The following is a 51,541-nucleotide window of genomic DNA, read 5'->3' on the forward strand; positions in this document are numbered from 1 at the left end:
AGGTTGGACCAGTCGATGGAGTAGGCCTCGTTCCACTCGCCGGTCTGGCCGAACTCCTGGCCCATGAACAGCAGGTTCTTGCCCGGGTGGGAGAACATGTAGCCGTAGAGCGCGCGCAGACCCGCAGCCTTGTTCCAGTCATCGCCCGGCATACGGCCCCACAGGGAACCCTTGCCGTGGACGACCTCGTCGTGGGAGAAGGGCAGGACGTACTTCTCGGAGTAGGCGTAGATCATCGAGAACGTGATGTCGTTGTGGTGGTACTTACGGTGGATCGGGTCGAGCTTGAAGTATTCGAGGGTGTCGTTCATCCAGCCCATGTTCCACTTCAGGGAGAAGCCCAGGCCGCCGTGCTCGGTGGGGGCGGTAACCCCCGGCCAGGAGGTGGACTCCTCGGCGATGGTGAGCACCCCCGGGTGCGCACGGTGGACGGTGGCGTTCATCTCCTGGAGGAACTGCACCGCCTCGAGGTTCTCGCGGCCGCCGTACTGGTTGGGCTCCCACTCGCCGTGTTCGCGGGAGTAGTCGAGATAGAGCATGGAGGCCACGGCGTCGACGCGCAGGCCGTCGATGTGGAACTCCTCGATCCAGTACAGGGCGTTGGCGACGAGGAAGTTGCGCACCTCGCGGCGACCGAAGTCGAAGACATAGGTGCCCCAATCCTTCTGCTCGCCGCGGCGCCAATCCGGGTGCTCGTAGAGGGCGGGGCCGTCGAAACGGGCCAGGGCCCAGTCATCCTTGGGGAAGTGCGCCGGCACCCAGTCGACGAGGACGCCGATGCCCCGGTTGTGGAAAGCCTCGATGAGAGCACGCAGCTCATCCGGGTCACCCCAGCGGGCGGTCGGGGAGTAGTAGCCGGAGACCTGGTAGCCCCAGGAACCACCGAAGGGGTGCTCGGCGACGGGCATGAGCTCGACGTGGGTGAAGCCCTGCTCGGCGACGTAGTCGACCAGTTCGGTGGTCAGTTCCTTGTAGCCCTTGCCGATCTTCCAGGAGCCCAGGTGCACCTCGTAGATGGACATCGGCTCATTGATGATGTCCTTCTCCGAGCGCTGGCGGATCCAGTCCCCGTCGGACCAGTCGTAGCGGGAGTCGACGATGACAGAGGTGGTCTCCGGCGGGGCCAAAGTGCCCTTGGCCAGCGGGTCGGCCTTGTCGCGGCGGTGGCCTTCCTTGGTCTGGATGGCGAACTTGTAGGTGTCGCCGGCGCCCAGCTCGGGAATGAAGATCTCCCACACGCCGGAGGAGCCGAGGGAGCGCATCGGGTACTGGTTGTTGTTCCAGGCGCAGAAGTCACCGACCACGGCGACACCTTCCGCGTTGGGGGCCCACACGGCAAAGGAGGTGCCCTTGACGGTGCCCAGCGCGGTCTCGTAGGAACGCACGTTGGCGCCGAGGACATCCCACAGGCGCTCGTGGCGGCCCTCGGAGATCAGGTGCAGATCCAGGTTGCCCAGGGTCGGCAGGAAGGCATAGGGATCGGCCATGACGACCGGCTCGGCATCCGGCCAGGTGATGCGCAGGCGGTAGTCCGGGGTGTAGATATCGGGCAGGCCCAGCACCCAGATGTCATCGCCGATGGGCGTGGCCTCACGGGCCTCATTGTGGATGAGCACATCCACGCGCACGGCCCCGAGTTGGCGGGTACGAATGACCGACCCTCCCTCCACGGCGTGCCATCCGTAGAAGTCGTGGGGCGCGTGGTGGCTGCAGTTACGCAGGCGCTCCAGATCCGCATCGGGGATGAGCAGTTTCTGGTCGAGCCCATAGGCGTCGTTCATGGAGGTACCTCACAGGTGGGATGTTGAATTTGTCAAAGGCGGTGGTGTTGCGTGGCACCACCTGTCACACTCCTGACGCTACAGGAGTGCAGGGGGTGCTAGGCGCGGTAATCGCTGACGTTGCGCCAGGCGAGGGCCTCTCGGGCGTCGGCCGGGACGGTCGGCAGGACGAGGATGTGCGCCACGTCGAACTCGGGGGTGAGCTGGACGTAGTTGTGCTCGCCCCAGGTCCAGGTGGCGCCGGTGACGGCGTCGTGCACCGGGAAGGTGGCACCCGGGTGCTGGCCGATGGCCTCCAGGTCGAGGTGCACGGTGCCGGCCTGGGTGTGGTAAGTGTCCAGATTGACCACGACGAGCACGACATTGCCGGTGGCGGGGTCGACCTTGGAGTAGGCCAGGATCTGCTCATTATCGACGTCGTGGAAGTGCAGGTTGCGCAGCTGCTGCAACGCCGGGTTCTCGCGGCGGATGTGGTTGAGCAGGGTCAGGTACGGCTCGAGCGAGTCGCCGGAGGCCAGCGCACCCTCAAAGTCGCGGGGACGCAGCTCGTACTTCTCGGAGTCGAGGTACTCCTCGGATCCCTGGGCGACCGGCTCGTACTCGTAGAGCTCGTAGCCGGAGTACACGCCCCACAGCGGGGAGAGGGTCGCGGCGAGGGTGGCGCGGGCGGCGAACATGGCGCGGCCGCCGACCTGCAGGGACTCGTGGAGGATGTCCGGGGTGTTGACGAACAGGTTCGGGCGGGAGTAGTCGGCGGCGTCCCGGATCTCGGAGGCGAACTGGGTGAGCTCCTCCTTGGAGGTCTTCCACGTGAAGTAGGTGTAGGACTGGGAGAAGCCGAGCTTGGCCAGGCCGTAGAGGCGCGGGGCGCGGGTGAAGGCCTCGGCGAGGAAGATGACATCCGGGTCGGTCTTGTGGATCTCGCGGATCAGCCACTCCCAAAAGTTGGCCGGCTTGGTGTGCGGGTTATCCACGCGGAAGGTGCGCACGCCCAGGTCCACCCAGTGCTTGACCACCCGGTAGACCTCCTCGTACACGGCCTTGGGGTTGTTGTCGAAGTTGATGGGGTAGATGTCCTGGTACTTCTTCGGCGGGTTCTCGGCGTAGGCGATGGTGTCATCGGCGAGCACGGTGAAGAAGTCACGGTGGTCGGTGGCCCAGGGGTGATCCGGGGCGGCCTGCAGGGCCAGGTCGAGGGCGATCTCCAGGCCGAGCTCCTCCGCGCGCTTAAGCAGTGCGACGAAGTCCTCCTCGGTGCCCAGCTCCGGGTGGACGGCGTCGTGGCCGCCTTCCTTGGCGCCGATGGCCCAGGGGGAGCCGACGTCGTGCGGCTCGGGGGTCAGGGTGTTGTTGCGGCCCTTGCGGTTGATCTCACCGATGGGGTGGATCGGGGGGAAGTAGACGGTGTCAAACCCCATGGCGGCGACGCGCTCGAGGGCGTCGGCGGTGGTGGCGAAGGTGCCGTGGACCGGGTTGCCTTCCTCGTCCCAGCCGCCGGTGGAGCGGGGGAACAGCTCGTACCAGGAGTTGACCAGCGCGTCGCGGCGCTCGACGAGCAGCTCGCAGACCGGGCCCTTGGTCAGCAGCTCGCGCAGGGGGTGGCGGTGCAGGACGGCGGTGACGACCTCGGACAGGCCGGTCTCGACGCGCTTGTCCAGGGAAAGCTCCTCGTCGCGCAGGGCGGTGGCGGCATCCTTGAGCACCCCTGACACGGTCGACGGGGCATTGGCAGCGGCGCGGTCGAAGAGGTCCGCGCCGTGGGCGAGGTCATTGGCCAGCTCAGCGGCGGACTGGCCGGCGTCCATCTTCTTGGTGACGGCGTTGCGCCAGGTGGCGAAGACATCCGACCAGGCGTCGATGCGGAAGGTCCACAGGCCGGGGGCGTCGGGCACGAAGACGCCGTGGACGCGGTCCTGGTTGTGCGGATCGGTCGTCATGGCGATGGCGACGGTCTCCCCCTCGGGCGGGGTGATGTTCAGCGTCGCGGCGATGGCGTCATGGCCCTCGCGCCAGGCCAAGGCGGTGACGGGGACGACCTCACCGACGACGGCCTTGGCGGGGTACTGCCGCCCGGTGATCTGGGGGCGGACGTCATCGATTCCGAGTCGACCGGTCATGTGCTGCACCTTCCACAGTGAGGGGTTCGAATTACCCCAACGAGCCTAGTCCAGCTGTGTCAGTTCCACAGGGGAGCAACAAAATCGGCCACAATGGGGGATGTGACTGACTACAACGAGACCAACGAGGATCTGCTGGTCGATTTCCGCGACGTGACCTTCAAGCGTGGGGGACGCAACCTCGTCGGCCCCGTGACGTGGCAGGTGGAGCTGGACGAGCGCTGGGTGATCATCGGCCCCAACGGCGCCGGTAAGACCACGCTTATCCGCATGGCCGCCGCCGAGGAGTTCCCCAGCTCGGGCCGTGCTTTTGTCATGGGCGAGCAGTTGGGCCGCACCGACATGCGGGATCTGCGGGCCTCGATCGGCGTGTCGTCCTCGGCGCTGGGTAACCGCATCCCGGACAATGAGAAGGTCGGCGACCTGGTGGTTTCCGCGGGTTATGCCGTGTTGGGCCGCTGGCGGGAGGAGTACGAGGAGATCGACTTCGAGCAGGCCCATGAGATCCTCGACCAGGTCGGTGCCTACCATCTGCAGGACCGCACGTGGGGCACCCTGTCGGAGGGTGAGCGCAAGCGCGTGCTCGTCGCCCGGGCACTGATGACCAACCCCGAGCTGCTCATCCTCGACGAGCCGGGCGCGGGCATGGATCTCGGCGGCCGCGAGGACCTCGTTGGCTACCTCGGGGATCTGGCGATGGATCCGGATGCCCCGGCGATCGTCATGATCACCCACCACGTGGAAGAGATCCCCTTCGGGTTCACCCACGCCATGCTTCTCGACGAAGGCGCCGTCGTCGCCCAGGGCCTCATCAATAATGTGCTGACCAGTGAGAACCTCTCGAAGGCCTTCCATCAGCCCATCGAGGTTTCCCGCATCGGGGAGCGCTACTTCGCCCGCCGCACCCGCCGTCGTCCGGCGCACCGGGCGTGACAGCCACCTAGACTGATCTGAGACCGCAAGTACTGCTGCATTCCCAGGGAGGTGAAGGCATGCCCCAGCGCAAGGCGCCCACTGGTTACGACCAGGCACGGCTGTCCACCACCATCATCCTGGTCCGCGATTCCGCGGATGGCCTGCAGGTGTGGGCGCAGGAGCGGGTGTCCACGATGCGTAACTATCCGGGCATGACCGTGTTCCCGGGCGGGGGAGTGGACAGCCGTGATTTTCCCTCCGGCACGTGGGACACTTCGGATCTGTGGACCGGCCAGCCCGTCGAGCAGCTGGCGGAGCGCCTGGGGTTGAGCCCGGAGCAGACCCACGCCGTCGTCTTCGCCGGGGTGCGCGAGCTTTTCGAGGAGACCGGGACGCTCCTGGCCGTCCACGGCAACGGGGAACCCATCACGGATGTCACCCCCTATCACCAGGACCGGGTGGACCTGATTTCCCACCGGATCTCGCTGACGGACATGCTCACCCGCCGCGACCTGCGCGTGTGCTCCGATCTGGCGCGCCCCTGGGCCCGCTGGGTCGGGGGCTGGCGCGAGATGCACTGGTTCGACACCGTGTCTTTCGTCGCCGTCGCCCCGCCGGGCCAGTCCCCGGACGGTGAGACCTCCGAAGCCGATGACGCCGGCTGGTTCTCACCGCAATTGCTTCTCGACGGCTGGCGCCACGGCCTCGTCCGCCTCGCCATCCCGACCTGGGCGCAGCTGAGCTTCCTCGCCCAGTTCCCCACGGCGGCCGCAGCCCTGGCCGGAGCCAATGCCGCCGACCTCACCCCGGTTATCGGCGATCCCGTCGATGACCCCCGCTACGCCGAGTACTTCACCACCGCGTGGGTGGACCGGATCCGCCCCGAACGCTGATGGCCTACACACTCGCAGAGGTCGCCTTCCTGGCGGCCCACTCGGACGACATTGTGGACGCCACCGCCGGGCTTTCATTCACCCGCACTTCTGTGCTTGACGACGCCGCCGCCCTCCGCGCCCGTTTCGGCGAACATGGTCGGGCCGTCGCCGAGCTGGCCCAAGCCCGCCGCGCCGCGGCGGCCGGAGGCAAGTTCCCCGCCCACTGGCTCACCGACCTCGACGCCGCCCAGCAAGCGACGCCGCAGGCGGTGGCGGCGCAACGCGCCGCCCGCCTGCGGCGCATCCTGGGCGAGGACGCACTCATCCATGATGTGACGTGCTCGGTGGGGACGGAGGGGGCGTCGATAAGCGGGCCGTACCTGGGCAGCGACCTGGACCCGGTCCGACTGGCGATGGCACGGCACAACCTGGGTGCCAATGCCTGGCTCATCCGGGCGGATGCGACGGTGCCGGCCAGCCGTGGCGCCGATGTGATCGTGGCGGATCCTGCCCGGCGGGCAGGGGGAAGGCGCATCACCCGCCCTGATCAGCTGCTCCCGCCGCTGCCGGCTCTGCTGCACGCCTGGCCCGGCCAGGAGATGGCCGTGAAATGCGCGCCTGGCCTGGACTTCTCCGGGTGGGAGGGGCTGGTGAGCCTCGTCTCCCTCGACGGCGGGGTTAAAGAAGCCTGTCTGTATACCCCAGGATTAAGTGAGGGTGCCCGGCGTGAGGCAATAGTCATCAGCGGCGAGCATGTCGATCAGCTCACAGACTCCCAGCCGGATGATGTCGGCGCGGCAGAACCGGGACGGTATCTCATCGACCCGGACGGGGCAGTCGTGCGCGCCGGGCTCGTGCGCCACTACGCGGCCCGGGAGGGATTGTGGATGCTCGATGAACGCATCGCCTACCTCACTGGCGACCGCATTCCCGCTGGACGCAGCGGTTTTCCCATCCAGGAGATCGTGCCGCTGAAAAAGCTCAAGGCGGCGCTGGGCCCGGATATCGGCTCGCTGGAGATCCTCGTGCGCGGTGTGGACGTCGATCCGGACGTACTGCGGAAGAAGCTCAAGCTGAAGGGCACGCGCGCGGCGGCGGTGGTGTGCACACGGATCGGCACCCAAGGGGTGGCCATCGTGTGTGGGCCGCGCGAACACCGAAACTAAGGGTTGCCTTGGTTGTACCGGCGGAGCCTAGCGTAGACTCTCTGCAGACTTCCCCTAACCCCTAGAAAGGTGACTGCCGATGCCCGCGATCGTGGTACTCGTCAAGCATGTTCCGGACACCTGGTCCCGGAAGACACTCGAGGCCGATCACACTCTGGACCGTGACAACGTTGATTCCGTCATCGACGAGATCAACGAGTTCGCCATGGAGCAGGCCCTGCAACTGCGCGACGACAACCCCGACGCTGGTTACCGCGTCATCGCCGTGACCATGGGGCCCGCCGGGGCCGATGAGACCCTGCGCAAGGCCCTGGCCATGGGCGCCGACGATGCAGTTCACCTCCGCGACGATGCGCTGGCCGGCTCCGACCTGCTGGGCACCACCTGGGCGCTGACCAACGCCATCAACACCATCGAGGACGTGGCACTGATTGTCGCCGGTAACGCCTCCTCCGACGGGGCCATGGGCGCATTGCCCGGCATCCTCGCCGAATACCGCCAGTTCCCGGCGCTGACCGGTGTGCGCTCCGTGGCGCTCAAGGACGGGGCTGTCACCGGTGTCCGCGAAACCGCCGAGGGCCGCTATGAGCTCTCCGCCCAGCTGCCCGCGATCATCTCCGTGACGGATAAGGCCCCGAAGCCGCGTTTCCCCAACTTCAAGGGACTCATGGCCGCGAAGAAGTTCGAGATCACCGTGCTTGACCTGGCCTCGATCGGCGTTGACCCCGGGCAGGTCGGACTGGGGCACGCTGCCACCGCCGTCACCGGCGCCACGCAGCGTCCCGCGCGCACTGCAGGTGACGTCATCGGCGGCACCGATTCCGGCGTCGCCGCCGGCAAGATCGCCGACTTCCTGTCCGAAGAGAAGTTCCTCTAGCCCTCGACCTCACAAAGGAGCATGCACATGTCCACTGTTTACGTCCTGGTCGAGCACGATGGTTCCCAGGTAGCCCCCGTCACCGCTGAGCTCATCACCGCTGCCCGCCCATTGGGCGCGGTCACCGCAGTCGTCGTCGGCATCCCCGGTGTCACCGAGACCCTCCAGCGTGCCCTGGCCGAGGCCGGGGCCGAGGTCATTGTCGCCGCCGAATCCGCCGATACCCACCGCCGTTACCTGCTGCCGCAGGTCGACGCCCTGCACGCGCTGGCCGCCCACAACCCCGGGCCCATCGTCGTGGCCGCCGGGGCCGCGGGCAATGAGATCGCCGGCCGGCTGGCCGCCCGCCTGGCGTCCGGAGTGCTGTGCGATGTGGTGGGCATCAACGCCGACCGCACCGCCTCCCAGTCCGTGTTCGGTGACCAGGTGCAGGTGTCCGCTGCTGTCGGCGGCGCGTGCCCCATCTACACCCTGCGCCCGGGTGCGGTGGAGGCCGCCCCCGTGGCCGGCGCCGGTGCGGTGACCGCTCTGGAGCTGCCCGGTGCAACCGCCAAGGATGTCACTGTCACCGGGTTCTCCCTGGCCCGTCGTGGCAAGCGTCCGGACCTGAGCACCGCGAAGGTGGTCATTGCCGCCGGTCGCGGCATCGGCTCGAAGGAGGGCATGGCCCTGGCGGAAGAGCTGGCGGATGCGCTCGGTGGTGCCGTCGGCGTCACCCGCGACATCGTCGACCTCGACTACTATGACGGCGCGTATCAGATCGGCCAGACCGGAGTCACCGTGGCACCGGACCTCTACATCGGTCTGGGTGTCTCCGGCGCGATCCAGCACACTTCAGGTATGCAGACCGCGAAGAAGATCGTGGTGATCAACAACGACGAGGACGCCCCGATCTTCCAGATCGCCGACCTCGGTGTCGTCGGTGACCTCCACGAGGTCGTGCCCGCCCTCATCGCGGAAATCCGGGGGCGACGGTAGATGCGTCACTTCCTCGACCACGCGGCGACCTCGCCCATGCGGCAGGTGGCCGTTGATGCATGGGTGGAGCACGCCGGGATGCTCAACCCCGGAGGTCAGTACGCCGCCGGGCGCGCCGCCCGCCGGGTGCTCGATGATGCCCGCGACCTCATCGCCGAGCTTCTCGACGCCGACCCGGTCGAGGTCATCTTCACCGGTTCCGGCACGGAGGCCGACAACCTGGCCGTGACCGGCCTGTTCCGGGCCTCCGACCTGACACGCGTGGTCACCTCGCCTCTGGAGCACTCGGCGGTGTATGAGACGGTGCAGGCCCTCGGTGCGGACGTGGTGTGGCTGCCCGTCGCCGACGGCCGGGTCAGTGATCTGGCGGCGCTCGATGAACCGGCTGCCCTGGCGGCGTGCATGTGGGCGAACAATGAGACCGGCGCGGTGCAGCCGGTCGCGGAGATCGTCGCCCGGGCCTCGGCGGCGGGCACCCCCGTTCACGTGGACGCTGTGCAAGTTCTCGGCCGTCTGCCCGTCTCATTCCGGGAGCTGGGGGCGACCACCCTGGCGGCCAGCGCCCATAAATTCGGCGGCCCCCGCAGCGCAGGACTGCTGCTGGCCCGCCGCAGCCCCGCGCCCGCGCCCGTGCTGCACGGTGGCGGTCAGGAGCGGGGGATCCGCCCGGGCACCCTGGACGTGGCCTCCGCCGCTGCCATGGCCGCGGCACTGCAGGAGGCGGTAACCGACATGGCCGCGGAAAAAACGCGCCTGTCCGCGCTGCGCGATCGTCTGCGCGAGGGCATCCTGGCCCGGGTGGATGATGTGGTGGTGCACACCTCGGAGCCCGCGCTGCCCGGACACCTCCATCTGTCGTTCCCGGGCGCGGAGGGGGACAGCCTCATCATGCTTCTCGATGCCCTCGGCATCGCCGCCTCCACCGGTTCCGCGTGCGCCAGCGGTGTCAACCGGGCCAGCCGAATCCTCCTGTCGATGGGGGTCAATGAACGAGCCGCCCGAGGGGCGGTGCGTTTCACCCTGGGGCGTACCTCCACGGACGCGGATGTCGACGCGGTGCTCGCCGTGATCGAGGATGTGGTGGCCCGGGCGCGGTCGGCGGGGATGGCCGGCTGATCAGTCCCAGGAGCGGCGTCGGAAAGCAATTACCCGCCGCAGGTCCCGCGCGCGGTGCGGATCGAAACGGGCGGCGTCCAGGATGTGCTCGGCGGCATCCTCCGTCAAGCGCACCGCCCCCTCGGCGACAGTGCCCGCGACGGAGCGGGGCAGACCGAGGTCATCAGTAAACATCAGGAAACGGCGGCGGGTGAGCCCGGTGGTCGAACCACGGGTCACCTCACATCTTTAAGGCGGCACGATCGTGCCGTTTTCCTGCTCTAGGTGCTGTTTGATTCGCTTGTCGACGGCACATCGGTACGATCGTGCCGCTCGTCCAGGGTGCGGGGGAGGGTGCCGTCGAAAAGCGCGCGCGTCCAGCGCTCATCCTTGTAGTGGGCGGGAACGGCCCCGCCCAGCAGCACCCGGGCCAACTGCGCAGCCGCGATCGAGCCCTCGGCGGGCAGCTCGTGGTCGGAGCCGATGAGGATCATGTTCCCGTAGCGGCGCCCCTTGAGCATCGGCGGATCCGCGATGACCGCGACGTGCTCGAATACCTCCGCCATGCCCGCCAGCTCTGTTTTCGTGCCGATGAGGCTGGAGTAATCACCGCAATTGGAGATGTACAACCCGCCGGGCGTGAGCGCGGCGTGGACCGCGCGGAAAAACTCGGGCGTCGTCAGATCCAGCGGGGTGCGGTTACCGGCAAAGACATCGCGGATGATGATCTCCCGACTGCCGGGATAGAAACCGCGGGTGACCTCCCCGGCCTCCCCGACGCGGATCTTCACCGTCGGGGCGCGGGGAATGTCGAACCATTCGCGGACATAATCAGCCAGCTTCGCATCGAGTTCGACGACGGTGTGGCGGGAGGAGGGCCACAGGTGCGCGAAGTAGCGTGCCAGCGAACAGGCGGCACCGCCCAGATGCGTGACGCGGAGGGAGGCGGGATCGAAGCGGGAGTCGACCTGCTGCTCAATGATCGCCGCGATCCACCGCATGTACTCGAACTCGAGGACGTCCGGGCGCCCGATCTGCACATGTGAGCTGGGCACCCCGTTGATCATGAGGGTCCAGGCGTCCGGGTGGAAGGTGTCCGGGACGAGCTCCGCGGTGCCGGTGGAGATCTCGTAGGTGCCCTCCGCCGCCCCGGTCGACGGTGAGTCGGCGTGGTTCTTGCGGTTTCTCCGGGAGCGGGCCATGAATGATCATGGTAGCCGGTGTGATCAGGGGCGGAGCGAGGGGTTGGACAGCAAGTGATCCGCGGCGAAGGGGAGGGCGAACTGGAGGAAGCCGTAGGACGGAACTATGACCAGTGAACGTTCGAGAAGAGCCTTGCGTGCCATCGACAAGGCATTGGCCGGCACCCCCAAGTGTTCGGCAATGGCGCCTGTGCGCACGGGCTCACCCGCGGGGGACAGCTCCGCCAGAGCGTAGAGCAGGCCCAACTGTTGATCGGGGACATCGCGGAAGGAGGGCCCGTGGATTTGAATTCCGATCCTCTCCACCGCACTGTCCCTGATTGATCCAATGTGGTGGGATGTGATCTGGTTCGACTTCTCCTGATTGGCGCGTGCCCAGGACAAGGATCCGACGACCTGCATGAGGTAGGGATATCCCGCGCTGAGGGATACGGCAGCGTCGACGGCGTCGGCGGTCATTGCTCTGCCTCCCGATTGTGCGGTATCGACGAAGAGGATCCGTGCTTCGTCTTCGCTCACTACGGTCAGATCCACGCGGTGGGCACGCCGCAGGAACGTCGTTCCTTCCTGTTGTAGAAGCTTATCGACGCCCGCCGGCAGGCCAGCTGCCGCAAAGGCGATGTCGTAGTTGTCCCTCATCAGATCCTGGACCGCCGTGGCCAGGACGTGTTGGTCCTGGGGGTCGGCGCTCTGCAGTTCGTCGAGGGTGATGAGGATGCCGGAGCCGCGGTCGCGGAGGAGTCCGGCGACGTGCCGGAGGCGGGTGATCAAGGTGGGGGTTGGTGCGCTGTGTGATGGATCAGCGACCGAGGTGATGCTCCCCATCCCCGCCAGGGACATACCGGTGAGCATCCTTTTGCCGGATGGTCCCTCCAGCTCTTCTGCTATGTGGGGCAGGGTGGTGTCGGTAAGCGTGTCCACCATGCCTATTCCCGGGTAAGCACGCACGGGAACCCAGCCCTGAGATTGAGCGGTGTCCTCTAGTTCGTTGAGGAGAACTGTTTTACCGATTCCGCGGGCGCCAGACAGGATCAAAGTCCGGAACGGGCTGCCGATCCCCTCGGCGAGTCCGAGCGAGAAGGCATCCACGAGGGTTGAACGGCCTGCGAGCACCGTGGGGGAGACCCCGAAGCTGGGGCGGAACGGGTTCCGGAGAGGATTAACCATGCCACTGAGTTTAGATCTTTTAGAACTCCGTTGGCAGTTTAGATCTTTTAGATCTAGTTGTAGCGCGGCAGGAACAGGTGATAGATCAGCGTGCCGATAAGTTCAGAGATCGAGTGGGCAGAGGACATCAGGTCAGGGAGGATGAACATGACCCCAGCCTAGTTTCGGAAATGCCCGCGCGGGCGATTACGCTGCACACCTGAAAGGGAGGAAGTATGCGCGTACTGGCAGCGATGAGTGGCGGCGTCGATTCGGCGGTCGCCGCCGCGAGGATGGTGGAGGCTGGCCACGATGTGGTCGGCGTACACCTGGCGCTCTCACGTGACCCGCAGACCGTGCGCGAGTCCTCCCGTGGCTGCTGCTCCCTGGAGGATTCGGCGGATGCGCGCCGGGTGTGCGACACCCTCGGCATCCCCTTTTACGTGTGGGATTTCTCGGACCGCTTCCAGGCGGACGTCATCGATGATTTCGTGGATTCCTACGCCCGCGGGGAGACCCCGAATCCGTGCCTGCGTTGCAACGAGAAGATCAAGTTCGCGGCCCTGCTCGACCGCGCGGTGGCGCTCGGTTTTGATGCCGTGGCCACCGGCCACTATGCGCTTATCGACGACGCCGGGCACCTGCGCCGCAGCGTTGATCCAGCCAAGGATCAGTCTTATGTGCTCGGCGTGCTTACCCGCGCCGAACTTGACCGTTGTCTGTTCCCGGTGGGCAACACGGAGAAGCCGCAGATCCGCGAGGAGGCTGCCCGCCACGGCTTCTCGGTGGCGAAAAAGCCTGACTCCTACGACATTTGCTTCATCCCGGACGGCAACACCCAGGCCTTTCTCGGCTCGCGCATCGGGCTGCGGCCAGGCATGGTCGTGGATCAGAACGGCCGCGAACTGCGCGACCATGATGGTGCTTGGAACTTCACCATCGGCCAGCGCAAGGGCCTTGACCTGCGCGATCCCGCCGTCGATGGTCGGCCCCGCTACGTCACGGATATCGACGCGGCCAGCGGCACCGTCACCGTCGGTCCCCGCGATGCGCTGTCTGTCGGCGTCATCCACGCTGACCGGCTCAAGGTGCTCCACCCGGACATGGCGGGGGAGTTCGATGCCCATGTCCAGGTCCGCGCCCACGGTGGGGTGGTGGCCTGCCGCGCCGTCGTCTGGGAGGATAAGATGACGCTCACCCTGGCCGAGCCCCTGCAGGGAGTGGCCCGCGGCCAGGCCGCCGTGCTCTACCAGCCGGATCCGGATGGTCAGGGCGATATCGTCCTCGGGTCCGGCACGATCTGCGGGACGGAGACAGCGTGAGCGCCTATGGCCTCGGGCCCCTGCCGGGCACCTCGCTTAGCGACGCCGCCGACATCATCCGCTCCGAGACCGGCGACCTTCCGCACGTCCCTGACCTGCCGGCCCGCGGTCTCGGCGCCGACGGAGTGGGCCGCACTGCTGCGCTGCTGGAGGCCGTGAGCGTCGACCGCGGCCCGCGCTCATGGATCATGACCGACCGCCCGCAGCTGCTCACGCGCCGCACCCGCGATCTCCTCGACCGGGACCTCGATGAGCTCGAGGAAGCCTGGGGCACCACCGTGCCCGACCTCAAGGTGCAGGTCACCGGACCCTGGACGCTGGCCGCCTCCATCGAGCTGGCCAGCGGCCACCTGGTGATCACCGACCCCGGGGCCCTGCGTGACCTCACCGAGGCACTCATCGAGGGCGTCAACGCCCACACCGCTGAGCTGGCCCGCCGCTTCCGCGCCGAGGTGGTGGTCCAGCTCGACGAATCGTTGCTGCCCGAGATCGCCGCCGGCCTGCCCGGTACCACCCGCTTCAACCCCATCCGCCCCGTCAACCCGAGGGACCTGGCCGAACGCCTGGCGGGTGTCGTGGAGGGGCTGGATGCGGAGCGGGTCCTGCTCAACCAGACCGGCTACGCGCCTTTGTGGGAGGTCGCCCGCGACTCCCGCGCCGAGACCGTCCTCGTCTCCCTCGACCAGGTTCAAGGTACCGCCCAGTACGACGGCTTCGGTCACACCATCTCCGCCGGGACCCGCATCGGCCTGGGTGTTACCGGCCCAGCCGATCGCGTCGACGAACTCCACGAGCGCCCCCGCGAGCGGGCCGTCGCCGTCGCGCGTTTCTGGGAGCGTCTGGGCCTGGACCCACAGTGGCTCACCGAGCGCATCGATGTTCACCCCCGCGCCGGGATCCTCGAGGGGACACTTCTCGGAGCCGCCAACGCCTACCGCATGGCCCGGATCGTCGACCACATGCTGCGCACCGACGCCGGGGACCTGTAGCCACATAACGATGACTGGCTTACCTCCCGCTGGTCCTGCGTGGGCCGGTTCCCTCATGGGCACCTCGATTGCCGCGACGCTGACCCTCATGCACGGCCTGGTGTGGCCGGGCCTGGCGCTCCTTCTCTTAGCCACCGGCCTGCTGGTCGCCTTCACCTTTGGCTGGCTACGGCACCGCAACCCCAGCTTCACCCAGGAATTCATGGGCCCGTGGGGCATGGTGTCCATGGGTGTCATGGCTTTGGGCAGCGCGTGGACCACCGCCACCGACCTGCTCACCCCGCAACTGATCACCTGGCTGATCGGCATGCCCCTAGCTGTGGTGGTGTGTCTGCGGCAGTTGCGCCGCTTCCACGGTGCCCCGAGCTTTCTCTGGGGACTGGCCGTAGTGTCCCCGATGGTGGCGGCGACCTCCGGAGGCCAGCTCGCCCTGGTCCTGGATTCGCCGTGGGCGCAGGTCATTCACATAGTCGCCCTGGGGTGCTTCGTCCTCAGCCTGGTCACGGGCGTGCCGTTGTTTATTCGCGTCTACGTCGCGCGACCACGGATCCCCGCGGCGTTTGCCGGCACGGCGTGGATCCCCCTCGGTATCGTCGGCCAGTCCACTGTCGCGGCCCACGTGGTTTTCGCGTCACCCCGAGCCGACACTTACGGCATCGTCATGCTCACCCTCGGGATGCCGATGATCGCCTACGCCGCCTGGCACTTCTGGGGCCGGGCGGTACGCAGGTGGGCGGAGTACACGCCCGGCTGGTGGGGATCGACATTCCCGACGGGCACCCTGTCCCTCGGCGCCGCTTATATGGGGTGGGAACAGGTCAGCGCGGGGTTTCTCGGGCTGCTGCTCGTGCACTGGGCCCTATGTGTGGCCCGGTTTGCCTCCCGCTGATCGGGCGTCGATGTCCCTGAGATGATGCAACCCGGGTGGGCCAGCCATGAAAGCCCAGGTCGGGTGTGGCTGTTGTGGCGCAGGACAGGGGGTTGCGTCACTTCAGGGACAACCCACGCCTATCCCTGCATCGGCCAGGCGGTGTTCACATCCGAGGCATCCTTGCCCTGCCCCTGCAGGTACTTAGCGAAGTCCATCTGCCGGTCGTGGTGGCCGACGGCCTGGAACTCCATGAGCTCACCCTCGGACATCCGGGTCAGCTCCGGCCACTGGCGGGCCTGCTTCCAGGCGATGCGCGCGGCGGCGAGAGCATCAGAGGTGGCCTCATGCGCATTACCCAGTTCCACGCCATAGTGTTCGGACATGGCGCCCAGGTTGCGCTTGCCCCTGCGGTAGGGGTCTTTCACCCGGTCGACGACATAGGGGTCGAACACCGGGCCCGTCACCACGAAATCACCGGTGAGTTGACGCAGGACTGTCAGGTCGTAGCAGGCGTTGTAGACCACCAGGGTCAACCCGTCCTCCCAGGCCTTCTTTATCGCGGCGACGGTGTCAGCGAGCACCTCATCGTGGGGGCGGCCCTCGGCGCGGGCCTTCTCCGTCGTGATGCCGTGGATCTTCGAGGCTTCCTCGGGTATCTCTACCCCAGGGTCGGCGAGGTGTTCGATGGCGTTGACCTCGCGGCCATCGATACGCACCAGAGCCGAGGTGACGATGCGCGCCTCCTTCGGGAAACGGGAGGTGGTCTCAAGGTCGAAGGAAAGCATGCGGGAGGCATCGAAGCCGCTGAATCCGGTCATGGTCTCAACCCTAGACTGCCCACCCGACATGACTCACCCGCGGCGTTGAAACAGCTGGTAGGCGATGGTTCCGGCGAGCAGTCCGACGAGCGCGCACGCCAGCCACCACAGCCACACCGGGATCGCGCTGTTCCACGGCACCGCCACGACTCCGATGACCACGGCCAGCGCCAGGGTCGCTAGGAGGTCGACCACGAGGGCGCGTGGAGAGCGCCCGGGGCGTCGCACCTTGCGCAATGACAGTGCCACGGAAATGAACAGATAGATCAGCAGCCCCCAACCGATGATGGTGATCATCTACTTCACCTCCAGGAGTGCGAGTGCGATCTCGTCCACGCCGGCCATGGTGTCTGCCGCGACATACGCCGCCCGGCCGGCTTCCTCGTCGACAATAAGTGTCGTTGAGTAGCCGTAGGTGCCGCCGTGGTGGACCCGGCGGCCTTCATCATCGGTGCTCCAGGTGTAGTCCGGAACACCGTTGTCCAGCACAAAAGTGGCGTAGCGGGCCATGTCGGCGGCGGTGGAGCGCAGACCGCCGGTGGGCATGTAACCCCCCAACTCCCAGGGCTCGGCTTGCTTTCCGGTCGGCATGAAGCCTCGTGGGGCATCGTCGGGCACGGAGCCATTGGTCATCGGGTAGGTGTCCGTCATGCCCGCCGGGGTGAGGATGTGGTCGTCGACCAGCTGCTCCCAGGTGGTGTCGGCCTCGATGGCCAGGAGTTGTCCCAGAAGCGCGACGCCGAGGTTCGAGTACTCCTCCTTGCCGCGGTTGTTCAAGGATGCAGCTAGCGCGTCGTCAACGACCTGCTCGCGGGTGATGCCAGCATAAGGGTTCGCACCGGTGAAGCTGGTGAGGAGGGAACCCAGCAGGAATCCGCCGGGTAGCCGGGGTAATCCTGAGGTGTGGTCGGCGAGCTCACGCAGTGTGATGTCGGCGATCTCGGAGCCTTGCGCGTCGATGATCTCCCTGACGGGGGTCTCCTCCAGACCGCGTTCGGCGAGGATGTGGGCGGTGAAGGTCTTGGTCACCGAGCCGATCTCGAACTCGGTGTGCTCATCCGCGCCGAGACCGGCGAAACGGGCCCCGTCGGAGTCGATCAGTACTGCACTGATGTGGTGATGGCCGGAGCCGGCGGCGTCGGCGAGGCGGGCGGACAGCTCCGGGTCGCCGGTGCGTTCCTCGGAGAGGTGCAAGGGGCGGGGTCCGAGCCAGAGAAGCAGGCCTGTGACGCTCAGGGCGGCGATGGCGGCGATGGCATAACGCATTAGTGGTCCTCCGTGGCGGCGATGATGGTGAGTAGGGGGATGACGCGGGCAGTGCGCACACTCCAACGCCCGCCCGCGCCTTTGGAGATCCAGCCTCCGGCCTGCAGCGCCCCGAGATGGTGGTAGGCGGTGCCGGTGGAGGTGGCGAGCTCTTCGTCGATGAGTTCGGCCGCGGTGGCGGGGGCGTCGAGGAGCTTCTTGAGGATCGCGCCGCGCACCGGGTGAGCGAGGGCGGCGAGGCGCTCGAGGTGGGGGCCCCAGTCCTCGTCGAGCAGCACGTTCGTGGGCCGGCCCCACTGGTATTGCGCGACGCCCACGCCGGTATGGACGTCACCGGCGAAGATGACGGAGTCGTTGATGTTGTCGAGGACCCACAGGTCCCCGCTCACCTGTGCTCCCGTCGGCCCGCTCTCCAAGGCCTTGAGGCGTTGTTCGATGGCGGTCAGTCTGGCTTCTAGTTCCACAATTCCAAAACTACAGAAAGTTGAAAGGGTGGGCAAGGGCTAGAATTCTCGTTGTGACTGAGCCAGTGATTGACCCCGATCTGCGCCGCCAGTGGAACGAGCTGGCAGAGGAGATCCGCCGCCACCGCGACCTCTACTACAACGAGCAGCCGGAAATCCCCGACGCCGACTTCGACGCGCTCTTCCGCAAGCTCCAACAGCTGGAAGCCGAGCACCCGGAGCTGGCCGTTCCGGATAGCCCCACCATGGAGGTCGGAGCCCCCGCCGTCGCCAGCTCCACCTTCGATAACGTCGAGCACCTCGAGCGCATGATGAGCCTCGACAACGCCTTCGACGAGGAGGAACTGCGCGAGTGGCTCACCCGCACGCCTTCCGAGACCTATCTCACTGAGCTGAAGATCGACGGTCTGTCCATCGCGCTCGTCTACCGCGACGGCCGCCTCGAGCGGGCCGCCACGCGTGGCGACGGACGCATCGGCGAGGATGTCACCGCCAATGCCAAGGTCATCGACGATATTCCCCATGAACTGAGCGGCACCGACATCCCGGCACTGTTGGAGGTCCGCGGCGAGGTGTTCATCGCGCTCGAGGATTTCGACGAGGTCAATGAGCTGCGCCAGGCCGAGGGCGGCAAGCCCTTCGCCAACCCCCGTAACGCCGCCGCTGGCTCGCTGCGCCAGAAAAACCCTGAGGATGTGAAAAAGCGTCGCCTGCGTATGATCGCCCACGGCATCGGCGCTCGCGAAGGCTTTTCACCGGCCACCCAGCACGAGGCCTACACCGCGCTCGCCGGATGGGGGCTGCCCGTCAGCCCCTACACCGAGCAGGTCCACTCCGCGGATGAGGTGGTGGAGAAAGTCCGCTACTGGGCCGAGCACCGCCACGACGCCGCGCACGAGATGGACGGTCTGGTGGTCAAGGTCGACTCCTATTCCGAGCAGCGCGCACTCGGCGCCACCTCGCGTGCCCCGCGCTGGGCGATCGCCTACAAGTACCCGCCGGAGGAGGTCACCACCACGTTGGTGGACATCCAGGTCGGCGTCGGCCGCACCGGGCGTGTCACCCCCTTCGCCATCATGGAGCCCGTTTTCGTCGCCGGCTCCACCGTCTCCATGGCCACCCTGCACAACCAAACCGAGGTCAAACGCAAGGGCGTGCTCATCGGCGATACCGTGGTCATCCGCAAGGCCGGTGAGATCATTCCGGAGGTCCTGGGACCTGTAGTGGAGAAGCGCGATGGTAGCGAGCGGGAGTTCATCTTCCCCACGCTGTGCCCCTCGTGCGGCACCCGCCTGGCCCCGCAGAAGGAGGGTGATGCCGACTGGCGCTGCCCCAACACCCGCTCCTGCCCGGCGCAGCTGTCCTCCCGGCTGACCTACCTGGCCGGCCGCGGCGCCTTCGACATCGAGGCGCTGGGGGAGAAGGGGGCCCAGGACCTCATCCGCACCGGCATCCTCGAAGACGAGTCCGGCCTCTTCGATCTCACGGAGGCGGACCTCGCGGCCTCCAAGGTCTACACCACCAAGAACGGAAAGGTGAACGCCTCCGGCCTCAAGCTGCTGGAGAACCTCGCTACCGCCCGCGAGACCGATCTGTGGCGCGTCATCGTCGCCCTGTCCATCCGCCACGTCGGCCCCACCGCCGCCCGCGCCCTGGCCGGTCGCTACCGCTCCCTGCCTGCGCTTATCGACGCCCCCGTCGAGGACATCGCCGAAACCGACGGCGTCGGCACCATCATCGCCGAATCATTCCGGAACTGGTTCGAGGTCGATTGGCACCGGGCGCTGGTCGACCGCTGGGCCGCCGCCGGGGTGACCATGGAGGAATCCGGGGAGGATCTGGCGGAGCAGACCCTCGAGGGCCTGACCATCGTGGTGACGGGGTCGCTGGAGGGTTTCACCCGCGACGGGGCCAAGGAGGCCATCCTTTCCCGCGGCGGTAAGGCGTCCGGCTCGGTGTCGAAGAAGACCTCCTATGTGGTCGTCGGGGAGAACGCGGGCTCCAAGGAGACCAAGGCCCGCGAACTGGAGCTACCCATCCTCGATGAGGCCGGGTTCGTCCGGTTGTTGGAGACCGGATCGCCGGAGTAGGGCGGTTCAGGCGCGCCGGGCCGCGGGCAGCAGTGCCGCCACCAGGTAGACGAGCACCGCGATGGGTGGGAGCAGGACTCCGAGGATGTTGAGGGCGGCATTCGTGCGGCTCGGGTCCAGGGCCCACAGCACCAGCCACGATCCCCAGCCGATGAGCGCGGTGAGCCCGGCTGCGGTGCCGACCCACAGTGGCGCGATGGGGCCGTTACGGATGAGGGCGGTCAACCCGACGGCGAGGGCCGCCACCACCCCAATCCCGGCCAGGATCATGATGTCGATCGACGCGGCGAGCCACGCGAGAGCGAAGAGAACGGCGTGAATGGCAGCGGCTATCAGGAAGAGGTTCCGCACGGGAGAGTCCTTGCGTCGGAAATGGTCCGTCGACCACGACGGTATCAAGTTCGCACGGTGACGATGTTTAGGCTCTGCGCCCGGCGGTCAAGGCAGCCAGCAAAAACAGCAGGCCGGACAATGCCGGCAGGTACACCCAGAGCGGGTGCGGGAAGCGCGCCCAGAAATACGGGTGGGTAAATCCGTGGCTGGCCAGCATCCCCGCAGCCGCAACACCGGCCGTACCAGCCACAAGCCCGCAGAACTGCGCGAGAACTGCTGTTGGTCTGAGGAAAAGGTAGACGCAGATCGCCAGACTCGATACGCAGGCGATCACGGCTGCGAGGCCGATTCCGCGACCACTTTCCCCGGCCAGAGCCAAAAGCAGCAGTACCTGGACCAGGAATCCTCCCAGGAGAACAAACCGCGTCGACATAGCCTAACTCAGGATCGCACCGACGATACGGCCGAGCTGGCCGAGGTGCTCCACCTCACTGGCCAGGAAGTCGGGTCCGCCGGTGCGACCGACGATGAGTACCATGCCGGTCGAGCCCAGGGGAGTGGCCGCCAGCGAGGAGTCGAGCAACCCCCACGTGTCGGGAATCCAATCCTCGTCCTCCGGGTTGAGGATGCGCGCGGCGGTGACGTCGATGTCATTGGGGTGGGATCCGTCATCCTCCGGGGCGGCCATGGAGGCGGCGACGCGGGAGATCTCATCGGCGGAGGCTTTGTCGTCGAGGACGATGGCCCAAGACGCAGTCATGGAGCGCGGCGTCACGGTGACCAGCTCCTCCATGGCGCGCGGGATGTTGCGGGAGTGGACTGCCACCTCGGCGAGCATCTGGATCTGGCCGCGGCGGTCGACGCGCCCGGAAAATGGGCGGATCGAGTCGACCTCCACGCCGTCGATGGTGTCGGCGGCAGTAATGAGGGAATCGGCCATGGCCCCCTTGGGCAGCGAGACGACAATGTCGTCCATGACAGTGCCGTCGGGGAAGGATTCAACCACGTCGACGGATTCAATGTTGCCGTCCACCAGCCCGATCGCCTCCGCGAGTTGTCCGAGGCTGCCCGGGGTGTCGGGGAGCAGGACGCGGATGAGATAAGACATGAGGAAGTGGCCGACCTTTCATCAAACATATTGCAAGGGAGTGATTTCAATCATAGAGAACAATCCGGCGACGACGGGGACATACCTCAGATAAGTTTCGCGTGGGGCCCTGCAGTAGCATGGACGGAGTTCATTCCACGATGCGTAAAGGACGAATTCCGCAGTGTCTGAAATTTCGCGTGATGAGGTCGCTCACCTCGCCATGTTGTCCCGGCTCGCGCTGAGCGAGGACGAGCTCCAGCTCTTCGCGGAGCAGATCGACGAGATCGTCGACGCCGTCTCCGCCGTCCAGAAGGTCGACGCCGAGGGAGTGGAGCCGATGAGCCACCCGCACTCGATCGTCACCCCGATGCGTGAGGACGTTCTCGTCCCCACCCTCACCGCCGAGCAGGCCCTCGACCAGGCCCCGGCGTCCGAGGACGGCCGTTTCATGGTTCCGCAGATCCTGGGTGAGGAGTAATCACATGACCAGCTACATCGTGCCCGATACCGGGCTGACCTCTCTCAGCGCCGCCGAACTGGCGGAGAAGATCCACTCCCGCGAGATCACCTCGCGTGAAGTTGTCCAGGCGCATCTGGACCGCATCGCGGAGACTGACGGGGAGCTCAACGCTTTCCTGCACGTCGGCGCGGAGGCTGCGCTGGCGGCCGCGGACGACGTCGATAAGCGTCTCGACGCCGGGGAAACCCCCGCCTCGCCGCTGGCCGGCGTGCCGCTGGCACTCAAAGACGTCATCGTCACCGCCGATGCCCCGACCACCGGCGCGTCGAAGATCCTCGAGGGCTGGATGAGCCCCTACGACGCCACCATCACCCGCAAGCTGCGCGAGGCCGGCATCCCGATCCTGGGTAAGACCAACCTCGATGAGATGGCCATGGGCTCCTCGACAGAGAACTCTGCCTTCGGCGCGACGAAGAACCCCTACGACCTGGAGCGCACCCCGGGTGGTTCCGGCGGCGGCTCCGCGGCGGCAATCGCGGCGGGCCAGGCTCCGCTGGCGATCGGCACCGACACCGGTGGCTCCATCCGCCAGCCGGCCGCGCTGACCAACACCGTCGGCGTCAAGCCGACCTACGGCACCGTCTCCCGCTACGGTTTCCTCGCCGCCGCTTCCTCCCTGGAGCAGGCCGGCCCGACGGCACGTACGGTTCTCGACGCCGCGCTGCTCCACGAGGTCATCGCCGGACACGATCCTTTTGATGCCACCACCGTCGACCGCGAGCTGCTCAGCGTCGTCGCCGCCGCCCGCGAGGGTGCCAACGGTGACCTGACGGGCCTGAAGGTCGGCGTGGTCAAGCAGCTCAACCGCGACGAGGGCTTCCAGTCCGGTGTCCTGGCGAATTACCGCGCGTCACTCGACCAGCTGGCTGAGCAGGGCGCGGAGATCATCGAAGTCGACTGCCCCCACTTCGATGACGCCTTGGCGGCCTACTACCTCATCATGCCGTGTGAGGTCTCCTCCAACCTGGCCCGTCTGGACGGCATGCGTTATGGTCTGCGCGTCGGCGACGACGGCACCCACTCCGCCGAGGAGGTCATGGCCCTGACCCGCGCCGCCGGTTTCGGCCCGGAAGTCAAGCGTCGCATCATCCTGGGCACCTACGCCCTGTCGGTCGGCTACTACGACGCCTACTACCTGCAGGCCCAGCGCGTGCGTACCCTCATCGCGCAGGACTTCGCCAAGGCCTACGAGCAGGTGGACGTGCTGGTCACCCCGACCACCCCGACCACCGCCTTCAAGCTGGGGGAGAAGGTCTCCGACCCGGTCGAGATGTACAACTTCGACCTATGCACTTTGCCGCTCAACCTGGCGGGCCTGTGCGGCATGTCGGTGCCGGCCGGTTTCGCGGAGGACACCGGCCTGCCGGTGGGCCTGCAGATCATGGCGCCCGCGTTCGCGGATGATCGCCTGTACAAGGTCGGCGCCGCCTTCGAGGCCGGGCGGGCCTAACCCCGCCCCGCGACGTCGTGATCGCGTTGCATTGGGGTGAGGCCGCCGGAGGTGGATGAAGGATCTCTCACCAGGGATTCATGGCCCTTTCACGGCCGAGCCTTTTGATGGAGTGGAACCCGGACAGACCGGGTCCCACGCCTGAAAGGTTCCCGCCATGAACACTCTTACCTCTCTTCACGATCTCACCCACCAGGTGCCCGCCGTCGCCGAGCTCCTCGACACTTCCGCCCCCGCCGATGCCGCCTGCGGCCCGCTGCGCCGCCTTGAGGTGCCGGCGCGGTTGCAGGGCAGTTACACGACACGCTTCGTCGATAAGCAGTTGGCCGCTGACCCAAGCGCTTTCCACCTTGTCGCCGGCGCCGAGGTATCCCCGCTGCCGGGCGATGTCGTGCTGGCCCGCGTGACGGAGATCCGCAACCACCGCCGCGTCGAAACACCCGACTCCCGCAAGGCCATCCTTTTCCCGGGGGCGCTCATCCTGTTGGCATACGGCCACCGCTACGCCGCCGACCAGTTCCTCGCGCATGTTCCCGCGACCCTGGATCACTGTCACCTCGTCGCCGCAGGAGGTATCGCCGGGGTGGTCACCCACGCCCACGATAGCGTCGATGAACCGACGCTCATTGAGCCACTGGGTCTGCTGGCCACCAGCGAAGGCGTGGTGAACATCAGCCAGGCCGCGCCGTATTCCAACCCGCTCGATGTTGTGGCACGCAGGAGCCGACCCCGCGTCATCGCCGTGCTGGGCACATCCATGAACTCCGGCAAGTCGACTGTCGCCGCCTGCCTGGTCAACGGGCTGAGCGCTGATGGACACCGCGTGGGTGCCGGCAAGATCACCGGCACCGGAGCCGGTAACGATCGCATGCACTATCACGACGCCGGGGCACACGCCGTCATCGATTTCACCGACTTCGGCTACCCCACGACCTTCCGCCTGGAATTCGCGGACATCGGGGCCCTGACGATCAACATGATCCACGCCCTGGCGGACACGGGCGCGGACACCGTCATCGTCGAGATCGCCGACGGCATCTACCAGGGCGAAACGGCCCGCCTCCTGCGCGATGAGACCTTCCGCGCCTGCGTCGACTCGGTTGTTTTCGCGGCCACGGATGCTCTCGGGGCCCGGGCCGGTGTCACCGAGCTTCTCGACGCCCACCTCCACGTCACCGCCGCCGCCGGAGTCATGACCGCCTCCCCGTTGGCCGCGGCAGAAGCAGGCGCGGTGCTCGCGGACGTCGGCGTGCCTGTCATCGGCACCTTTGACCTGACGGACCCGGCCGTCGCCCGCGGCCTGTTGCCGCAGTGATGCCGCGCGTCTGGGCTGGATCGCGCCGCCGTCACCTCACCTGCCTCGCCGCCCTCGGCGTGCTGCAGGCGGCGCTCGCGCTCATCCTCGCGCTCGGGGTTACCCGGGTGCTGGCTGGCGACGGTCGGGCTGAGCTCATCGGTGTGCTCGCCGCTGCGGTAATCGGCATCGGCGGGGCCCGGTGGGTGGAGCGCATCGTCGCGGAGCGGCTGGGGCAGTCCTATGTCCACGAGCAGCGCCGCCAGCTGCTCACCGCGGCCCTGGCCCCCGACCATCGGGCCTCGCTCGGCGTGACGGTCACCCGGGCCAGCAATGATCTGGCCGCGGTGCGCAACTGGTTGGCACTGGGCATCGTGCCGCTGGTCACCGGCATCCCGCTCATCCTGGGCGTGCTCGCTGGGCTGGCGGTCCTGGACTGGCGGGTGTTCGCCGCCGTCGGCACACCACTGCTGCTGGTGGGACTAGCGGTGCCTGCCCTGGCGCACGCCACCTTCACGCGCTCCCGGGCGCTGCGCCGCCGCCGTGGGCGCCTGTCCGCTCGGATCGCCGATGTGGTTGTCGCCCGGGAATCGGTGCTGGCCTCCGGGGCGGTGCGCCGCGAACTCAATGCCGTCGATCGGGATTCGCAGCGCGTCGTCGCAGCCGCCGTCTCCCGCTCGGTGATCACCGGGCTCACGCGCGGGGCAACGGCCACCGCCGCCTCCTTGGCGACAGTTGCCGTGGTGGCGCTGGCGGCGGCCGGGCGCCTGGACCCGGCCGGGGTGGCCGGCGCGATGACCTTGCTCGGTGTGCTCGCCACCCCGGTCACTGACATGGGGCGTGTCGTGGAATACCGACAGAACTATCAGGCCGCGGCCCGCATCCTGCGGCCCTTGAACGAGCGCGCCGCCCGCTTCCGTGCCGAGGAGGAGCACCGCGCCCAGGAGTGGCAGACTTCCGGGGAGAACTCCGGCATCGTGGAGGTCCGCGACCTGCTCATCGATGAGCAGCAGGTGCCGGGGCTGGCCGCCTTCCCCGGTGATCGCGTCCACGTCCGGGGGAGCGATCCACGCCGGGTGTCCGCGGTCATCTCCGCCCTGGCCCGGGGTGAGGTGGATATCGGTGGGGCTGACATGCGCCGCGCGCCGGGCAAGGCCCGCCGGGAGCTCATCGGCGTCGCTTGCGCGGACCTGCCCCTGGAACGCGGTTCCGTCTCCCGGCTGACCAGCCTTCGGGTACCCGATGCCGCGCCCCTCGAGGTGCGACGGGTGCTGGAGCGTGTGGGGCTGCGCGAGAGCATCGCCACGTCGGGGAAGGGGGTGCGGACGCTGTTGAAAAACGGCGGTGCCCCCTGGTCACCCGATGAGGTGGCGCGCCTGAAGCTGGCCCGCGCGCTACTGCGACAGCCGCCGCTGTTGGTGATCGGCCACCTGGATACCGATCTTGATGCGGCAGGCCGCGCCCAACTCGGCGAGATCATCCTCTCCTACCCGGGCGTCGTGGTGTTCAGCGCCCCGAGCCTGCAGTTCCCCGATGGGAGCACCATTGATTGGATGGTAGACACCTGATAGCTTAGGGTGACCTAACGCCATAGAGGAGTGTCGACCCGTGACCGCACCCGCCCGCAAACATCGCCCCGCCCGCACCGCCACCGTCACCGCGGTCCACCGCCTGACCCCGGAACTGGTGCGCATCAGCTTCGACTGCCCCGAACTCATCGGCGCCGAACTGCCGCACACCGATCACTACATCAAAATCTCCTTCGGGGAGATGGTCACCCGCACCTACACCTTCCGCCGCATCGACACCGCGACCGGGCTTTTCGACGTCGACTTCGTCACCCACGGCGACGAGGGCTTGGCCGGGCCGTGGGCCCAGCGCGCCCAGGTGGGGGAGAAGATCACCTTCCGCGGCCCCGGCGGGGCCTGGCACCCAGAGGAAGGCTATGAACACTTCGTGTTCGCCGGTGATGAATCGGCGGCCCCGGCGATTGCGGCGGGCGTCGAGAAGCTGCCTTCCGGTGCTACCGCGGACGTCTATATCGAGATCGCCGACGCGGATGCCACCTTCGCCATGCCCGAACCGGAAGGCGTGACCCTGCGATGGGTGGCCCGCGAGGGCGCCACCCACGGCACGGCCCTGTCGGAGGCGGTGCGGGAGGCCGGCATCCCCCAAAAGCGCACGAGCTGGTTCATCCACGGCGTGGCCGAAATGATCAAGGAACTGCGCCGTTACCTGTTCACCGAGCACGGCATCGACCGCGGCGACGTGTCCATTTCGGGCTATTGGCGCATCGGTATGACCGAGGACCAGTGGCAGGCCTCCAAGCGGGAGTTCAATGCCGAGCTGGAGGCCGCCGAGGGGCGCTAGCTACTTCAGGTCAGAGAGTACGCACGCGGCACCGCCGGCCACCGCGGTCACGGTGAGCACCGCTGGCCAGGAGCCGATCTTCTTCGCCAGGGGGTGCGAGGCTCCGAAGCCACCGACGTACAGCGCGGTGAGGCCGGCGGTGGTCACGGGGTCGGTCTTGGCCAGCCAGGAGCGGATCGCCCAGCCACCGGCGGCGGCCAGCACCGCACCACCCAGGGGGCGGATACCGGTTTCACGGGCGGTCAGCCAGCCGCCCATGAGGCCGAGCGTGACGACGGCCGCGGTAGAGACGTTCTCAGGATTCTTGATGTCAATCATTGCCATGCCCTCACCCTACCGACCCGTAGGATGAGCCAGGTGATGGTCTGGATCTATCTTTCGTCGGCGGCGACGTCGATGCTGGGCAACGCAGTCGCGACGATCGTCTGGCCCTGGCTGGTGCTGGAGCGCACCGGCAACCCCGCGGCGGCCGGTCTGGTGGCCGCGGCAATCGCCGTGCCGTCACTGGCGGTGGCGTTTCTCGGCGGGCACCTCATCGACACATTTGGGCGCAAGCCGATGTCGATCATCTCGGATGTCATCTCCGGACTGTCAATCGTCGGCGTCATCCTCGTCGACCAGGCTGTGGGCTTGACTATGGCGTGGTTTATCGCCCTCGGCATCATCGGCGCGGTCGGCGACATCCCCGGCATGGCCGCCCGCTCCGCACTCGTCGGCGACGTTTCCCGCACCTCCGGGCGCACGGTGGATTTCATCGCCGGGCTCAACCAATCCATCGGCGGCATGGCCTGGCTCATCGGCCCGGCGATCGCCGGCTTCCTCATGGCGGCCCTGCCCATCGAACTGGTCCTGTGGATTACCGCCGGCTGCTCGCTGCTCGCCGCCGGGCTGACGGCGCTGTTGCGCCTGGTGCCCGCCGAGAACGTGGATATCGACGTCCCCGATCTCGGGGCCCTGCGCTCCTGGGCGGAAGTCGTGCGCCCCGCGCCGATCCGCCTGTTGGCGGCCATCACGTTCGTCTCCGCGGCGCTGGTCAGCCCCTACCTGGCGGTGCTCATGCCCGCCCACTTCCAGCTTATCGACGCCCCCGTCCAGCTCGGCCTCGCCATGTCCGCCTACGCCGTCGGCATGATGGCGTCCGGCTTCCTCATCGCCGCGGTGGGCACCGCCCGCCGGCGCACCATCTGGGCGGCGGCCATGGTCTGCTACCTCGCCGGCTTCTCGCTGATGGCGGCGCTGCAGTATCCGTGGCTGGTCATCATCGGCATGGCCATCGCCGGGCTCGGCGGCGGGCTCATGGGCCCGCTGCAGATGGTCCTGGTGACCGAGATCATCCCCGAGCGCCTCCGCGGGCGCGCCTTCTCCGTGTTCATGGCGATCGGGCAGTTCTCCGCCCCTATCGGGCTCATTGCCGCCACCGGCCTGCTCACCCAGGTCTCCATCTACGCCACCGCCGCGGTGCTGGCCATCGCGTGGGCGGTGATCTCCGTGTGGGCGATTACGCGCGGGCTCACCGTCCTGCGACCGGTCGCAGGGCTAGAGTCGACACAATGAGTTCCACCGTCCTGCCCCCGGCCCAGGCCTGGCGGGCACTCGCCGCCCTGTGCCTGGGGTTTTTCATGATCCTCATCGATCAGACCATCGTCGCGGTGGCCACCCCGGGGATCATGGCGGATTTTGACGCCCGCCTAGACCAGGTCGTGTGGGTCAGCTCCATCTACCTGCTGTGCCTGCTCGTCCCGCTGCTGTTCACCGGCCGCCTCGGCGATCGTTTCGGGCAGCGCCACCTCTTCCGCGTGGGCATCATCGTGTTCACCCTCGCCGCACTCGCCGCCACCCTGGCCCCGACCCTGGAGCTGCTCATCGCCGCGCGCGCCGTGCAGGGCATCGGCGCGGCGATCCTCACCCCGCAGACCATGAGCGTGATCAACCGCGTCTTCCCCCGCGAACGCCGCGGCTCCGCCCTGGGCGTGTGGGGCGCGGTCGGCTCGGTGGCCACCCTCATCGGCCCGGTGCTCGGCGGGTTCATCGTGTCCAGCGTCGGCTGGCGCGGCGTGTTCCTCATCCACCTGCCCGTGGGCATCCTGGCGGTGGTGCTGGCTACCCTGTGGGTGCCGCGCCTGCCCACCTTCGCCCGGCGTATCGACACCCCTTCTGTCGCCGTGTCCTTTATCGGCATGACCGCACTGGTCGTCGCCGTGCAGCAGGGCCCGGGCCTGGGGTGGCCCGCCTGGGCCATCGCCCTCGGGATCCTCGGGCTGATCTTCATCGCCCTGTTTGTTCGCCTGCAGGCGAACGCGGCGTCGAGAAGCACGGAACCCCTGGTGCCGCTGCAGATGTTTCGCAACCGTAACTACTCGCTCGGCGTGTTTTCGATTGCGACGATGGGGTTCACGGCGTCGTCGATGATGCTGCCCGTCATGCTGTGGCTGCAGGACGGGCAGGGTTTAAGCTCCCGCGATGCTGGACTCATGCTCATTCCGATGGCCGTTGTCGCGGCGGTCGCCTCGCCCCTGATCGGCCCCGCCGCCGATCGGCTGGACCCGCGGCTGCTCTCAGTCGGTGGTTTCGGCACGATGATCGCCACCCTGCTGCTCATCGCCTGGCTGATGGTCAGCGACGCGCCGTTGTGGATCTTCCTCGTGGCGGCGGGCCTGCTGGGGGTCGGCAATGCGCTGGTGTGGGCCCCGAACTCGGCGACCGCGATGCGCACCGTCGACATCGCCTACATGGGGGCCGCCGCCGGTGTCTACAACACTGGACGGCAGACAGGTGCGGTGCTGGGTGCTGCCGCCGTCGGCGCGGCGATGCAGGTCGGCGCGGTTACTTACGGTTTCGTCCCTGGCCTCGCGGTGGCGTTGCTCCTGCCCGCCGCCGTGCTCGGTCTGGGCCTGGTGGCTGTGGCCTTCTTCCGCCCCGAAGCGCAGGTAGGACCACAGGTCTAACCACAGCGTGCCGAACAATCCTTCGGGAAGTAAGGTGGGTTTCATGCGACTTGCCACCCTGACCTCCGGCGGCGACTGCCCCGGCCTCAACGCCGTCATCCGCGGCATCGTCCGTACCGCCAGCTCCGAATTCGGCTCCACCGTCGTCGGCTACGAGGATGGTTGGCAGGGCCTCCTGGAGGATCGCCGCGTCGATCTCTACGACGATGAGCACATTGACCGCATCCTCCTGCGCGGCGGCACCATCCTGGGCACCGGTCGCCTGCACCCGGACAAGTTCAAGGCCGGCCTGGAGCAGATCAAGGAGAACCTCGCCGACGCTGGCATCGACGCGCTGATCCCCATCGGCGGCGAAGGCACCCTCAAGGGCGCGAAATGGCTCTCGGACAACGGTATCCCGGTCGTCGGCGTGCCCAAGACCATTGACAATGACGTCAACGGCACCGACTACACCTTCGGCTTCGACACCGCCGTGGCCGTCGCCACCGACGCCGTTGACCGCCTGCACACCACGGCCGAGTCCCACAACCGCATCCTCATCGTCGAGGTCATGGGCCGCCACGTCGGCTGGATCGCCCTGCACGCCGGTATGGCCGGCGGCGCCCACTACACCGTGATCCCGGAGGTGCCCTTCGACATCTCCGAGATCTGCAAGAAGATGGAACGCCGCTTCCAGATGGGCGAGAAGTACGGCATCATCGTCGTCGCCGAGGGCGCTGCCCCCAAGGAAGGCACGATGGAGCTCAAGTCCGGCGGCGTCGACCAATTCGGCCACGAGGTCTTCACCGGCATCGGCCAGCAGATCGCCGATGAGATCCATTCCCGCCTGGGCCACGACGTCCGCACCACGGTCCTCGGTCACATCCAGCGCGGTGGCACCCCGACCGCCTTCGACCGCGTCCTGGCCACCCGTTATGGTGTGCGCGCCACCCGTGCCGCGCACCGCGGTGACTTCGGCACCTGTGTGGCTCTCAAGGGCGAGCGCATCGAGAACATCCCGCTGCAGGAGGCCGTCGGCCAGCTCAAGACCGTCCCCATGGACCGCTGGGTCACCGCCCAGGCGATGTTCGGCTAAGAGCAGTGACCTCCCTGGCTGGTGACATCGTCCTCTACGACTCCGAGGACGGCGCACCGGCTTTGTCCGTCCGCCTGACGGATGACACGGTGTGGCTGACGCAGGCGCAGCTGGCGGAGCTTTTTCAGACGTCGCGGACCAACATCGTTGAACATATCGGCAACGTGTACGCGGACGGTGAACTGGAGAAGTCCGCAACCTGTCGGGATTTTCGACAGGTTCGAATCGAGGGAAAACGACAGGTCAACCGCGCGATCCCGCATTACAACCTCGATGTCATCATTTCCGTGGGATACAGAATCAAGTCCCAGGTAGCTACACGATTCCGGATTTGGGCTACCGATCGACTCCGGGAATACCTCGTGCAGGGATACTCCATCAATCGGCAGCGTCTGGATGAACTGGGCGCGGTAGTCCGAATCCTCGGGCGTGCGGATGATGAAGCGGTGGCGGGAATCGCCGATGTGATCGGTCACTACCTGCCTGGTCTCCACCTGCTGCGTGACTTCGACGAAGGAGAGATCGTATCGGCCCCGGCCGCTCTGCCGGAATGGACCCTGACCGTGGATGAAGCGCGATCAGTCATTGCGGAGGTAGCGGCCAGCTTTCCCATGGACAGTCTCTTCGGTAATGAGCCGGGGGAAGGCCTGGAAGGGATCACCCGAGGGATCTATCAGACTTTCGGTGGGGATGACCTGTATCCGACGGTCGAGGAAAAGGCGGCGAACCTGCTCTACCTCGTCGTCAAGAACCATCCGCTGTCCGACGGCAACAAACGCAGTGCTGCCGCGTTGTTCGTCACTTTTCTGGCCAGGAACGGGGCACTTTTCGACGAGCACGGGAGGCCCCGCTTGTCCAACAATGCTCTCGCGACCATTACTCTCATGACCGCGATGAGCGAGCCCGCGGAAAAGGATCTTATCGTGGCGCTCCTGATCCGCATGCTCACCGACGATTGACATGCGTGACCTCAACCTCGAGCACTGCCGACTCCTCGTGGTCGGCATCAACCCGGGACTGGTCTCCGAAGCAGTCGACGCGCCTTTCGCCCGCCCGGGGAACCGTTTCTGGCCGGCGCTCCACGCCGCAGGCATCACCGATTCGCTTATCGACGCCCGCTCCGGCCTCACCCCCGCTCACCTGGCGGAACTGCGCCGGGTTGGCCTGGGTTTCACCAATCTCGTGCCCCGGGCTACGGCCGTTGCCTCCAAGTTGAGCCGTGAAGAGTACGAGGAGGGCGGCCGGGTACTGGAGGAGAAGGTCGCCCGCCACGGACCGCAGATTGTCATGGTCGCCGGGATCGGTGCCTACCGGCTGGCTTATCGACGCCCGCGTGCCCGCGTCGGCCTCCAGCCCACGTCGATCGGCGGTGCTGAAACCTGGGTCGTGCCCAACCCCTCCGGCCTCAACGCCCACGAGACCGTTCATTCCCTGGCGCGCGCCTACCGCGAGGTGTGGGAGCACCTCTATAGGTAGGCTTGCCCGCTCATCAAGATCCGGGCGGTGCGGGGCAGTGCCACCCATTCGAGCTCCTCGCCTTCAGCTCGCGCGGAGACCTCGACGTCGCCCTTGAAGTGCTGCAAAGTCAGTGCTTCCCGAGGTCCCGGAAGTACATCCTCGATGACGGTGTCGCCGAGTGCCACCGCGGCCGCCAGCGCGAGGATGCCGGTGCCGGGCAGGGCGTGGTGGATGCGGCCGACGCTCGTCATGACGACGCGGAGATCTGTACCCGGGGCGACCATGGCCACCCGGGGAATGGCTTTCGAGGGTTCGAGTCCCATGGCTTGAGCAGCGGCCACGCGGAGTCTTTCCAACCGCTCGAGTAGCGCAGCGTCGGCGTTGAGGGCGGCCATCCCCAGGGCAGGATCCACGCCGACATCTGCGGCGCGGGTGATGACGATGGGGTTGGCGACGTCGATAAGCGACACCTCCACCCCATCCACCTGGCAGCGGCGGCCGGCGGGGAAGATGGAACCGCATTTCTCGCCGCCGGGGTTAAGAAAACGCATGTCGACGCGGTCGTCGTCAAGTACGAGCTCGAACTTAGCCTGCGAGTTGAGGTTCCACACGGTGGCGCGAGTGGCGCTGATAAGTCCGGTGTGGCGAGCATAATGCAGGACCGCGGAGGAGATGTTGCCGCAGTTACCCGACCAGTCGACGCTCCTTTCGGTGGGGGAGACCTGCGCGAAAAGCGTCTCCAGGTCGGCGCGTTGCGAGGTGCCGACGAACATCACCTTCGAATTCGAGCTCACGCCACCGCCCAGACCATCGACAGCCTGCGGATCCGGCGAACCGATCAACCGCAGGCACAACTCATCGCGCTCGGCCTGGGTGGCAGGCAGCGCGGACATCGGCAGGAAGCAGGCTCGCGAGGTGCCACCACGGGCAATGGTGAGGGGCAGTGATTCCGGGAACATGACCTGAGCATAAGGTGCCGGGCATGGAGAAAACCACGAACCAGACCCAGGACCGTGCGGCCTACATCGCCGCGCTGGGATTCCCCGTGCTCGTCGTCATCGGCGGAATCATCGGATTCTTCGCCGCCGACGCGGTGCAGACCATCTCCGGGTGGACCAACACCTTGCTGGCGATCGTCATGTTCTGCATGGGACTGACGCTGCGCCCCGTCGACTTCGCCCTCGTCGCCCGACGCCCGCTGCCCGTTCTGCTCGGCGTCATCGCCCAATACGTCATCATGCCGGCCATCGCGCTTGCCGTCGTGTGGATGCTGCAGCTCCCCCCGGAAATCGCCGCCGGTGTCATCCTCGTCGGCTGTGCGCCCGGCGGAACCAGCTCCAACGTCGTGTCCTACCTCGCGCGTGGCGACGTCGCCCTGTCCGTCACCATGACCTCCGTCTCCACCCTCCTCGCACCGCTGCTCACCCCATTGCTCACCCTGTGGCTGGCCGGGCAGTACATGCCTCTCGACGCCGGGTCCATGGCCTGGTCCATCGTCCAGATCGTGCTCATCCCCGTCATCGCGGGCCTGGTTATCCGCCTGCTGATCGGTGGCCTGGCGGAGAAGATCCTGCCGGCCATGCCGTGGATCTCGGTGGCCGCTATCTCGACGATTGTCGCCATCGTCGTCTCCGGGTCCCGCGACAACATCGTCTCCGCCGGCCTCATCGTGCTGGCCGCCGTCATCCTGCACAACGGCATCGGCTACCTGCTGGGCTACCTGGCGGGCAAGGTCACCCGCCAGCCCGAGGCTGCCTCCCGCACCATGGCGATCGAGGTCGGAATGCAGAACTCGGGGCTGGCCGCCGGGCTCGCCGCACAGTACATGTCCCCGCTGGCCGCGCTCCCGGCCGCGGTGTTCTCCGTGTGGCACAACCTCTCCGGCGCGATCGTCGCGGCCCTGTGCCGCGCCGCCGACAAGCGACAGGCCCAGCGGGAGCTGCAGCCTGCCGCGTAGAAACACGACCCGAGCACCCGATGAGCACGGACCCTGACAGGAAGGGCTAAAATCCGGACCATGACTGCCGCGATTCACGACCTGATGGACTTCGACGAGGTCCTGGAGAAATTCGACCCCGTGATGGGCCTCGAGGTCCACGTCGAGCTGGCCACGGAGACCAAAATGTTCTCCACCAGCTCCGCCCACTTCGGTGCCGAGCCGAACTCCAACGTCGACCCCGTCTCCCTCGGCCTGCCCGGCGCCCTCCCGGTGGTCAACGCCAAGGGTGTCGAGTGGGCCATCAAGATCGGCCTGGCGCTCAACTGCCAGATCGCCGAGTCCTCCCGATTCGCGCGCAAGAACTACTTCTACCCGGACCAGCCGAAGGGCTACCAGATCTCGCAGTACGACGAGCCGATCGCCTACGACGGCTGGCTCGATGTCGTGCTCGACGACGGCACGCAGTGGCGCGTCGAGATCGAGCGCGCCCACATGGAGGAAGACACCGGCAAGCTCACCCACATCGGCGGCGTCGCCGGCCGTATCCACGGCGCCACCGCCTCGCTGGTGGACTGCAACCGCGCGGGCGTGCCGCTCATCGAGATCGTCACCAAGCCGATCGAGGGCGCCGGCGAGCGTGCCCCGGAGATCGCCCGCGCCTACGTCACCGCCCTGCGCGAGCTGGTCAAGGCCATCGGCGTCTCCGATGCCCGCATGGACCAGGGTTCCATGCGCGTCGACTCCAATCTCTCCCTGCGCCCGATCGGCCAGCAGGAGTTCGGCACCCGCACCGAGACGAAGAACATCAACTCGCTCAAGTCCGTCGAGCAGGCCGTGCGCTACGAGATGATGCGCCAGGCCGCCGCCCTTGAAAACGGCGAGGAGATCATCCAGGAGACCCGCCACTACCAGGAGCTCGACGGCTCCACCCGCAAGGGCCGCCGTAAGGAGTCCGCCGAGGACTACCGCTACTTCAACGACCCGGACCTGCCGCCGGTGCTCGCGCCGAAGGAGTGGGTCGAGGAGATCCGCGCCACCCTGCCCGAGCTGCCGTGGGTGCGCCGCGCTCGTCTGCAGGAGGAGTGGGGCATCTCCGACGCCGAGATGCGCGACCTGGTCAACGCCGGTGCGCTTGAGCCGATCCTGGCCACCGTTGAGGAAGGCACCACCGCCGATGAGGCGCGTGCCTGGTGGGTCAACTACCTCTCCGCCGCGGCCCGCGAGCGAGACGTCGAACTCGAGGCCCTGGCCATCACCCCGGCGCAGGTCGCCGAGGTCGTCAGCCTGGTCAAGGAGGGCAAGCTCACCACCAAGCTGGCCCGTCAGGCCGTCGACGGCGTGCTCGCCGGTGAGGGCACCGTCTCCGAGGTCGTCGCCGCGCGTGGCCTGGAGGTCGTGCGTGATGACGGCGCCATCGAAGCCGCCGTCGACGAGGCCCTGGCCGCGAACCCGGACATCGTCGAGAAGTACCGGGCCGGCAACACCAAGGTCACCGGCGCCATCGTGGGTGCGGTCATGAAGGCCACCCGCGGCAAGGCCGATCCGGCGCAGGTGAACAAGCTCATCGCGGAGAAGCTCAAGTAGCTTTTCGACGCCGCGTCAGGGGGCGCGCAGACCAGGTGGTCTGCGTGCCCTCTATACTTTGCACCACATCCATGCGTACATTTGTTCTAGCGGATGTCCGGGGTGTGAGCTATCCTTTGCGTGATATCAAAACCAGTGAAGGGAGGAGAACGTGACGACGTCAGTTCTACGGGGGAGCGACACCTTCGGTGCCAGGAAGAAGAGGGGCGCTTTTTTTACTCCGGCGCCGATTGCGGACCTGCTGGTGAATGAATGCTGGGCGTCAGATTCCCGCCGTATCCTGGAACCCTCCTGCGGAGAAGCCGCGTTCCTGCTCAGCGCCGGCGAGAAAAGCGCCGGGGAAGGCAGGTTGGTCGAGCTGCACGGTGTGGAACTCCACGAAGAGTCCGCTGCGCATGCCCGTGCGTTGTTGAAAGCCAAGGGGCACCAGGCGAGAATCCGCGTCGATGACTTCTTTGATGTGCCCGGATCCGCAGATTTTGACCTCGTCATCGGTAATCCGCCGTACATCCGATTCCACGACCATTCCGGAGAAAGCCGTCACAAGGCCCGGGAGGCAGCAGCGGCAGGTGGGGTAGAAATCAACGAACTCGCATCGTCATGGGCGGCATTCGTGGTCCATTCGACAACTTTCCTCACTACGGGCGGAACGCTGGGAATGGTTCTACCGGCGGAGCTTCTCTACACAGGGTACGCAGCCCCTATCAGGGCACTCCTGCTCCGCGAGTTTGCGGCGGTGAAGATCATCATCGTGGAGAACAATGTGTTCGCCGGGGCCCAGGAACAGGTATTGCTGGTAATCGGGGCAGGCTTCGGCACTGGTAGCGGAACAGAGTTGAAGTTCCGGACGCTTGAATCGGAGAAATGGCGGACATTTACCCCGGCATCCCCCGAAGCACGATGGACTGACATCTTTGGGCGCGCAGATACCCGCTCGATGCTTAATGGTGCTGTGGCCACCGAATCTCTGGTGCCCCTCATCACGTGGGGGAGTGTCCGCCTGGGAGCAGTGACCGGTGCGAACGCATTCTTCACTATGACACCGGCAGAAGCCCGCGAGCTTGCAGTGCTTCCGGAGGAGACAGTCGCCTTATCGCCGCCCGGGTCTGTGCATCTTCGGAATCTCGAATTCAGCAAGGCGGATTGGGTGGAACAGGGAGCACGCGGTGCCGCGACCATTTTGTTCCGCCCCAGTGAGACACCGTCGCCCGGCGCACTGCGAAAGATCGCGGAAGGCGAGGAGGCAGGAATCGACCAAAGATACAAGTGCCGCGTTCGTAAGCCCTGGTGGCAGACCCCGTTGCCGGAGGTTCCCGATCTGCTGTTGACCTATATGAATCTGGGAACCCCTCAATTGGCCACCAACTCAGCGCGGGTCAACCACATTAACTCCGTGCACGGGGTGTACATCACCCCAGAGTTGCGTGAGCTGGCCGCGCAGTTTCTTCCCCTCGCGGCACTCAACAGCGCCACCGCCACCGATGCTGAACTCAGCGGCCGCAGTTATGGCGGAGGCCTGCTCAAACTGGAGCCCGGTGAAGCCCGACGTTGGTTGTTGCCGTCGCCGGTGGTTGTGGCCTCGCTCGCCCAGGAACTATCGCAGCTGAAGGAAAAGGTGCGGGGGTGTCTGCACGGCAACGACTTGGACGGCGCGATGGATGTTGTCGATGAAGTTCTACTTCCCCGGCTGGGTTTTAGTCCGCGTGAGGCAGAGGCGCTGCGGCGCGAAAGGATCGACCTCAAGGCTAAAAGAATGCAGCGGTCGAAAGGATCTCGAACGTGAGCTATGAGCTGAGTGATGTGCTGGCGTCTCTGGACAGGGAGGGGACGCCGTGGATGAGGGTCGGGAAAACTACCGAGTATCGTTCGGATAGACAAGCTCTGCGCCGACTCCTTGAGGTGCCGGTATCCCAGCATGCCCCCTCGCAGTCGGGCCGCGCAGCCAAGGCAGTTGATGCTTGGGTGGCGAACGAGTTCAGGCGAGCTGGATTTGATCCGGATGCCATCTGGCCGCGAGCAGAACCACCATTTGTACTACCGCTTGATGTCCGCAACCTGCTTCATAAATTGACGTCTGGCGTGGAGAAACAGGTGGCTGCCCGCCTGTTGAATATGCCATCTGTGGCTCCCAGGGACGGGAATTTTCTGGGACGCGCCTACGTGAAGCAGGTGGATGTCTCGATGTCTCATTGGTCAACGGGGCCTGAGCTGCTGGTGTCCACGAAGATGATGACTGCTTCCTTCGGGAAGAATCTGGCCAACCGCTTCGAGGAGGCCTACGGTGATGCCGGTAATCTTCGCGCGCGGTATCCACTGGCGGCCGTGGGGTTCATCTTCGTGCTGCATGCGTCAATAACCACCACGGAGCCGGCGGCTTTCGCGAAGGCCGTCGACATGATGCGCAAGCTTCGCAATAACGGCGACGGGAACGGCTATACGGCTACCTGTCTCATCCTCGTCGACTGGGATGAATCCCAGGAGAGTCCTGTCGTGAGCTTCCCCGAGGCAGAAGATCCCGAAGTGGATCCCAGTGCGGCACATAGCGTCCCGGAAGATCTGTCCGCTGACAGATTCTTTGAGAAGATGGTCCATCACATCCTCGACGCAGCGCCCGTTTCTTTTCATGCTGGTGCCAGAGAAAAACTGAACAGGGCTCGCTAGGGTTTTTCTCCTCTAGAAACGGCTAACGGGGGCACAATGGGATCCATGAGCACTTATCTCCCCGCCCCCGAGCGCTACACCTCCATGCCCTATCGCCGCGTCGGACGTTCCGGCCTCAAGCTGCCTGCCATCTCGCTGGGCCTGTGGCACAACTTCGGCGATGACAAACCCCTGGAGACCCAGCGCGCCATCCTGCGCCGCGCTTTCGACCGAGGTGTCACGCACTTCGACCTCGCCAACAACTACGGCCCGCCCGCCGGCAGCGCCGAGACGAACTTTGGCCGTCTGCTCGCGGAGGACTTCAAGCCCTACCGCGATGAGCTCATCATCTCCTCAAAGGCCGGCTGGGACATGTGGGAGGGCCCTTATGGTTTCGGGGGCTCGCGCAAGTACCTCATGGCTTCGCTGGACCAGTCGCTCGACCGTATGGGCCTGGACTACGTCGACATCTTCTACCACCACCGCCCGGACCCGGACACCCCGCTGGAGGAGACCCTTTACGCCTTGCGCGATATCGTCGCCTCCGGCAAGGCGCTGTACGCCGGAATTTCCTCCTACGGTCCCGAGCTGACGGGCGAGGCGGCGGAGTTCATGGCGGAGGAGGGCTGCCCGCTGATTATCAACCAGCCGAGCTATTCCATCGTCAACCGCTGGGTGGAGGAGCCGGGTGAGGACGGCGATTCGCTGCTCACCTCCGCCGCCGACTCCGGGCTTGGCGTCATCGCGTTTTCCCCGCTAGCGCAGGGCCTGTTGACCAACCGCTACCTCAACGGCGTGCCGTCAGATTCTCGCGCGGCGGCCCTGAAGTCTTTGTCGAATGACATGCTCAGCGCCGAAAACCTGGAGATGATCAACCGCCTCAACGACATCGCCCAGGAGCGCGAGCAGTCGCTGGCGCAGATGGCGATCGCCTGGGTGCTGCGCCAGCAGGGCGAGTATGGGGTGGAGACGGTCGCTTCCGCGCTCATCGGTGCGTCCTCGGTGGCGCAGCTCGACGAGAACCTCGATGCCCTCAATAACCTCGAGTTCTCCGACGCGGAGCTCAACGCCATCGATGAGGTCGCCCGCGACGCCGGCATCAACATCTGGGCGAACGCCACTGCTTCTCGACGCCACGCCGACTAGCGCGCACCCGGGCCCGCGGGCGATGGCCGGTGGTGTGTCACCTACATCAGAACAAGCTTGAGGGCCAGGCCGCACATGACGATGCCGATACCGATGTTCACCCACCGCCAGACATTCGGGCGCGACAGGGGCTTGCGCAGCAGTGCGGCTCCGTAGCCGACGGTGGGGAACCACACGAGTGCCGCGATGAAGGCGCCGAGTGCGAAGAGCCAGCGGCCGTCGGTGCCGTACTGGTTGGCGATACCGCCGACCATCACAACCACATCGACGTAGGCGAGCGGGTTGAGCCAGGTCAAAGCCAGGGTGGTGCCCACGGCGGAAAGCCACGTGGGACGCTGGGTGGGGCGCCTCAGGGCGTTGCCGGTGCGGGTCTGTGTGAGCACCGCGCTGCCGCCCGAGCCATCCGGGGCCGGCCCCACGGGAGCGGTCTCGACGACGGTGATCGCTCCGGGGCGGGCGGCATCGCGGAAGTTGGTCCAGGCGAACCACAGTAGATAGGCGGCGCCACCCCAGCGCAGAATCTCCAGCAGCAGGGGAGCGGAGTCGACGAGCACGCCAACCCCGGCCACGCCGGCGGTGATAAGGAAGATGTCGGAGATGATGCAGGTCAGCACGACGGCGGTGACGTGCTGTCGCTTGATTCCGGACTTGAGCAGGAAGATGTTCTGCGGCCCGACGGCGATGATGAGGGAGAGTCCCAGGAACAGACCTGCAACGATGATTGACATGCCCTCATTCTGCGTCCGCCGACCGATGAAGTCCAGTTAATCGATCTTCAGCTGATTAAGATTGGCTTCATGAACTCGTTGCACCTGGAATCCCTCCTCGCCATCGTCGACGAGGGCAGCTTCGAGGCCGCCGCGCACAGTCTCGGCATCACCCCCTCGGCCATCAGCCAGCGCATCAAAGCCCTGGAACGCGACACAGGCCGGGTGCTCGTGCGGCGTTCCACCCCGGCCACCGCCACTGAGGCCGGGGAGATCCTCGTCCAGGCGGCCCGCCGCATGCGCCTGCTCCAGGCGGAGACGGATGCCCGCCTGGAGGGGCGCCTGGGCCAAGTACCCTTGAGCATCGCGGTCAACGCCGATTCGCTGGCCACGTGGTTCACGCCGGTGATGTCGGATGTCGCGGACTTCGAGGGCGCCACCTTGCGGATCCGCATCGAGGACGAGGCCCGTACCCTCGCCCTCCTTCGCCGCGGGGATGTGCTCGGCGCCGTCACCCGTGAATCCCGCCCCGTCTCCGGGTGCGACACCATCCCGCTGGGTGTCGTGCGTTACCGCGCCGTCGCCACGCCGGAACTGGCCGCCGCCTACCCCGGCCCGGACTACTCGCGGATGCCCACGCTGCGCTATGGACCCGGTGATGCTCTGCAGGCAGCGGACCTGGAGGAACGCCTGGGTGTGAATCAGCAACGCCCCCGGATGTCGGAAATTCCATCATCGGAGGCGTTGGCACGGGCGACGTTGCGCGGGTTGGGGTGGGGGCTGATGTCCGAGCTGCAGGCGGACATCCACTTACGCCGCGGGGATCTGGTCACCCTCGACGACAGTGTTGTCACCGTCGCGCTTTATTGGCAGCGCTGGCGCCTGGAGTCCGAGTTGCTGGAGCGCCTGACGGACTCGGTCGTCGCGGCCGCCCGCCAGCTCCCGGCGGTCTAACCGAACAGCTCCACCTGGAAGGGCTCGGGGTTTTTCACTTCCTCGCCCGCAGGCACAGCGCCCGGGAGGGTGACACCCTCAGCGAAGGGCTGGCCACCGAGGGCCTCGCGGCCGTGCGGGGTGGCCAGGCCAGCCAGGTCCGGGCCCTGCGGCACGATCTGGGTGGGGTTGACCTCCTTGTGCACGATGAAATAGTGCTCCTTGATCTCCTGGAAGTCGGTGGTGTCGCCGAAGCCGGGGAGCTGGAAAAGCTCGCGGAGGTATCCCCACAAGGCGGGCAGCTCGGAGATCTTGTTGCGGGAGGTCTTGAAGTGGGAGTAGTACACGGCGTCGTGACGCACCAGGGTGACGAACAGGAAGATATCCGCGAAGGTGATGTGCTCGCCGACGAGGTAGCGGCGCGTCGACAAGCGGTCCTCTAAGAAATCCATCGTCTCCCAGAACCGGACATACGCGTCATCGTAGGCGTCCTGGGAGCCGGCGAAACCGCAGCGGTAAACGCCGTTGTTGACCTCGGTGTAGATGCGCTTGGCCAGCTCATCGATCTCCGCGCGGTGCTCTTCCGGATAGAGGTCCGGGGCGCCCTCGCGATGGAACTTGGTCCACTGGGTCTGGAAATCGCTCACGATCGAGGGGTAATCATTGCTGACCACCTTCTTCGACTCAACCTCCACGATGGCGGGCACGGTGATGCCGCGCGGGTAGTCGGGGAAGCGGTTGAAGTAGGCGTCCTGCAGGCGCGGAATTTCCAGCACCGGGTCGACCTCGCCGGGATCGAGATCGAAGGTCCAGGAGCGGCGGTCGTGGGTGGGACCGGCCAGGCCTAAGGAGATGACATCTTCGAGGCCGAGCAGGCGGCGGGTGATCACCGAGCGGTGCGCCCACGGGCAGGCGCGCGCAGCGACCAGCCGGTAGCGCCCGGCCTCGACGGGCCAATGCACGGTGTCATCGTCCTGCGGCGCCTTCTCGCTCACGTCGGCGGTGATGCGGTCCTCGATGTATGTCGCGTCGCGCACGAACTCCCCGTCGGGGGATGCGTTCTGCGCGTCGCCTGCCCAATCCTCATTTGCTGTCATATCAACAACAGTAGTGTTCGAACCCGCTGCCGTCAATGTCGCCACCCCCTGCTACGGTGACGACGCAATGAAACGAGTGGTTGCAGTACTGGTAGCAGGCATCGTCGCCGTCATCGGCGCCGCCCTGCTTATCGACGTCCCCTCGTCCCCGACATCCCCACCGCCAGTCACCGAAGTCATCACGACGACGGTCGTGGAGACGACCGTCGCGGAACCTTCCCTGCTGGACTCATTGGAGGTGAAGGGGCGGGCGTCGAGAAGCGACTATGACCGGGCCGAGTTCGGCCAGGCCTGGAGCGATGACGTGCGCGTCGACGGCGGCCGCAACGGCTGCGACACCCGCAACGACATCCTCCGCCGCGACCTCACAGACCCGGTCATCCGGCCCGGCACACACGGTTGCCTCGTCGAATCCGGCACCCTCCACGACCCTTATTCCGGGGAGATCCTCGAATTCGTTCGCGGGGAACGCAGCGCTGAGGTCCAGATCGACCACATCGTTGCGCTTGCCGACGCCTGGCAGAAAGGCGCCCAAGCCTGGGACGAGGACACCCGCCGGGACTTCGCCAACGACCCGCTCAACCTCCTGGCCGTCGACGGCTCCCTCAACCAGCAGAAGGGTGCCGGTGACGCCGCCACCTGGCTGCCTCCCAACAAGGCCTTCCGCTGCGACTACGCCACCCGCATCGTTGAGGTGAAAGTCACCTACGGGCTGTGGGTCACTGCAGCCGAACGTGACGCGCTGGCGCGCGAACTCATGCGCTGCCCGTGATTACCCGGCGGCTCGCCGTTTCAAACACCGAGCACCGGGGGTGATCTGACTTACTCTGGCACCATGACCGACAAGAACCTCAACCCCGACCGCGCGGGTTCGTACGACGCCGACGGCCTCGACGTGCCCACCTACAACAAGGACACCCCCGCCACCGACCCGGCGCCCCGCTCCTCGGGGTCCGGTTCCACGCCACTGAGCAAGGCCGAGCCCGCCGGCACCCCGGAGCCGACCACCCAGTTCTCCCAGACCTCCGGTGGACTCTTCGACCGCAGTGGCCGCGCCGCCCCGCAGGAAATCAAGCCCGCCGAGCCGACCTACGCCGACGAGGACTTCGCCCCCACCGGCTCCCACGAGACGGTCGCCTACGACCGCCCCGCAGAACCGGTCCCGGTGGCAGCGCCGGTGGATTACGAGACCTCCACCGCCGTCACGGAGGAGCCGCTCACCCCCGATTACCGCCGCGGCACCATGGACTTCGGCCTGCTCATCATCCGCCTGCTGCTCGGCGCCTGGCTCATCCTCGAGGCCGTGGGCACCTTCTTCCGCCTCGGCGGCAACCCCGGCCTGTCCGGCCTGGAGACCGAATACGCCAACTATCTCGCCCCGGGCGGCCTGGCCATTATCGTCCCCTCGCTGCAGCTGGCGGCCGGCGTGTTCCTGGTGCTCGGCCTGATTACGCCGCTGTTTGCGATGGTGGCCACCATCGTCACCTCTTTTACCGCCCTGCATGAACTGACCACCTCCGGCGCCGGTGCCAACATCTTCGCCTGGCCGGAGACGGTGTGGCTCTCGCTGGTGCTCCTGGGTATTTCCCTGGCGCTGCAGTTCACCGGTCCGGGCCTGGTCTCCCTGGACTTCGGCCGCAGCTGGGCCCGCCGCCCGCTGGTCAGCTCCTGGATCTTCATCCTGCTGGCTATCGCTGGTGCCGTCGCCCTGTGGTGGTTCGGCGCGGGAGTTAACCCGCTGGCTTAAAGCTCTGGCTTCGTCAGGCCCCGCTGTCAACAGTGGCGGGGCCTTTCGCCTGCCTGGGGTTAGGTGACGTGTCGATCGCCCGGTGTTTGGGCATTTTTGCTGTGCACATGCATGGCCGATATGCCCATTTGCAGGGGGTTTAGCGTGGCACCCGCCGCAGCGCCACCGCCCACGCCACCATCACCGCACCCGCCAGCCACACGAAGTCCGAGACCAGCAGCTTCTGCCAGAAATCCAGCGCATGGATGTCGATGGAGTCCCCGTACCACCACTTCGGCGGCTGGGTAATCACCAGCGCAGTCCAAGTGAACACCAGCGAGCCCAGCACTACGGGCCCGCCGAGCACCGTCAGGCAGCGCCACGCCAGGACGGGCAGCAGCAGGGTGAGCCAGATCCAGTGGTGGGACCAGGAGACGGGGGAAATCAGGAGCATGATGAGGGCGTTGACTAAGGCGGCGTCGATAAGCATGTTGCGGCGCATCAGCGCCACCATGAACCACCCACCCAGCACGATGACCAGCAGCGACAACCCCAACCACAGACCGTTGACCAGGCCGGAATGTGCGTCGAGTTCCGCGCCGGAGGTGAACCAGCGCATGATCATGCCCTTGAGGGAGCTGTTGGACTGGTAGACGGTGTTGACCCCGAACTCGGAACTCGAGCCCATGTCCAGCAACACCGAGGTGTAGAACTCTCTGGTGGCATCCCAACGGAACAGCGCCGCTACACCGGTCGCCAGTAGGGCGGACACCCCGGCGACGAGGATCGCCCGGAAATCTCGGCGCAGCAGGAAGTACAGCAGCATCGCCAGGGGAGTGAGCTTGATCGCCGCCGCCAGCCCGATGAGCCAGCCCTGCGGAAACCGGCGTTTGCGGGGCACCAGATCCAGCACCACCAGCGCCATGAGCACGATGTTGAGCTGGGCGAACCCGGAGTTCAGCCACACCGGCTCGATAAGCAGCACCACCGGCCATACCGCGGCGGTCAGCGCCGCCAGCGACCAGCCCCGGAGGCGGGTGGCGGCCCGCAGCACGAACCACAGGCACAGCAAAACCAGCCCGGCGGACAACATGATCATGAGGTCACCGGCGAGATCATCATCCGCCGCGGTGAACGGCAGCATCACCAGCGCGCCGAAGGGCGGGTAGATGAAGGGCAGGGCCAGGTCCCCGGCGTACATGGGCACCGAGTACATCTCGCCGCCGTCGCGGAAGGCGCGCACTCCCTGCAGGTAGATGATCATGTCGACAGGGAAGTCGGTGAGCATCATCTGGCGCCCGACAACGCCGAAACCCGCGACCATCCCCAAAGCTGCCATGATTTTCAGCAGCGTATCGAGGGGGAGGGTCGCGGGCTTCGAAAGATCAGTCACCCGGCTCATGCTAGTCGACCTGGCGCACGGCTCCCTTATCAGCGGAGGTGGCCATGGAGGCGTAGGCCCGCAGGGCCTTGGAGACGTAGCGCTCACGCTGGGCGGTCCACGGCTTGTCCGCAGCCTCCATTGCTTCTCGACGCCGCGCGATCTCCTCATCCGGCACATCCAGCGAGAGGCGGCGGGTGTGGACGTCGATGGTGATCGGGTCACCGTTTTCGATCAGCCCGATGAGACCACCGTGGGCGGCCTCAGGCGAGATGTGGCCGATGGACAGGCCCGAGGTGCCGCCGGAGAAGCGACCGTCGGTGATCAGGGCGCACTTCTTGCCCAGGCCGGCACCCTTGAGGAAGGACGTGGGGTGCAGCATTTCCTGCATGCCGGGGCCGCCGGAGGGGCCCTCGTAGCGGATGACCACGACCTCGCCGGCCTGGACCTCGCGCTTGAGGATGATGGACACAGCCTCCTCCTGGCTGTCGACCACGCGGGCCGGGCCGGTGAAGGTCCACAGCTCCTCCTCGACGCCGGCGGTCTTGAGCACGGAGCCATCCGGGGCGAGGTTGCCGCGTAGGACCACCAGGCCGCCGTCGGCGGAGTGGGCGTGCTCCACATCGTGGATGCAGCCGTTGACCTGGTCGGTGTCCAGCGAATCCCAGCGGTTGTCGGTGGAGAAAGGCTCGGTGGTGCGCACGCCACCCGGGGCGGCGTGGAAGAGCTCGACTGCCTCGTCGATGGCCTGGCCACCACGGATGTCCCAGTCGTCGAGCCACTCACCGATGGTGGGGTAGACCACGGAGTGGACGTCCTCGTTGAGCAGGTTCGCGCGGCGCAGCTCACCGAGGATGGCGGGGATGCCGCCGGCGCGGTGGACGTCCTCGATGTGGTAGATGCCGTTGGGGGCGACCTTGGAGAGGCACGGCACGCGGTGTGAGATCTCCTCGATGTCGGCGAGGGTGAAGTCGATCTCGCCCTCCTGCGCGGCGGCCAGGGTGTGCAGGATGGTGTTGGTGGAACCACCCATGGCCATGTCCAGCGCCATGGCGTTGCGGAAGGCGTCCTTGGTGGCCACGTTGCGCGGCAGGACGGACTCGTCCTCCTCGCCGTAGTAACGGCGGCACAGCTCCACTATGGTCTCGCCGGCCTGCTCGAAGAGGCGGCGGCGGGCGGAGTGGGTGGCCAGGGTGGTGCCGTTGCCCGGCAGGGACAGACCCAGGGCCTCGGTAAGGCAGTTCATGGAGTTGGCGGTGAACATGCCGGAGCAGGAACCACAGGTCGGGCAGGCGGATTCCTCGATCTGGGCCAGGCCCTCGTCGGAGACGTTCTCATCGGCCGAGGCGGCGATGGCGGTGATGAGGTCGGTCGGGGTCTGGGCGATACCATCGACAACCACGGCCTTACCGGCCTCCATCGGACCACCGGAGACGAACACGGCGGGGATGTTGAGGCGCAGGGCGGCGTTGAGCATGCCCGGGGTGATCTTGTCGCAGTTGGAGATGCACACCATGGCATCCGCGGTATGTGCGTTGACCATGTACTCGACGGAATCGGCGATGATCTCACGCGAAGGCAGCGAGTAGAGCATGCCGCCGTGGCCCATGGCGATGCCGTCGTCGACGGCGATGGTGTGGAACTCCTTCGGCACGCCACCGGCGGCGCGGACAGCATCGGCCACGATGTCGCCGACGTTCTTCAGGTGCACGTGCCCCGGGACGAACTGGGTATAAGAGTTGACGATCGCCACAATTGGCTTTCCGAACTCGTTTTCCTTGGTGCCGGTGGCACGCCACAGGGCGCGGGCGCCGGCGGCGTTGCGTCCGACGGTGGTGACTTTGGATCGAAGCGGGAACACCTACTGCTCCTTCGGGTTGTCGGGGGTGGTCTGCTGTTCAGCCTGGTACGCAGCGTACTCCTCCTGCGTCATGAGAACCTGGCGGCCGTCGCGGTAGACGACAGTCACCTTCTCATCGGCGGCTTCCTGCGCGGCGGTGAGCACATCGGGGATGCGTCCGTGCGAGGCCTCCGCCAGCTGCGGCAGCGAGTTGAAGGTCACGCCGGGCATGACGTGCTCCTTCCCGTCGGTGGTGGTCAGCAGGGCGCGGGCCCCTTTGAAGCCGACACCGGCGACGTCCTCCCAGGCGGTGGTCTGCCCGCCGCGGAAGGCGTAGGTGATGTCCACACCACGCTCGCCGACCTCGGTGCGCGCCCGCAGCACCCACCAGATGAAGGCCGCCGGGATGAGCAGCAGCCAACCCAGGTACAGCGGGGCGGAGGGGATGACCAGCAGCGCGACGGCGATGATCAGCGCCGCCGCGAAGAGATTAGCCCGCTCGGGACGGAACTCCAGGGATGAACTCATGGCGACCATGCTAGTTGAGGGGCTGCGTCGGCTCGGAGTTCGGGGTGTTCGGGGTGACCTGTGTTTCCGTGGCCTCCGGCACCTGCGTATCGACGCCCGGTTCCTCGGTCGGGGAGCTCGCCGTCGGCGCCGGAGGTACTGGTTGCAGCTGGGTCGGGGTGGGGGTGGGGGTGGCGGTGGGTTCCGTCCAGGTGGGTTCCGGCACCGGCTCTACCGTGGGTTCTGCGGTCTGGGTGGTTTCCGGGGCGGGGGTGCGCGGGGCCAGCACACCGGAGGGGCCGTCCTCGCCGGCATCAACGGTGAGCGTCTTGAGTACTAACAGCACGAACAACGCGCTGAACAGGTACATCGTGGAGGGGCGCACGCGGCCGCCGACCGAAGCCAGGCGCTTCCACTTCGACGTCGGCGAGTCGCTACGAAAGACCCCACCGGCCGGGGTCTCATCGTCGACGGTGTCCTCCGGCTCATCGCCCTGGGCGCCGCGCTCGACGACCGCTGGGTCCCGTCCTTCCTCATCGGCGAAGCCGACCGGGACCTCCATCTGTTGATCTCCGGCGGAATCATGGGGCGAGGAGACGGGGATGTCGATAAGCGGGACGTTGCTCAGAGCCGCGGTAGTGACGGTATCGACGCGGTCCTTGACGTCGCCGGTGATGGTGGTCGCCGAGCCGTACTCGTTCCAGAATTCATCGAGGATCTCGGTGCGGATCGCGCGCTCGACGAACCAGTGCATGCCCGCCTGGACCTGGATCATGAAACGCATGTCCACCGTCCACGGCATGCCCACGGTGGCCGGCGGGTTGATGTTCACCGCCGGGTGGACGTCGAGTTCGCCGATGAGCTCCTTGGTTACTTCGGGGCGTCGCAAAGCACGCCGCGTGGCGGCCTCCGCCCGATCAATCGCATCCTGCGTGTTGTCCGAACCCAGCAGCGGCACCGGGATGACAACCACGGCACGCGACCAGTAGTTGGAGGAGTTGATGCACACCCGTGCCGTGGAGTTCGGGATGATCACCGTCTCCTGCGCCAGGGTACGAATGCGCGTGGAACGCATGGTCACCTGAATGACCGTGCCCTCCACTGAGATCCCGTTGCCCTCGAAACGCACCCAGTCACCGACACCGAACTGCTTTTCCGTGAGGATGAAAAAGCCCGCCAGGAAATCCGCGATGATCGACTGCGCACCGAAACCGATCGCCGCCGAGACCACCGTCGCCGGGATCGCCGCCCCCGCCAACGAGAAGCCCATCACCTGCAGGAAAAACACCAGGAGCAGGAAGAACGCGATCATCTGGAAAACATAGACGGACACGCCCGCCAGGGCCAGGCGGGTCTTCGACTCATCCGCATCCGTCGTCTCCTCCACACCGCGGGCCAACCACCGCTGCGCGAAACGGCCCACGCGGGGGACAAGTAGCGCGAGCACCAGAAGGAGGGCCAGGGACAGACCCACGTCGGCTATCCAATGCCAGGCGCGGATGAGAAGGTACGAGATGAAGTCGAGCATGCCGACCACGATACGACTAACCCGGAACCTGTGTGTATGATGATCGGCATGATCAACATTCGACTCGTGGTAGTAGCTGCGCGGCGCCTGCCGTAAACGACGCTACTTTCTAGTCGTCTCGACAAGCGCCCTCGACAGCACCCACCATCAGTGCCTGTGCGGGGGCTTTGTCATTTGCCAGCCGGAGGACCCGTGCGCACCACGCGGGACGCCACCGGGTAGCGTCCCAACTGCATTGTTCATGTGAATTTAGGAGCTAGATAACGTGGCAGCTTCGCACACGCCCACCCCGGCCACGGTCGCCAAGAAGACCCCGGGGGACACCGCCCCGGAGCGCATGACCGGCGCCCAGGCGATCGTCCGCTCGCTTGAGGAGCTCGGCACCGACATCGTCTTCGGCCTGCCCGGTGGAGCCATCCTCCCGCTGTATGACCCCCTGTTCTCCTCCGAGAAGCTGCGCCACGTGCTGGTGCGCCACGAACAGGGATCCGGCCACGCCGCGACCGGCTACGCCCAGGTGACCGGCAAGGTCGGCGTCTGCATCGCCACCTCCGGCCCGGGCGCCACCAACCTGGTCACCCCGCTGGCCGACGCCAACCTCGACTCCGTGCCGATGGTCGCCATCACCGGCCAGGTCGGGCGCTCCCTGCTGGGCACCGACGCCTTCCAGGAAGCCGATATCCGCGGCGTCACCATGCCGATCACGAAGCACAACTTCATGGTCACCGATCCCAACGACATCGCCCGCACCCTCATGGAGGCCTTCCACCTCGCGCTGACCGGCCGCCCCGGCCCGGTCCTCGTCGACATCCCGAAGGACATCCAGAACGCCGAGTTCGATTTCGTCTGGCCGCCGAAGATGGACCTGCCCGGCTACAAGCCGGTGACCACCCCGCACTCCCGCCAGATCACCCAGGCCGTGCAGATGATCGCCGAGGCCGAGCGCCCCTGCCTCTACATCGGCGGCGGTGTCATCAAGGCCGATGCCCACCAGGAGCTGCTGGAGTTCGCCGAGTACACCGGCATCCCGGTCGTCACCACCCTCATGGCGCTAGGCGCGTTCCCGGAGTCTCACCGCCTGCACATGGGTATGCCCGGCATGCACGGCGCTGTCCCGGCGGTCGGCGCCATGCAGCGCTCTGACCTGCTCATCGCCATCGGCGCGCGTTTCGACGACCGCGTCACCGGCAACCTCGACGAGTTCGCACCGGACGCCCAGGTTATCCACGCCGACATCGACCCGGCGGAGATCGGCAAGATCCGCGAGGCCGCCATCCCGATCGTCGGCGACGCCCGCGAGGTGCTCTCCGCACTGCTGCGCACCTACAAGTCGCAGAAGAACCTCAACCCGCCGGCCATCTCCGAGTGGGTTGACTACCTCACTGACCTCAAGGAGCGCTTCCCGCGCGGCTATGACAAGCAGTCCGACGGCATGATGAGCCCGCAGTTCGTCATCGAGACCCTCTCCCAGGCTGCAGGCCCCGATGCCATCTACGTCGCCGGTGTCGGCCAGCACCAGATGTGGGCTGCCCAGTTCGTCGACTTCGAGAAGCCCCGCACCTGGCTCAACTCCGGTGGCCTGGGCACGATGGGCTACTCCATCCCCGCCGCCATGGGCGCCAAGGCCGGCCTGCCCGACGCCGAGGTGTGGGCCATCGACGGTGACGGCTGCTTCCAGATGACCAACCAGGAGCTGACCACCGCCGCCGTCGAGGGCTTCCCCATCAAGGTCGCCCTGATCAACAACGGCAACCTGGGCATGGTCCGCCAATGGCAGACCCTGTTCTACGGGGGCCGCTACTCCAACACCAAGCTGCGCGAGCAGGACGAGTACGTGCCGGACTTCGTCACCCTCTCCGAGGCGCTGGGCTGCGTTGCTTTCCGCGTGACCAAGGAAGAGGACGTCCTGCCGACGATCCAGAAGGCCCGCGAGATCAACGACCGCCCCGTGGTCATCGACTTCATCGTCGGTGAGGACGCCCAGGTTTGGCCGATGGTCGCCGCCG

The 51,541-nt window shown here is 66.6% G+C and carries 49 protein-coding genes; 29 read left to right on the forward strand and 20 right to left on the reverse strand.

Annotation, left to right across the window (positions count from 1 at the left end):
• A partial coding sequence (gene glgB, locus Q4G50_RS08350) for a 1,4-alpha-glucan branching protein GlgB (RefSeq protein WP_303377196.1) occupies positions 1–1,781 on the reverse strand: 1,781 nt, incomplete at its 3' end.
• Between the two features lie 98 nt (positions 1,782–1,879).
• Positions 1,880–3,898 carry a maltotransferase domain-containing protein gene (locus tag Q4G50_RS08355; protein WP_303377197.1) on the reverse strand — a complete coding sequence of 673 codons (2,019 nt, stop codon included), beginning with the start codon at positions 3,896–3,898 and terminating at the stop codon, positions 1,880–1,882.
• Between the two features lie 93 nt (positions 3,899–3,991).
• On the opposite strand from Q4G50_RS08355, the gene Q4G50_RS08360 reads away from it, so the two are divergent.
• From Q4G50_RS08360 to Q4G50_RS08385, 6 genes are all read left to right on the forward strand, one after another.
• Positions 3,992–4,831: an ABC transporter ATP-binding protein gene (locus tag Q4G50_RS08360; protein ID WP_303377198.1), complete on the forward strand. Its 840-nt coding sequence runs from the start codon at positions 3,992–3,994 to the stop codon at positions 4,829–4,831.
• Between the two features lie 59 nt (positions 4,832–4,890).
• The gene (locus tag Q4G50_RS08365; protein WP_303377199.1) at positions 4,891–5,706 is read left to right on the forward strand and encodes an NUDIX hydrolase; all 816 of its coding nucleotides are present in this window, start codon (positions 4,891–4,893) and stop codon (positions 5,704–5,706) included.
• Complete coding sequence (locus Q4G50_RS08370) at positions 5,706–6,854, forward strand: SAM-dependent methyltransferase (protein WP_303377200.1); 1,149 nt, start codon at positions 5,706–5,708, stop codon at positions 6,852–6,854. The genes Q4G50_RS08365 and Q4G50_RS08370 overlap by 1 nt, the downstream gene beginning before the upstream one ends.
• A gap of 79 nt (positions 6,855–6,933) precedes the next feature.
• Positions 6,934–7,731, forward strand: coding sequence for an electron transfer flavoprotein subunit beta/FixA family protein (locus tag Q4G50_RS08375; RefSeq protein ID WP_303377201.1), 798 nt, complete (start codon positions 6,934–6,936; stop codon positions 7,729–7,731).
• A gap of 27 nt (positions 7,732–7,758) precedes the next feature.
• The gene (locus tag Q4G50_RS08380) at positions 7,759–8,709 is read left to right on the forward strand and encodes an electron transfer flavoprotein subunit alpha/FixB family protein (RefSeq protein WP_303377202.1); all 951 of its coding nucleotides are present in this window, start codon (positions 7,759–7,761) and stop codon (positions 8,707–8,709) included.
• Positions 8,710–9,825 carry a cysteine desulfurase family protein gene (locus Q4G50_RS08385; RefSeq protein ID WP_303377203.1) on the forward strand — a complete coding sequence of 372 codons (1,116 nt, stop codon included), beginning with the start codon at positions 8,710–8,712 and terminating at the stop codon, positions 9,823–9,825.
• On the opposite strand, the gene Q4G50_RS08390 is transcribed toward Q4G50_RS08385, so the two are convergent.
• Genes Q4G50_RS08390 through Q4G50_RS08400 form a run of 3 tightly spaced genes read right to left on the reverse strand, consistent with a single transcriptional unit; the run spans position 9,826 to position 12,173 of the window.
• The gene (locus Q4G50_RS08390) at positions 9,826–10,044 is read right to left on the reverse strand and encodes a hypothetical protein (protein ID WP_303377204.1); all 219 of its coding nucleotides are present in this window, start codon (positions 10,042–10,044) and stop codon (positions 9,826–9,828) included.
• Positions 10,045–10,085: 41 nt separating this feature from the next.
• Positions 10,086–11,006 carry a spermidine synthase gene (locus Q4G50_RS08395; RefSeq protein WP_303377205.1) on the reverse strand — a complete coding sequence of 307 codons (921 nt, stop codon included), beginning with the start codon at positions 11,004–11,006 and terminating at the stop codon, positions 10,086–10,088.
• 24 nt (positions 11,007–11,030) lie between these two features.
• Entirely contained in the window at positions 11,031–12,173 is a 1,143-nt protein-coding gene (locus tag Q4G50_RS08400) for an AAA family ATPase (RefSeq protein WP_303377206.1), read from the reverse strand.
• A 215-nt stretch (positions 12,174–12,388) separates the two neighbouring features.
• On the opposite strand from Q4G50_RS08400, the gene mnmA reads away from it, so the two are divergent.
• From mnmA to Q4G50_RS08415, 3 genes are read left to right on the forward strand one after another with little or no spacing between them, the layout of a single operon-like run.
• Positions 12,389–13,474 carry a tRNA 2-thiouridine(34) synthase MnmA gene (gene mnmA, locus Q4G50_RS08405; RefSeq protein WP_303377207.1) on the forward strand — a complete coding sequence of 362 codons (1,086 nt, stop codon included), beginning with the start codon at positions 12,389–12,391 and terminating at the stop codon, positions 13,472–13,474.
• Complete coding sequence (locus Q4G50_RS08410; RefSeq protein ID WP_303377208.1) at positions 13,471–14,463, forward strand: hypothetical protein; 993 nt, start codon at positions 13,471–13,473, stop codon at positions 14,461–14,463. The genes mnmA and Q4G50_RS08410 overlap by 4 nt, the downstream gene beginning before the upstream one ends.
• Positions 14,464–14,473: 10 nt before the next feature.
• Positions 14,474–15,352 (forward strand): hypothetical protein, encoded by an 879-nt coding sequence (locus Q4G50_RS08415; RefSeq protein WP_303377209.1) that lies wholly within the window; start codon positions 14,474–14,476, stop codon positions 15,350–15,352.
• 119 nt (positions 15,353–15,471) lie between these two features.
• On the opposite strand, the gene Q4G50_RS08420 is transcribed toward Q4G50_RS08415, so the two are convergent.
• The 4 genes from Q4G50_RS08420 to Q4G50_RS08435 are packed head-to-tail and all read right to left on the reverse strand — an operon-like array spanning position 15,472 to position 17,882.
• A complete protein-coding gene (locus tag Q4G50_RS08420) occupies positions 15,472–16,152 on the reverse strand; it encodes a 3'-5' exonuclease (RefSeq protein ID WP_303377210.1) in 681 nt (226 codons plus the stop codon).
• A 33-nt stretch (positions 16,153–16,185) separates the two neighbouring features.
• Positions 16,186–16,449 (reverse strand): hypothetical protein, encoded by a 264-nt coding sequence (locus Q4G50_RS08425; protein WP_303377211.1) that lies wholly within the window; start codon positions 16,447–16,449, stop codon positions 16,186–16,188.
• Positions 16,450–17,418, reverse strand: coding sequence for a serine hydrolase (locus tag Q4G50_RS08430; RefSeq protein WP_303377212.1), 969 nt, complete (start codon positions 17,416–17,418; stop codon positions 16,450–16,452). It lies immediately after the preceding gene.
• Positions 17,418–17,882: a helix-turn-helix transcriptional regulator gene (locus tag Q4G50_RS08435; protein WP_303377213.1), complete on the reverse strand. Its 465-nt coding sequence runs from the start codon at positions 17,880–17,882 to the stop codon at positions 17,418–17,420. Before Q4G50_RS08435 ends, Q4G50_RS08430 begins: the two co-directional genes overlap by 1 nt.
• 53 nt (positions 17,883–17,935) lie before the next feature.
• On the opposite strand from Q4G50_RS08435, the gene ligA reads away from it, so the two are divergent.
• Positions 17,936–19,972 carry an NAD-dependent DNA ligase LigA gene (gene ligA, locus Q4G50_RS08440; protein WP_303377214.1) on the forward strand — a complete coding sequence of 679 codons (2,037 nt, stop codon included), beginning with the start codon at positions 17,936–17,938 and terminating at the stop codon, positions 19,970–19,972.
• Between the two features lie 6 nt (positions 19,973–19,978).
• Here the strand turns inward: ligA and Q4G50_RS08445 are convergent, their stop codons facing one another.
• The 3 genes from Q4G50_RS08445 to Q4G50_RS08455 form a co-directional block, all read right to left on the reverse strand.
• On the reverse strand, positions 19,979–20,323 hold the full coding sequence (locus Q4G50_RS08445) for a hypothetical protein (RefSeq protein WP_303377215.1): 345 nt from the start codon (positions 20,321–20,323) through the stop codon (positions 19,979–19,981).
• A gap of 67 nt (positions 20,324–20,390) precedes the next feature.
• Entirely contained in the window at positions 20,391–20,738 is a 348-nt protein-coding gene (locus Q4G50_RS08450) for a hypothetical protein (RefSeq protein WP_303377216.1), read from the reverse strand.
• 3 nt (positions 20,739–20,741) lie between these two features.
• A complete protein-coding gene (locus Q4G50_RS08455; RefSeq protein WP_303377217.1) occupies positions 20,742–21,413 on the reverse strand; it encodes an amino acid-binding ACT domain protein in 672 nt (223 codons plus the stop codon).
• Between the two features lie 163 nt (positions 21,414–21,576).
• Between Q4G50_RS08455 and gatC the strand changes: the two genes are divergently transcribed.
• The 5 genes from gatC (at position 21,577) to Q4G50_RS08480 (ending at position 27,029) form a co-directional block, all read left to right on the forward strand.
• Positions 21,577–21,873: an Asp-tRNA(Asn)/Glu-tRNA(Gln) amidotransferase subunit GatC gene (gene gatC, locus Q4G50_RS08460; protein WP_303377218.1), complete on the forward strand. Its 297-nt coding sequence runs from the start codon at positions 21,577–21,579 to the stop codon at positions 21,871–21,873.
• Between the two features lie 4 nt (positions 21,874–21,877).
• The gene (gatA, locus tag Q4G50_RS08465; RefSeq protein WP_303377219.1) at positions 21,878–23,365 is read left to right on the forward strand and encodes an Asp-tRNA(Asn)/Glu-tRNA(Gln) amidotransferase subunit GatA; all 1,488 of its coding nucleotides are present in this window, start codon (positions 21,878–21,880) and stop codon (positions 23,363–23,365) included.
• A gap of 157 nt (positions 23,366–23,522) precedes the next feature.
• Entirely contained in the window at positions 23,523–24,680 is a 1,158-nt protein-coding gene (locus tag Q4G50_RS08470; RefSeq protein WP_303377220.1) for a DUF1611 domain-containing protein, read from the forward strand.
• On the forward strand, positions 24,677–26,227 hold the full coding sequence (locus tag Q4G50_RS08475) for an ABC transporter ATP-binding protein (RefSeq protein ID WP_368660626.1): 1,551 nt from the start codon (positions 24,677–24,679) through the stop codon (positions 26,225–26,227). Before Q4G50_RS08470 ends, Q4G50_RS08475 begins: the two co-directional genes overlap by 4 nt.
• Before the next feature lie 40 nt (positions 26,228–26,267).
• Complete coding sequence (locus Q4G50_RS08480; RefSeq protein ID WP_303377221.1) at positions 26,268–27,029, forward strand: siderophore-interacting protein; 762 nt, start codon at positions 26,268–26,270, stop codon at positions 27,027–27,029.
• Here Q4G50_RS08480 and Q4G50_RS08485 read toward each other — a convergent pair whose 3' ends face one another.
• Complete coding sequence (locus Q4G50_RS08485) at positions 27,030–27,353, reverse strand: hypothetical protein (RefSeq protein ID WP_303377222.1); 324 nt, start codon at positions 27,351–27,353, stop codon at positions 27,030–27,032.
• Positions 27,354–27,389: 36 nt separating this feature from the next.
• Between Q4G50_RS08485 and Q4G50_RS08490 the strand changes: the two genes are divergently transcribed.
• From Q4G50_RS08490 to Q4G50_RS08510, 5 genes are read left to right on the forward strand one after another with little or no spacing between them, the layout of a single operon-like run.
• Positions 27,390–28,583: an MFS transporter gene (locus Q4G50_RS08490; RefSeq protein WP_303377243.1), complete on the forward strand. Its 1,194-nt coding sequence runs from the start codon at positions 27,390–27,392 to the stop codon at positions 28,581–28,583.
• Entirely contained in the window at positions 28,580–29,974 is a 1,395-nt protein-coding gene (locus Q4G50_RS08495; RefSeq protein ID WP_303377223.1) for a DHA2 family efflux MFS transporter permease subunit, read from the forward strand. Before Q4G50_RS08490 ends, Q4G50_RS08495 begins: the two co-directional genes overlap by 4 nt.
• A 43-nt stretch (positions 29,975–30,017) precedes the next feature.
• Positions 30,018–31,049, forward strand: a complete 1,032-nt coding sequence (locus Q4G50_RS08500) for a 6-phosphofructokinase (RefSeq protein ID WP_303377224.1) — start codon at positions 30,018–30,020, stop codon at positions 31,047–31,049.
• Between the two features lie 5 nt (positions 31,050–31,054).
• A complete protein-coding gene (gene rhuM / locus Q4G50_RS08505; protein WP_303377225.1) occupies positions 31,055–32,008 on the forward strand; it encodes a RhuM family protein in 954 nt (317 codons plus the stop codon).
• A gap of 1 nt (position 32,009) precedes the next feature.
• Positions 32,010–32,525, forward strand: coding sequence for a mismatch-specific DNA-glycosylase (locus Q4G50_RS08510; RefSeq protein ID WP_303377226.1), 516 nt, complete (start codon positions 32,010–32,012; stop codon positions 32,523–32,525).
• Here the strand turns inward: Q4G50_RS08510 and Q4G50_RS08515 are convergent.
• Positions 32,516–33,466, reverse strand: a complete 951-nt coding sequence (locus Q4G50_RS08515; protein WP_303377227.1) for a PrpF domain-containing protein — start codon at positions 33,464–33,466, stop codon at positions 32,516–32,518. The genes Q4G50_RS08510 and Q4G50_RS08515 overlap by 10 nt on opposite strands.
• A 23-nt stretch (positions 33,467–33,489) precedes the next feature.
• Between Q4G50_RS08515 and Q4G50_RS08520 the strand changes: the two genes are divergently transcribed.
• From Q4G50_RS08520 to mgrA, 5 genes are all read left to right on the forward strand, one after another.
• Positions 33,490–34,464 (forward strand): bile acid:sodium symporter family protein, encoded by a 975-nt coding sequence (locus Q4G50_RS08520; RefSeq protein WP_303377228.1) that lies wholly within the window; start codon positions 33,490–33,492, stop codon positions 34,462–34,464.
• Positions 34,465–34,524: 60 nt separating this feature from the next.
• Positions 34,525–36,030 carry an Asp-tRNA(Asn)/Glu-tRNA(Gln) amidotransferase subunit GatB gene (gatB, locus tag Q4G50_RS08525; protein WP_303377229.1) on the forward strand — a complete coding sequence of 502 codons (1,506 nt, stop codon included), beginning with the start codon at positions 34,525–34,527 and terminating at the stop codon, positions 36,028–36,030.
• A 151-nt stretch (positions 36,031–36,181) separates the two neighbouring features.
• Positions 36,182–37,813 (forward strand): N-6 DNA methylase, encoded by a 1,632-nt coding sequence (locus Q4G50_RS08530; RefSeq protein WP_303377230.1) that lies wholly within the window; start codon positions 36,182–36,184, stop codon positions 37,811–37,813.
• Positions 37,810–38,691, forward strand: a complete 882-nt coding sequence (locus tag Q4G50_RS08535; RefSeq protein WP_303377231.1) for a hypothetical protein — start codon at positions 37,810–37,812, stop codon at positions 38,689–38,691. The genes Q4G50_RS08530 and Q4G50_RS08535 overlap by 4 nt, the downstream gene beginning before the upstream one ends.
• Before the next feature lie 45 nt (positions 38,692–38,736).
• Positions 38,737–39,816 (forward strand): L-glyceraldehyde 3-phosphate reductase, encoded by a 1,080-nt coding sequence (mgrA, locus tag Q4G50_RS08540; RefSeq protein WP_303377232.1) that lies wholly within the window; start codon positions 38,737–38,739, stop codon positions 39,814–39,816.
• A gap of 41 nt (positions 39,817–39,857) precedes the next feature.
• Here mgrA and Q4G50_RS08545 read toward each other — a convergent pair whose 3' ends face one another.
• Positions 39,858–40,544, reverse strand: a complete 687-nt coding sequence (locus tag Q4G50_RS08545; protein WP_303377233.1) for a LysE/ArgO family amino acid transporter — start codon at positions 40,542–40,544, stop codon at positions 39,858–39,860.
• Between the two features lie 69 nt (positions 40,545–40,613).
• Between Q4G50_RS08545 and Q4G50_RS08550 the strand changes: the two genes are divergently transcribed.
• On the forward strand, positions 40,614–41,477 hold the full coding sequence (locus Q4G50_RS08550) for a LysR family transcriptional regulator ArgP (RefSeq protein ID WP_303377234.1): 864 nt from the start codon (positions 40,614–40,616) through the stop codon (positions 41,475–41,477).
• Here Q4G50_RS08550 and Q4G50_RS08555 read toward each other — a convergent pair.
• A complete protein-coding gene (locus tag Q4G50_RS08555; RefSeq protein ID WP_303377235.1) occupies positions 41,474–42,553 on the reverse strand; it encodes a glutathione S-transferase family protein in 1,080 nt (359 codons plus the stop codon). The genes Q4G50_RS08550 and Q4G50_RS08555 overlap by 4 nt on opposite strands.
• Before the next feature lie 13 nt (positions 42,554–42,566).
• Here Q4G50_RS08555 and Q4G50_RS08560 point away from each other — a divergent pair, with 13 nt between their 5' ends.
• Both Q4G50_RS08560 and Q4G50_RS08565 read left to right on the forward strand, forming a co-directional pair.
• Entirely contained in the window at positions 42,567–43,325 is a 759-nt protein-coding gene (locus Q4G50_RS08560; protein ID WP_303377236.1) for an HNH endonuclease family protein, read from the forward strand.
• A 63-nt stretch (positions 43,326–43,388) separates the two neighbouring features.
• On the forward strand, positions 43,389–44,300 hold the full coding sequence (locus Q4G50_RS08565; RefSeq protein ID WP_303377237.1) for a DoxX family protein: 912 nt from the start codon (positions 43,389–43,391) through the stop codon (positions 44,298–44,300).
• Between the two features lie 139 nt (positions 44,301–44,439).
• Here the strand turns inward: Q4G50_RS08565 and Q4G50_RS08570 are convergent, their stop codons facing one another.
• Genes Q4G50_RS08570 through Q4G50_RS08585 form a run of 4 tightly spaced genes read right to left on the reverse strand, consistent with a single transcriptional unit; the run spans position 44,440 to position 49,535 of the window.
• On the reverse strand, positions 44,440–45,672 hold the full coding sequence (locus Q4G50_RS08570) for a glycosyltransferase family 87 protein (protein ID WP_303377238.1): 1,233 nt from the start codon (positions 45,670–45,672) through the stop codon (positions 44,440–44,442).
• Positions 45,673–45,682: 10 nt separating this feature from the next.
• Positions 45,683–47,521 carry a dihydroxy-acid dehydratase gene (gene ilvD / locus Q4G50_RS08575; RefSeq protein WP_303377239.1) on the reverse strand — a complete coding sequence of 613 codons (1,839 nt, stop codon included), beginning with the start codon at positions 47,519–47,521 and terminating at the stop codon, positions 45,683–45,685.
• Positions 47,522–48,028 carry a PH domain-containing protein gene (locus Q4G50_RS08580; protein WP_303377240.1) on the reverse strand — a complete coding sequence of 169 codons (507 nt, stop codon included), beginning with the start codon at positions 48,026–48,028 and terminating at the stop codon, positions 47,522–47,524. It abuts the gene before it with no gap.
• A 10-nt stretch (positions 48,029–48,038) separates the two neighbouring features.
• Entirely contained in the window at positions 48,039–49,535 is a 1,497-nt protein-coding gene (locus Q4G50_RS08585) for a mechanosensitive ion channel family protein (RefSeq protein WP_303377241.1), read from the reverse strand.
• A 337-nt stretch (positions 49,536–49,872) separates the two neighbouring features.
• Here Q4G50_RS08585 and Q4G50_RS08590 point away from each other — a divergent pair.
• Positions 49,873–51,541 (forward strand): acetolactate synthase large subunit (locus Q4G50_RS08590; protein WP_303377244.1); only part of this gene is annotated, 1,669 nt, incomplete at its 3' end.

Origin of the sequence: Corynebacterium sp. (assembly GCF_030538285.1) — a bacterium.
Classification (GTDB): domain Bacteria; phylum Actinomycetota; class Actinomycetes; order Mycobacteriales; family Mycobacteriaceae; genus Corynebacterium.

Bases quoted from the DNA above. Each gene is read 5' to 3' on its own strand.
- Q4G50_RS08500 (WP_303377224.1), top strand. From the start codon at position 30,018: ATGCGACTTGCCACCCTGACCTCCGGCGGCGACTGCCCCGGCCTCAAC.
- Q4G50_RS08455 (WP_303377217.1), bottom strand. From the start codon at position 21,413: ATGTCTTATCTCATCCGCGTCCTGCTCCCCGACACCCCGGGCAGCCTC.
- Q4G50_RS08515 (WP_303377227.1), bottom strand. From the start codon at position 33,466: ATGTTCCCGGAATCACTGCCCCTCACCATTGCCCGTGGTGGCACCTCG.
- Q4G50_RS08580 (WP_303377240.1), bottom strand. From the start codon at position 48,028: ATGAGTTCATCCCTGGAGTTCCGTCCCGAGCGGGCTAATCTCTTCGCG.
- gatA (WP_303377219.1), top strand. From the start codon at position 21,878: ATGACCAGCTACATCGTGCCCGATACCGGGCTGACCTCTCTCAGCGCC.
- Q4G50_RS08470 (WP_303377220.1), top strand. From the start codon at position 23,523: ATGAACACTCTTACCTCTCTTCACGATCTCACCCACCAGGTGCCCGCC.
- Q4G50_RS08555 (WP_303377235.1), bottom strand. From the start codon at position 42,553: ATGACAGCAAATGAGGATTGGGCAGGCGACGCGCAGAACGCATCCCCC.
- mnmA (WP_303377207.1), top strand. From the start codon at position 12,389: ATGCGCGTACTGGCAGCGATGAGTGGCGGCGTCGATTCGGCGGTCGCC.
- Q4G50_RS08370 (WP_303377200.1), top strand. From the start codon at position 5,706: ATGGCCTACACACTCGCAGAGGTCGCCTTCCTGGCGGCCCACTCGGAC.
- Q4G50_RS08360 (WP_303377198.1), top strand. From the start codon at position 3,992: ATGGGGGATGTGACTGACTACAACGAGACCAACGAGGATCTGCTGGTC.
- Q4G50_RS08485 (WP_303377222.1), bottom strand. From the start codon at position 27,353: ATGGCAATGATTGACATCAAGAATCCTGAGAACGTCTCTACCGCGGCC.
- Q4G50_RS08375 (WP_303377201.1), top strand. From the start codon at position 6,934: ATGCCCGCGATCGTGGTACTCGTCAAGCATGTTCCGGACACCTGGTCC.
- Q4G50_RS08385 (WP_303377203.1), top strand. From the start codon at position 8,710: ATGCGTCACTTCCTCGACCACGCGGCGACCTCGCCCATGCGGCAGGTG.
- Q4G50_RS08510 (WP_303377226.1), top strand. From the start codon at position 32,010: ATGCGTGACCTCAACCTCGAGCACTGCCGACTCCTCGTGGTCGGCATC.
- Q4G50_RS08425 (WP_303377211.1), bottom strand. From the start codon at position 16,449: ATGATCACCATCATCGGTTGGGGGCTGCTGATCTATCTGTTCATTTCC.
- Q4G50_RS08415 (WP_303377209.1), top strand. From the start codon at position 14,474: ATGACTGGCTTACCTCCCGCTGGTCCTGCGTGGGCCGGTTCCCTCATG.
- Q4G50_RS08395 (WP_303377205.1), bottom strand. From the start codon at position 11,006: ATGGCCCGCTCCCGGAGAAACCGCAAGAACCACGCCGACTCACCGTCG.
- Q4G50_RS08545 (WP_303377233.1), bottom strand. From the start codon at position 40,544: ATGTCAATCATCGTTGCAGGTCTGTTCCTGGGACTCTCCCTCATCATC.
- Q4G50_RS08520 (WP_303377228.1), top strand. From the start codon at position 33,490: ATGGAGAAAACCACGAACCAGACCCAGGACCGTGCGGCCTACATCGCC.
- Q4G50_RS08355 (WP_303377197.1), bottom strand. From the start codon at position 3,898: ATGACCGGTCGACTCGGAATCGATGACGTCCGCCCCCAGATCACCGGG.
- Q4G50_RS08565 (WP_303377237.1), top strand. From the start codon at position 43,389: ATGACCGACAAGAACCTCAACCCCGACCGCGCGGGTTCGTACGACGCC.
- Q4G50_RS08400 (WP_303377206.1), bottom strand. From the start codon at position 12,173: ATGGTTAATCCTCTCCGGAACCCGTTCCGCCCCAGCTTCGGGGTCTCC.
- Q4G50_RS08585 (WP_303377241.1), bottom strand. From the start codon at position 49,535: ATGCTCGACTTCATCTCGTACCTTCTCATCCGCGCCTGGCATTGGATA.
- gatB (WP_303377229.1), top strand. From the start codon at position 34,525: ATGACTGCCGCGATTCACGACCTGATGGACTTCGACGAGGTCCTGGAG.
- Q4G50_RS08420 (WP_303377210.1), bottom strand. From the start codon at position 16,152: ATGACCGGATTCAGCGGCTTCGATGCCTCCCGCATGCTTTCCTTCGAC.
- Q4G50_RS08380 (WP_303377202.1), top strand. From the start codon at position 7,759: ATGTCCACTGTTTACGTCCTGGTCGAGCACGATGGTTCCCAGGTAGCC.
- Q4G50_RS08550 (WP_303377234.1), top strand. From the start codon at position 40,614: ATGAACTCGTTGCACCTGGAATCCCTCCTCGCCATCGTCGACGAGGGC.
- Q4G50_RS08450 (WP_303377216.1), bottom strand. From the start codon at position 20,738: ATGTCGACGCGGTTTGTTCTCCTGGGAGGATTCCTGGTCCAGGTACTG.
- Q4G50_RS08490 (WP_303377243.1), top strand. From the start codon at position 27,390: ATGGTCTGGATCTATCTTTCGTCGGCGGCGACGTCGATGCTGGGCAAC.
- Q4G50_RS08495 (WP_303377223.1), top strand. From the start codon at position 28,580: ATGAGTTCCACCGTCCTGCCCCCGGCCCAGGCCTGGCGGGCACTCGCC.
- Q4G50_RS08430 (WP_303377212.1), bottom strand. From the start codon at position 17,418: ATGCGTTATGCCATCGCCGCCATCGCCGCCCTGAGCGTCACAGGCCTG.
- Q4G50_RS08365 (WP_303377199.1), top strand. From the start codon at position 4,891: ATGCCCCAGCGCAAGGCGCCCACTGGTTACGACCAGGCACGGCTGTCC.
- mgrA (WP_303377232.1), top strand. From the start codon at position 38,737: ATGAGCACTTATCTCCCCGCCCCCGAGCGCTACACCTCCATGCCCTAT.